Origin of the sequence: Nostoc sp., assembly GCF_036917815.1 — a bacterium.
Classification (GTDB): domain Bacteria; phylum Cyanobacteriota; class Cyanobacteriia; order Cyanobacteriales; family Nostocaceae; genus Nostoc.
Genome location: NZ_JBALEK010000049.1, coordinates 1 through 43,619 on the forward strand (window position 1 = coordinate 1; position 43,619 = coordinate 43,619).

At 42.4% G+C, this 43,619-nt stretch carries 44 protein-coding genes; 25 read left to right on the top strand and 19 right to left on the bottom strand.

Annotated elements, in window-relative coordinates:
* Nucleotides 1–218 precede the first annotated feature (218 nt).
* Nucleotides 219–362, bottom strand: a complete 144-nt coding sequence (locus V7K97_RS14575; RefSeq protein ID WP_334801749.1) for a hypothetical protein — start codon at nucleotides 360–362, stop codon at nucleotides 219–221.
* A gap of 96 nt (nucleotides 363–458) precedes the next feature.
* Nucleotides 459–611, bottom strand: a complete 153-nt coding sequence (locus tag V7K97_RS14580) for a lmo0937 family membrane protein (RefSeq protein WP_334801750.1) — start codon at nucleotides 609–611, stop codon at nucleotides 459–461.
* A gap of 475 nt (nucleotides 612–1,086) precedes the next feature.
* Here V7K97_RS14580 and V7K97_RS14585 point away from each other — a divergent pair, with 475 nt between their 5' ends.
* Entirely contained in the window at nucleotides 1,087–1,410 is a 324-nt protein-coding gene (locus tag V7K97_RS14585; RefSeq protein ID WP_334801751.1) for a hypothetical protein, read from the top strand.
* Between the two features lie 118 nt (nucleotides 1,411–1,528).
* Here the strand turns inward: V7K97_RS14585 and V7K97_RS14590 are convergent, their stop codons facing one another.
* Nucleotides 1,529–2,014 (bottom strand): beta-lactamase hydrolase domain-containing protein, encoded by a 486-nt coding sequence (locus V7K97_RS14590; RefSeq protein ID WP_334801752.1) that lies wholly within the window; start codon nucleotides 2,012–2,014, stop codon nucleotides 1,529–1,531.
* A gap of 301 nt (nucleotides 2,015–2,315) precedes the next feature.
* Here V7K97_RS14590 and V7K97_RS14595 point away from each other — a divergent pair, with 301 nt between their 5' ends.
* The 3 genes from V7K97_RS14595 to V7K97_RS14605 all read left to right on the top strand — a co-directional run bounded on the left by V7K97_RS14595 (nucleotide 2,316) and on the right by V7K97_RS14605 (nucleotide 4,384).
* Nucleotides 2,316–3,032, top strand: a complete 717-nt coding sequence (locus V7K97_RS14595; RefSeq protein ID WP_334801753.1) for a DJ-1/PfpI family protein — start codon at nucleotides 2,316–2,318, stop codon at nucleotides 3,030–3,032.
* A gap of 123 nt (nucleotides 3,033–3,155) precedes the next feature.
* Nucleotides 3,156–3,650 carry a GNAT family N-acetyltransferase gene (locus V7K97_RS14600; RefSeq protein WP_334801754.1) on the top strand — a complete coding sequence of 165 codons (495 nt, stop codon included), beginning with the start codon at nucleotides 3,156–3,158 and terminating at the stop codon, nucleotides 3,648–3,650.
* A 113-nt stretch (nucleotides 3,651–3,763) separates the two neighbouring features.
* Nucleotides 3,764–4,384: a TetR/AcrR family transcriptional regulator gene (locus V7K97_RS14605; protein ID WP_334801755.1), complete on the top strand. Its 621-nt coding sequence runs from the start codon at nucleotides 3,764–3,766 to the stop codon at nucleotides 4,382–4,384.
* On the opposite strand, the gene V7K97_RS14610 is transcribed toward V7K97_RS14605, so the two are convergent.
* Together V7K97_RS14610 and V7K97_RS14615 are read right to left on the bottom strand one after the other, a co-directional pair.
* The gene (locus tag V7K97_RS14610) at nucleotides 4,377–4,910 is read right to left on the bottom strand and encodes a gamma-glutamylcyclotransferase (RefSeq protein WP_334801756.1); all 534 of its coding nucleotides are present in this window, start codon (nucleotides 4,908–4,910) and stop codon (nucleotides 4,377–4,379) included. The two genes, V7K97_RS14605 and V7K97_RS14610, sit on opposite strands and share 8 nt — an antisense overlap.
* Before the next feature lie 553 nt (nucleotides 4,911–5,463).
* Complete coding sequence (locus V7K97_RS14615; RefSeq protein ID WP_334801757.1) at nucleotides 5,464–6,213, bottom strand: SDR family NAD(P)-dependent oxidoreductase; 750 nt, start codon at nucleotides 6,211–6,213, stop codon at nucleotides 5,464–5,466.
* A 141-nt stretch (nucleotides 6,214–6,354) separates the two neighbouring features.
* Here V7K97_RS14615 and V7K97_RS14620 point away from each other — a divergent pair, with 141 nt between their 5' ends.
* The 5 genes from V7K97_RS14620 (at nucleotide 6,355) to V7K97_RS14640 (ending at nucleotide 10,343) form a co-directional block, all read left to right on the top strand.
* Nucleotides 6,355–8,580 carry an FdhF/YdeP family oxidoreductase gene (locus V7K97_RS14620; RefSeq protein WP_334801758.1) on the top strand — a complete coding sequence of 742 codons (2,226 nt, stop codon included), beginning with the start codon at nucleotides 6,355–6,357 and terminating at the stop codon, nucleotides 8,578–8,580.
* Nucleotides 8,581–8,636: 56 nt separating this feature from the next.
* Complete coding sequence (locus V7K97_RS14625; RefSeq protein WP_334801759.1) at nucleotides 8,637–9,326, top strand: Uma2 family endonuclease; 690 nt, start codon at nucleotides 8,637–8,639, stop codon at nucleotides 9,324–9,326.
* Between the two features lie 25 nt (nucleotides 9,327–9,351).
* Entirely contained in the window at nucleotides 9,352–9,690 is a 339-nt protein-coding gene (locus V7K97_RS14630) for a type II toxin-antitoxin system RelE/ParE family toxin (protein ID WP_334801760.1), read from the top strand.
* Nucleotides 9,683–9,979, top strand: a complete 297-nt coding sequence (locus tag V7K97_RS14635; protein WP_334801761.1) for a helix-turn-helix domain-containing transcriptional regulator — start codon at nucleotides 9,683–9,685, stop codon at nucleotides 9,977–9,979. The genes V7K97_RS14630 and V7K97_RS14635 overlap by 8 nt, the downstream gene beginning before the upstream one ends.
* A gap of 169 nt (nucleotides 9,980–10,148) precedes the next feature.
* Complete coding sequence (locus V7K97_RS14640) at nucleotides 10,149–10,343, top strand: hypothetical protein (RefSeq protein WP_334801762.1); 195 nt, start codon at nucleotides 10,149–10,151, stop codon at nucleotides 10,341–10,343.
* 224 nt (nucleotides 10,344–10,567) lie between these two features.
* Here the strand turns inward: V7K97_RS14640 and V7K97_RS14645 are convergent, their stop codons facing one another.
* Nucleotides 10,568–10,759: a prevent-host-death family protein gene (locus V7K97_RS14645; protein WP_334801763.1), complete on the bottom strand. Its 192-nt coding sequence runs from the start codon at nucleotides 10,757–10,759 to the stop codon at nucleotides 10,568–10,570.
* A gap of 108 nt (nucleotides 10,760–10,867) precedes the next feature.
* Complete coding sequence (locus V7K97_RS14650) at nucleotides 10,868–12,049, bottom strand: serine hydrolase domain-containing protein (protein WP_334801764.1); 1,182 nt, start codon at nucleotides 12,047–12,049, stop codon at nucleotides 10,868–10,870.
* 142 nt (nucleotides 12,050–12,191) lie between these two features.
* Between V7K97_RS14650 and fdhD the strand changes: the two genes are divergently transcribed.
* From fdhD to V7K97_RS14685, 7 genes are all read left to right on the top strand, one after another.
* The gene (gene fdhD / locus V7K97_RS14655) at nucleotides 12,192–13,034 is read left to right on the top strand and encodes a formate dehydrogenase accessory sulfurtransferase FdhD (RefSeq protein ID WP_334801765.1); all 843 of its coding nucleotides are present in this window, start codon (nucleotides 12,192–12,194) and stop codon (nucleotides 13,032–13,034) included.
* A gap of 260 nt (nucleotides 13,035–13,294) precedes the next feature.
* A complete protein-coding gene (locus tag V7K97_RS14660; RefSeq protein ID WP_334801766.1) occupies nucleotides 13,295–14,731 on the top strand; it encodes a hypothetical protein in 1,437 nt (478 codons plus the stop codon).
* Between the two features lie 299 nt (nucleotides 14,732–15,030).
* The gene (locus V7K97_RS14665) at nucleotides 15,031–16,770 is read left to right on the top strand and encodes an RluA family pseudouridine synthase (protein WP_334801767.1); all 1,740 of its coding nucleotides are present in this window, start codon (nucleotides 15,031–15,033) and stop codon (nucleotides 16,768–16,770) included.
* Nucleotides 16,771–17,111: 341 nt separating this feature from the next.
* Nucleotides 17,112–18,164, top strand: coding sequence for an aliphatic sulfonate ABC transporter substrate-binding protein (locus V7K97_RS14670; protein WP_334801768.1), 1,053 nt, complete (start codon nucleotides 17,112–17,114; stop codon nucleotides 18,162–18,164).
* Between the two features lie 184 nt (nucleotides 18,165–18,348).
* A complete protein-coding gene (locus V7K97_RS14675) occupies nucleotides 18,349–18,561 on the top strand; it encodes an RRXRR domain-containing protein (RefSeq protein ID WP_334801769.1) in 213 nt (70 codons plus the stop codon).
* Nucleotides 18,562–18,915: 354 nt separating this feature from the next.
* On the top strand, nucleotides 18,916–19,590 hold the full coding sequence (locus V7K97_RS14680) for a cysteine dioxygenase family protein (RefSeq protein ID WP_334801770.1): 675 nt from the start codon (nucleotides 18,916–18,918) through the stop codon (nucleotides 19,588–19,590).
* Nucleotides 19,591–19,595: 5 nt separating this feature from the next.
* Nucleotides 19,596–20,357 (top strand): class II aldolase/adducin family protein, encoded by a 762-nt coding sequence (locus tag V7K97_RS14685; RefSeq protein ID WP_334801771.1) that lies wholly within the window; start codon nucleotides 19,596–19,598, stop codon nucleotides 20,355–20,357.
* Between the two features lie 573 nt (nucleotides 20,358–20,930).
* Here the strand turns inward: V7K97_RS14685 and V7K97_RS14690 are convergent.
* Nucleotides 20,931–22,844 carry an alkaline phosphatase family protein gene (locus V7K97_RS14690; RefSeq protein WP_334801772.1) on the bottom strand — a complete coding sequence of 638 codons (1,914 nt, stop codon included), beginning with the start codon at nucleotides 22,842–22,844 and terminating at the stop codon, nucleotides 20,931–20,933.
* Between the two features lie 313 nt (nucleotides 22,845–23,157).
* Here V7K97_RS14690 and V7K97_RS14695 point away from each other — a divergent pair, with 313 nt between their 5' ends.
* Together V7K97_RS14695 and V7K97_RS14700 are read left to right on the top strand one after the other, a co-directional pair.
* Nucleotides 23,158–24,279 (top strand): sulfonate ABC transporter substrate-binding protein, encoded by a 1,122-nt coding sequence (locus tag V7K97_RS14695; RefSeq protein ID WP_334801773.1) that lies wholly within the window; start codon nucleotides 23,158–23,160, stop codon nucleotides 24,277–24,279.
* Nucleotides 24,280–24,392: 113 nt separating this feature from the next.
* The gene (locus V7K97_RS14700) at nucleotides 24,393–25,214 is read left to right on the top strand and encodes an NADPH-dependent oxidoreductase (protein WP_334801774.1); all 822 of its coding nucleotides are present in this window, start codon (nucleotides 24,393–24,395) and stop codon (nucleotides 25,212–25,214) included.
* A 374-nt stretch (nucleotides 25,215–25,588) separates the two neighbouring features.
* On the opposite strand, the gene V7K97_RS14705 is transcribed toward V7K97_RS14700, so the two are convergent.
* From V7K97_RS14705 to V7K97_RS14725, 5 genes are all read right to left on the bottom strand, one after another.
* Nucleotides 25,589–26,446 (bottom strand): GH25 family lysozyme, encoded by an 858-nt coding sequence (locus tag V7K97_RS14705; protein ID WP_334801775.1) that lies wholly within the window; start codon nucleotides 26,444–26,446, stop codon nucleotides 25,589–25,591.
* A 129-nt stretch (nucleotides 26,447–26,575) separates the two neighbouring features.
* Nucleotides 26,576–27,136, bottom strand: a complete 561-nt coding sequence (locus tag V7K97_RS14710; protein ID WP_334801776.1) for a retropepsin-like aspartic protease family protein — start codon at nucleotides 27,134–27,136, stop codon at nucleotides 26,576–26,578.
* A gap of 640 nt (nucleotides 27,137–27,776) precedes the next feature.
* Entirely contained in the window at nucleotides 27,777–28,550 is a 774-nt protein-coding gene (locus tag V7K97_RS14715) for a nucleoside phosphorylase (RefSeq protein WP_334801777.1), read from the bottom strand.
* Nucleotides 28,551–28,584: 34 nt separating this feature from the next.
* Nucleotides 28,585–30,372 (bottom strand): ABC transporter ATP-binding protein, encoded by a 1,788-nt coding sequence (locus V7K97_RS14720; RefSeq protein WP_334801778.1) that lies wholly within the window; start codon nucleotides 30,370–30,372, stop codon nucleotides 28,585–28,587.
* Nucleotides 30,373–30,439: 67 nt separating this feature from the next.
* Complete coding sequence (locus V7K97_RS14725) at nucleotides 30,440–32,233, bottom strand: ABC transporter ATP-binding protein (protein WP_334801779.1); 1,794 nt, start codon at nucleotides 32,231–32,233, stop codon at nucleotides 30,440–30,442.
* Nucleotides 32,234–32,314: 81 nt separating this feature from the next.
* Between V7K97_RS14725 and V7K97_RS14730 the strand changes: the two genes are divergently transcribed.
* Together V7K97_RS14730 and V7K97_RS14735 are read left to right on the top strand one after the other, a co-directional pair.
* Nucleotides 32,315–32,467, top strand: a complete 153-nt coding sequence (locus V7K97_RS14730; RefSeq protein ID WP_334801780.1) for a hypothetical protein — start codon at nucleotides 32,315–32,317, stop codon at nucleotides 32,465–32,467.
* Complete coding sequence (locus V7K97_RS14735; protein ID WP_334801781.1) at nucleotides 32,448–33,509, top strand: L-histidine N(alpha)-methyltransferase; 1,062 nt, start codon at nucleotides 32,448–32,450, stop codon at nucleotides 33,507–33,509. The genes V7K97_RS14730 and V7K97_RS14735 overlap by 20 nt, the downstream gene beginning before the upstream one ends.
* Nucleotides 33,510–34,084: 575 nt before the next feature.
* Here the strand turns inward: V7K97_RS14735 and V7K97_RS14740 are convergent.
* Complete coding sequence (locus V7K97_RS14740; RefSeq protein WP_334801782.1) at nucleotides 34,085–34,297, bottom strand: type II toxin-antitoxin system HicB family antitoxin; 213 nt, start codon at nucleotides 34,295–34,297, stop codon at nucleotides 34,085–34,087.
* The gene (locus tag V7K97_RS14745) at nucleotides 34,281–34,547 is read right to left on the bottom strand and encodes a type II toxin-antitoxin system HicA family toxin (RefSeq protein WP_334801783.1); all 267 of its coding nucleotides are present in this window, start codon (nucleotides 34,545–34,547) and stop codon (nucleotides 34,281–34,283) included. Before V7K97_RS14745 ends, V7K97_RS14740 begins: the two co-directional genes overlap by 17 nt.
* 242 nt (nucleotides 34,548–34,789) lie before the next feature.
* Between V7K97_RS14745 and V7K97_RS14750 the strand changes: the two genes are divergently transcribed.
* The 3 genes from V7K97_RS14750 to V7K97_RS14760 all read left to right on the top strand — a co-directional run bounded on the left by V7K97_RS14750 (nucleotide 34,790) and on the right by V7K97_RS14760 (nucleotide 37,095).
* Nucleotides 34,790–35,560 carry a pentapeptide repeat-containing protein gene (locus tag V7K97_RS14750; RefSeq protein ID WP_334801784.1) on the top strand — a complete coding sequence of 257 codons (771 nt, stop codon included), beginning with the start codon at nucleotides 34,790–34,792 and terminating at the stop codon, nucleotides 35,558–35,560.
* A 29-nt stretch (nucleotides 35,561–35,589) separates the two neighbouring features.
* Complete coding sequence (locus V7K97_RS14755) at nucleotides 35,590–36,222, top strand: TenA family protein (RefSeq protein WP_334801785.1); 633 nt, start codon at nucleotides 35,590–35,592, stop codon at nucleotides 36,220–36,222.
* A 339-nt stretch (nucleotides 36,223–36,561) separates the two neighbouring features.
* Nucleotides 36,562–37,095 carry a hypothetical protein gene (locus V7K97_RS14760; protein ID WP_334801786.1) on the top strand — a complete coding sequence of 178 codons (534 nt, stop codon included), beginning with the start codon at nucleotides 36,562–36,564 and terminating at the stop codon, nucleotides 37,093–37,095.
* Nucleotides 37,096–37,119: 24 nt separating this feature from the next.
* On the opposite strand, the gene V7K97_RS14765 is transcribed toward V7K97_RS14760, so the two are convergent.
* The gene (locus tag V7K97_RS14765; protein WP_334801787.1) at nucleotides 37,120–38,295 is read right to left on the bottom strand and encodes a DNA cytosine methyltransferase; all 1,176 of its coding nucleotides are present in this window, start codon (nucleotides 38,293–38,295) and stop codon (nucleotides 37,120–37,122) included.
* 604 nt (nucleotides 38,296–38,899) lie between these two features.
* On the opposite strand from V7K97_RS14765, the gene V7K97_RS14770 reads away from it, so the two are divergent.
* A complete protein-coding gene (locus V7K97_RS14770) occupies nucleotides 38,900–39,574 on the top strand; it encodes a Uma2 family endonuclease (RefSeq protein ID WP_334801788.1) in 675 nt (224 codons plus the stop codon).
* A gap of 39 nt (nucleotides 39,575–39,613) precedes the next feature.
* Here V7K97_RS14770 and V7K97_RS14775 read toward each other — a convergent pair whose 3' ends face one another.
* Both V7K97_RS14775 and V7K97_RS14780 read right to left on the bottom strand, forming a co-directional pair.
* Nucleotides 39,614–40,117 carry a GNAT family N-acetyltransferase gene (locus tag V7K97_RS14775; RefSeq protein WP_334801789.1) on the bottom strand — a complete coding sequence of 168 codons (504 nt, stop codon included), beginning with the start codon at nucleotides 40,115–40,117 and terminating at the stop codon, nucleotides 39,614–39,616.
* Nucleotides 40,118–40,257: 140 nt separating this feature from the next.
* Nucleotides 40,258–41,928, bottom strand: a complete 1,671-nt coding sequence (locus tag V7K97_RS14780; RefSeq protein WP_334801790.1) for an ABC transporter ATP-binding protein — start codon at nucleotides 41,926–41,928, stop codon at nucleotides 40,258–40,260.
* Between the two features lie 488 nt (nucleotides 41,929–42,416).
* Between V7K97_RS14780 and V7K97_RS14785 the strand changes: the two genes are divergently transcribed.
* Entirely contained in the window at nucleotides 42,417–42,659 is a 243-nt protein-coding gene (locus V7K97_RS14785) for a hypothetical protein (protein ID WP_334801791.1), read from the top strand.
* A 12-nt stretch (nucleotides 42,660–42,671) separates the two neighbouring features.
* Here the strand turns inward: V7K97_RS14785 and V7K97_RS14790 are convergent, their stop codons facing one another.
* Nucleotides 42,672–43,454: a TrmH family RNA methyltransferase gene (locus tag V7K97_RS14790; RefSeq protein ID WP_334801792.1), complete on the bottom strand. Its 783-nt coding sequence runs from the start codon at nucleotides 43,452–43,454 to the stop codon at nucleotides 42,672–42,674.
* Between the last annotated feature and the right edge of the window lie 165 nt (nucleotides 43,455–43,619).

Below are 43,619 nucleotides of genomic sequence, written 5' to 3' on the forward strand. Positions count from 1 at the left end.
AATGGCTCTTATTTTGTTGCCAGTTGTGGCGGTGTAACCATTACGACTTTAAAGCAATATATTCAATCTCAAGACAGACCGGAAGATGGCAATTCGTCACCGACCAACATTACTGATTGAACTGCGTTCAATTTCGCTTGTTGGTCACTTCCTCATTGCCCAAAAATTCATCTCATCGCTCCCCTGAGTACAGGGTGAGCGAGAGGCTTCTTTTTGTTTTAGCTAACTCTCCCTAGCTTAATATTTTGTAACGCAAAAAGGTGGATGCGTAGCCTGTGGTAGACATCGCTTCTCACCTTTAGCTGGAGAGTGGCAATATTAGGAGCGATCGCTTTTGGTGTTGGTGGAGCGATCGCACTCAATGATATGGCGTTTTAAGCAACGGAGGTAGACCAAATATTTTATCCCAAGGTTAGTAACTTTGAAAACCTACCTCATCAGGTCGGGAACCAGTATACTCACACATCCCGTGCTTTGAAAAAATTATAGATAGCAAGGGCAATAGCCAAAAGCAACAGTGCATGAATTAAATTTCCGGCTATATGAAGTGCCAGCCCTAATGCCCAAAAAGCAATCAGTACAACAACAATACCCCAAAGTATACTAAACATATATTTGCTCTGAGTCAAGTAAGTTTTAATTTGCTCATATATCTTACTGCCAGTTTCACTTTGATTCTATTTACCCTCAGAGAGGTATCTAAAATTTAAGTCATCAGAAAAATATCTATATGGACTACGCCTACGCTTGTTGATTTGTTTACAATTCTTCATTTTGAGATTTAAATTTCCCGATATAAAGATTTTTATTAAGCAGTAATACTCACTAGCTTATTTACAATTCTTGACTTTCGATTTTTCAAGTAAAGTTTGTTGTATTTTGAAGTAACTAGCCCCAATCAACTGTTAATCTGTTAATTAATGAAAGCAAGGTTGGAGCGTAATTATATGCGTTTCAACTGCTTAACAAAGCTTAAAATTTTCATAACTAGCCTTAATTTTATAGCGATTAGTTAATTCTTCAGGAATCTCCAAGAGTTTACATTTACCAAGTACACAACTTCCACAAACCGAACTCCCAAACCCGATGATGAATCACTACTCACTTCAATGGATCGAGGCATGGTGCCAAGAAAATGGCTGGACGGATTTATTTGTCGAGCGGCGTAACAACTTCTGGGCTTTCCCTCCGGGTGGGGTAATGCCAGAACCAATTCCAGTTAGTGTTCTCAGATTGATTAAAGCCGAAAAAGGACTGACTTTTGAAGAGCGAATGTGGTCAATGTCCGCAGTAGTTGGCACAATCATCGCTGTTCTTTTTACCTTTTGGTTTCAGTCGCCAATGCCATTAGTTTTCGCTTTTGCTTTTAATGCCGTTACAGTGGCTCAATTTGAACTTGAAGATGCCTAAATTCTTATTTTTGGCTTCGCTGTTAAAAACTGTTCTTGTTTGTTACTATCAGCAAGAACAGTTTTTAATTTAATGATTTGTATAGCAAGCTTTGTAAAAATTAACAATCACTAATACCTTAAGAACAGCTAGCAGATATAGCTATCTTTGCGTGTTTGTTAACGTAGTCCACAAATAATTGCTTCAATCGGGGACTAACGCTGGCGTGTTCAAAGAATCCAAAGCCTAGATTCCTTGCTCTTGCTAAGGTTTGCTCTGGTGTTAATCCTTCCTGGATAGCGATACTTAACAGCGCAATTCCAGTTGAGCGCATCCCGGCTGCACAATGCACAACCGCCGGTTTAGGAATTTGTTCCAATGTGGTGAGGATTTTGGTAATCACCTCTTCATTCAAGTTTTTCAGATCCACTTTGAGTGGAACGTTTTGATAATACAGCCCCAATGCTTCCGCTACTTTTTGCTCATCCTGGGAAAATCCTAGCTCATCAGGCGATCGCAAATTGAGAACTGATTTAAAACCTTCTTGGATAGCTTGCTCAAGCTGTTTGGGTATGATTTGTCCCGTGGTTGTCAAGTTTTCGTTAATCTGTATGGCGTTGATCACATTCACTCCTTTTGACTTTCTAATGTCTTCTGGCTTGCTAAATACTCTGTATTCAAATAAACACCGCAAAATTAGCCAAATATCATCAGATATTGCTTTATTACTTCAAAATTAGTCTTTGGAAGTAGGTTGTTTTATTGCTTAATCCATAATATACGGTTTATCGATAGATTTAAGGGTGATTAAAGCTTAATATACTTATTGCCGATAAAATTACCGTAACTTATATTTCAGGAGTTATACTATTGGGCAAGTTGGGGGAGCAATTGGATCGAGATTTTCGTGAACAAGGATATAAATAATGACTGTTATAGAACAAGTTTCTTCTCTATCTATTGGGATAGTATTGTTCCCAAATGTGACGCAATTAGATTTCACCGGACCATACGAAGTCTTTGCCAAATTGCCGAACACGCAATTGTATTTGCTGGCGGAAACACTCGAACCAATTCGGAGCAATCTCGGCCTCACCTTTCTACCTGATACAACCTTTGCTCAAGCCCCAGCCTTAGATGTGCTATTTGTGCCAGGAGGTCCAGGTATCAATGCCAAAATGGAAGATGAAAAGTTACTTGACTTTCTCAAGATCCAAGGGAAACAAGCCCGCTACGTTACAGCTGTCTGCACTGGTTCTCTGCTACTAGCTGCGGCTGGTTTACTTCAGGGGTATCGCGCTACTACTCACTGGTTATCGTTGAATTTGCTTGAGATGTTGGGAGTTGAGACAGTTGCAGAAAGGGTTGTCATTGATCGGAATCGAATTACAGGCTCTGGTGTGACAGCCGGCATTGATTTTGGACTGGCGATCGCTGCTGAGTTATTTGGAGAAGCGATCGCCCAAGCAATTCAACTAGGGATTGAATACAATCCCCAACCCCCTTTTAACAGTGGTTCTCCCCAAACTGCTCCTGTGGCTGTACTTGCTAGCGTTACAGCTGCGAGTCACAATGTTCAGGAAATCAGACGGCAAATTGTCAAGCGAGTTGTGACTCAATTGCAAACTGTTAATATCAGCTAGTTGATGTATTGCGATGTTTACGATGGGCTACGCCTACGCAAGTAAAATTTTTTATAACCAAAGTTGATATCTTTGTATCAGAAAGTCAAAGAGGCATATAATCTGAATGCCAGCCTTGAATAGATGAACACTAACGAAATATCTCTTCGGCCTGCCCAAGAAACAGATGCGTGGGTGCTGAGTGCAATTCATATTGCTGCTATCAAAGCTCTGCCTGCAACTTTGTACACCCAAAAAGAACTTTTAGCTTGGCGTAATTACCGTGACAAACCTGATGGTTCAAATATCTTGAAGAGTATGAAAGTCGAAACTTTCTGGGTTGCGATGGAAGGAGATGCTGCTATCGGTTTTGCTAGTTTCATTATTGATGAACTCATCGGGCTATATGTTCATCCTCAATATCAAGGTAAAGGAATTGGCCGGGCTTTAGTTCAACATTTTTGCGACGAAGCAATTGAACAAGGTATAGATAAGGTAATTACAACTGCTAGCCTTTATGCCGAAGGGTTTTATTTACGACTGGGATTTACTGCCATTAAAAGAGCGCCTCATTATTTAAGAAGTGGTGTAGTTGTTCCAGTTACTAAAATGAGTAAAACATTAAGGACTTCCAATTAAAAAAAATCTCCAAATTGATAACTGCTAGGATGGCAATATCTTGTTTTACAGAAGGTTAACACAACAACTTTTTCTACATGAACTATTATGTAAGTAAGTACTTGCCAGCATAAATGAATAAAACCATCCGTTCATCAACTCTCACCCGTACACGTTTGATAGAAGCTGCCTCACAGGTATTTGCTAGTTTAGGTGTTCAAGGAGCAACTACCCGTGAAATAGCTCGTGTTGCTGGTGTGAATGAGGTGACTTTATTTCGCCACTTTGCTAGCAAAGAACAACTTCTGGGAGCAGTAATGAAAAATGCTTTGGCACTCCAGACAGAAGCCCTTGCATACCCCGAAGCGTGGACGCAGGATCTAAAAATTGATTTAAGACACTATGCCCATCTTTACAATAATATGCTAGAGGCACAGGAAGATTTAATTCGTACCTTCATTGGAGAGGCTAAACGTCATCCTGATGCAGCGAAACAAGTGATTCAAGAAGCTGTCAAGCCTTTAGGGGAAAAACTCATAGCTTACCTGCAATCGAGTCAGAGACGAGGCACCGTCAGAGCAGACCTTGATCCATTTCCAGCCGTCGATATGTTTACAGGAATGCTGTTAGCTGGAATGCTATGCCGTAGTGTAAAATTCAATCAAGGTAGTTATAGCTGTGAAGACTATATTGAAACCTGTGTAGATATTTTTGTGCGCGGTATCAGTGCCACTCCCCTTTCAGTTGTCAATTAAAGTTGAGATTCCCGATGTCCGATTTATCTAAAAGTGTTTGTTGTTTTGCCAACACTTGTTTGCGTAACAAAAGTAATTGTCTATCTTTAATGCCTTCTGCAATTAATCCATCAACAGTTTTCATCAGATAATCAGCACAGGAACCCAATTTTCCTGATGCGGTGGCAATGCTATTAACAGTGGTTGTTAATGGTATCTGATGAGCGTATCTGGGATGTTGGCGATTGGCAACAAAAGCGATCGCAGGGAATTCGTGCGTACCATCAAACACCTTCACCCAACGAGCAACATAGACACCAGCTAACATCTCTCGTCGCCAAATCAGCAGTAATTCCGATGGGACATCAGCAGCAGCAATTCGATAAATAATACCACGACAACTACCGCCGCGATCGAGTCCTAAGAGTAATCCGGGATTTTCTGGAGTACCGCGACCGAGAATCATCCATGTACAAAAGCGCCGATGCCAACCATAAATGATCCCAGAACGGCGCTCTGCGTATGTGATTAGGGGATTCCATATCATTGAACCATAGGCAAATATCCAAATATCAGAATTCGGTGGTTGCTGTTGTAGTGCTTCATTGAGCGATCGCTGTAACTCATCTTCGCTCAGGGTAGTTACAGCGATTTTCAGGTAAATATACCACGCGGTAGGGGCAATTCATGAATTGCCCCTACGACAGATGTGGTTCAAATACATGAAAACTGCTGTAACTTGATTCCAGAGTGTGATGCATCTAATAATCTTGTCTGTAAGTTTCCGGCTTCGAGGTCGTTACGACTCTGAGTGACATAATATAGAATCTTCAGTAATTTCACTATCAATCTAAGAGGTTGTTTGAAAAGTTGTAAAGTATACTCCAAACCTCTCCCCGAAAGGTCGAGAGGCTTTGAAACCCCCATTCTCTTGTAGGGAAGAGGGGCTGGGGGGTTAGGTTTTTGAGGCTTAGATGTTACCAAAAAAAACTTTTCAAACATCCTCTAAGATAAGTTAATTATCGTATAACTCCCTTTCCCGTTTTAGATTTTAGATTTTAGATTTTCCTTAAATCCAAAATCTAAAATCCAATATTGAATTAATGTTCTTGTCCTGTTGGTCGAATGAGGATTTCGTTGACATTAACGCGCGGCGGTTGCGTCAGGGCATAAACGATCGCAGCAGCAATGTCTTCGCTTTGCAGAGGTTGAATTGAATTGCGTCGTTCTTGAATCCGTTGTTTGGCAACGGGATCGGTAATTTGGTTGTCAATTTCCGTATCCACCAAACCAGGTTCGATAATGGTGACGCGAATGTTGTCCTTGTAGACTTCTTGGCGCAATGCTTCCGAGAGGGCATTAACACCCCATTTAGTAGCATTATAAACACCGAGACCCGCCCGCGCTGTCCGGCCAGCCACCGAGGAGATATTGACTATATGCCCCGATTTTTGCGCCTTAAATAGAGGCAAAACAGCATGAGTAGCATATAGCAGTCCGAGTACATTGAGGTCGAAGGATCGCCGCCAGTCTGAGCTATTTCCCTCTTCAATGGTGCCGAGTAAGGCAATCCCGGCATTATTCACAAGGATATCGACTCTTCCCAATTCTGCATTTGCCTTTGCCACCAAGTTATTTACCTGAGTTTCATCAGTGACATCGGTGATAATAGGCAATGCCTTGCCACCACTAGCTTCGATGCGTTCTGCTAATGCCTGAATGCGATCGCCACGCCTAGCAGCGAGTACTACTGTTGCTCCAATTGAAGCCAAAGCGATCGCGGTTGCTTCTCCAATTCCGGCTGAAGCACCAGTGATAATTGCTACTTTTCCTTCTAATTTACCTGTCATCGGATTATCTCACTCCTTAGTAATTGGGCATTGGGCATTGGGCATTGGGCATTAATTATTCCTCCTCTGCTTCCTGCTACTTAAATGCTACTAAAAACGGTAGTCTAAAAGAATCACCACATAGCATCTATTTAGTGTGTCATGTTACCCAAACCGAAGAAATATTGGACACCCCAGCACTGGGCAAGTTGGAAGCCCTTTGGCATTGGCGAACAGTACCCTAACAACTATTGGGAGGTATTTCGGGCAATTTGGCTATCTCGTGACAAACTACCTTATGCGTGGAATATCCTCGATAAAGGTGTCTGTGATGGTTGCGCTCTCGGAACAACGGGGATGAAAGACTGGACTTTAGATGGTATCCATCTCTGCAATGTTCGATTGCGACTATTGCGGATGAATACTATGCCAGCTTTTGACCCTGTACTATTGTCAGATGTCTCGCAGTTACAAAAGCAAAAAAGTGCCCAATTACGCGATTTGGGACGACTTCCTTACCCGATGATCCGTCAATGCGGGGAAAAAGGCTTTCGCCGTGTGAGTTGGGATGAAGCTTTAGGGGTAATTAGCGATCGCATCCACGCTACCACACCAGACCGCCTCAGTTTTTATGTTACCAGTCGCGGTACTGTCAACGAAACTTATTATGCTACCCAAAAAGCTGTGCGGGCAATGGGAAGTAATAATATTGATAACGCCGCCCGCATTTGCCATTCTCCCAGCACGGCAGGACTGAAAGCGGCTCTCGGTGCTGCGGCTACCACCTGTTCTTATAAAGATTGGATTGGAACTGATTTATTAGTCTTCATTGGTTCCAACGTTGCCAATAATCAGCCTGTCACCGTTAAGTATCTCCATTACGCCAAAAAAGCTGGCACTAAGATTGTAGTTATTAACACTTACCGCGAACCAGGAATGGAGCGCTACTGGGTGCCCTCAATTGTGGAAAGTGCTGTTTTCGGTACAAAGTTTGCCGAAGACTTCTTCTTAATTAACATGGGCGGGGATATAGCATTTTTGAATGGCACTATTAAACATATAATTGCTAACAATTGGGTAGACCAGTCATTTATAGATTTGCACACAGTTGGCTTTGGCGAACTCAAAGCATCCTTAGAAAGCCAATCTTGGGAAGAATTAGAGCGACTTTCTGGCACATCTCGTGAGGAAATGTCTGCCTTTGCCAAAATGGTCAAAGAAGCTAATAAAGCCGTATTTGTTTGGAGTATGGGCATTACCCAGCATGAATGCGGTGAAGATAATGTGCGAAGTATCATCAACTTAGCTCTCACCAAAGGTTTTGTTGGTCGGGAAGGTTGCGGTTTGATGCCAATTCGTGGTCACTCTGGGGTGCAGGGTGGTGCAGAGATGGGATGTTACGCCACAGTATTTCCTGGTGGTAAATCTATCACTCCAGAAAATGCTGCCCAATTGAGTCAGCATTGGGGCTTTGAAGTGCCAGCAACTAAAGGTTTAATTGCTCCAGAAATGATTAACGCCGCACATCAGGGACAATTAGATGTATTGTTTTCCGTGGGCGGGAATTTTTTAGAAGTACTACCAGAACCAGATTATGTGGAAGCGGCGCTGAAGCAAATACCCTTGCGGGTACATATAGATATTGTTCTTTCCAGCCAAATGTTAGTGGAACCGGCTGATACTGTGGTGCTTTTACCTGCGACGACTCGCTACGAAATCCCAGGAGGAGTCACAGAAACTAACACCGAACGCCGGGTAATTTTCAGTCCAGAAATTCCGGGTTCGCGCATTGGGGAAGCGCGTCCAGAGTGGGAAGTGTTTTTGGAATTGGCAAGGCGGGTAAAACCAGATTTGGCAGATAAGCTGATGTTTGCTGATACAGCTGCTATCCGTCAAGAAATTGCTCAAGTTGTCCCCCAATATGCAGGTATTCAACACTTACAGCAAGCTGGCGATCAGTTTCAGTATGGCGGCTCACATTTATGCTTTGGTTGGAATTTTCCTACAGCCGATGGTAAAGCACACTTTGGGGTATTATCGCCACGCCAAAGAGAATTACCAGAAGGCTATTTCTTAGTAGCAACGCGCCGAGGCAAACAATTTAATAGTATGGTGCAGGAACGCAAGGATGCAATTACTGGGGCGGTGCGAGAGGCGGTACTAATGAATGCTGGTGATGCGGCACAGTTGGGTTTAAAAAATGAGGATAAGGTAATTCTGAAGAATGAGTTAGGCGAGTTATCCTGTCAAGTCTATATTGCCCCAATTCAGTCAAGAAACTTGCAAGTACATTGGCCAGAAGGGAATGTGCTACTAGATAAAAGTAAGCGATCGCTCGAAGGAGTTCCTGATTATAATGCAATAGTACGCTTAGAAAAGCAAACCTAATATTAACGCTTGACCACTGCTACACTCGACTTAATATTACTCCAAAACTTGCAGCCATGTCTGTCGCCAAAGATTTTGAAACCACAGAAGATGTTATATTTCCACCAGGGGATTTAGAAAGTAACGAACCACCATTGGAAACATACCTACATTTGCAGCAAATGCTGCTATTGATCAAATGCCTTGATTGGTGGTGGCGAGACCACGACAACTTTTTTGCTGCCGGCAATCTTAGCATTCATTACAGTCCACGCCAGCGTAAATCCCAAGACTTTCGGGGTCCAGATTTCTTTGTTGTATTGGATACTGAACGTAAACCCCGTGATAGTTGGGTTGTTTGGGAAGAGGACGGCAAATATCCGAATTTGATTATAGAACTGCTTTCAAAGTCAACGGCAGCGATTGACAAGGGCTTAAAAAAACAAATTTACCAAGATATCTTTCGCACCCCGGAATATTTCTGGTTTGACCCCAGAAATCTAGAATTTGCTGGGTTTATTTTGTTGGGTGGTACTTATCAACCGATTGAACCCAACCCAGAAGGATTGTTGTGGAGTCAGCAGCTAAGTTTGTATTTGGGTGTTCATGAAAATCAATTGCGCTATTTCAATGCGGAAGGACAGTTAATGCCTACACCTGAAGAAATTGCACTGTCGGAAGCGGAACACGCCGAGCAAGAAAGACAAAAAGCGGAACGCCTAGCAGCAAAGTTGCGAGAATTGGGTGTTGACCCAGATACGATTTAAAGTATGCAGACTTGCTCTAAAAATCATGGAAGCTCAACCAAAGGAGGTTAGGAATTATTTAACATATAACGGTATCAATCCTTTCTTTGAGTGGTTTAACTCTTTGCCAGATAGAAAAGCAAAGGCTAAAATTAGAGCAAGGCTTGACCGAGTAGAAACAGGTAATTTCGGTGATTGTAAATCAGTGGGAGATGGGGTTTGTGAACTGAGAATAGACTATAGTTCTGGTTATCGCGTTTACTTTGGGCAAGAAGGGTCAGCAATTATTATTCTTTTGTGCGGTGGTGATAAAAGTACTCAAGAAAAAGATATTGATAAAGCAAAAGAATATTGGGAAGATTACAGGAGTAGAGATAATGCCTAAAAGTGCAATCTATCACGAAAAACTGATTGAAGGCCTCAAAGACCCATTAGAAGCAGCAGTTTATATCGAAGTTGTTTTAGAAGAAGGCGACCCGAAAATGTTAAGTAAGGCGCTGAAAAATGTGATCGAGGCAAAAGGTGGAATTGATCAATTTTCTGTAGAAGTTAAGCAAGTTTATGACAAACTCGAACAGATATTATCCGAGAAAGAAGAAATAGAATTTTATTGCCTGAATGCTTTACTAGATGCATTAGGGTTGCATTTTGCGGTAACAGTTAAGGTAAGCTGAAAGCCTTAAATGCTAAACTTCATAAGTCTCAATGCGAGAGAAAAGAATTATAACTTTCCCCTCTAGTTTCCCGCTTACTACGGGAAGATGACCCTCAGGCGATGAAATATCAAAATTAACTTCTTTACTCAGAATCTTCACCTAAATCAGATTGGCGACTATTGCGAACATGAAGAATTGCTACAATATTTTCTTTAACAACAAACACGCACTCGATATTTTCTTTGTTTTCCAACCCAGAGTTGCCGAATTTCACGACCAATCACTGGTGCTTCTGGTGCTATGCTACAGCGATGAGGAAATTATTGAAGTGAAGCGATCGCGTCTTGAAGTTCGTAATACCAGTTATATCATGTCCGCATAATTAGTTATGCTAACCACAGTCAATACACCCCACCCCCAGCCCCTAAGAGCTTGCGGGGAGGGGAGACAAAGCATAGCTTTGGCGGGGGTGGGGTTCTTCGGGTTTAATAAGCAATCAAGCGGACATGATATTATTGGCTAATTCAGCACTCAGATTGTCGCACATCCAACGATAGGATGTTTCGATTTCTTCAAAGGCAGTGGGTTGAATGATAACCTGGTAACTCATGGGCGAGGCGGAATGCCAAGTTTGTGTTGTAGGGTTGCCAAGGCTTGTTCAGCCGGAATTCCTTCACCCTGCTCAAACTCATCTAGTCCTTTACGAATACCTACTATCATTTCTAGATAATCAATGCGTTCTAAGAGTTCTTTGTATGTGGCTAGTGGCTGTTTTTGGGCTGTTTTGAGTGATTTCAAAAACCCAAGTAGATCCTCTAGCAGTTCGTTTGGAGTGTTGTCAAATATTTGACTTTAGCAAGCTCGGTTAATTTAGCATTTTCTCACAAATGATTTAGGATTGCTATATCATTTATTTTCGACAACATCTAGACCTGTCCTAGCTACTGATTTAATATCAACATCCTGATTGTTTAGCAGCACTATTATGGTGGTCTTTTGATTAGGGAGATATGCAAGCAATGTTACGAAGCCATAAGCTGTACCACTATGCCCAATTGCTGTTTCCAAAGGAGATGAAAAACGTTCTACACCCAACCCATAGCTATAACCTTCGCCATTATCTTTAAATTTCAGCATTTCTTTCATCATCTGCGACGAAAGTAAGGTTTTTTTGACAAATAAGGCTTTGGCGAACTTGGCTAAATCCTCTGCTGTTGAAACCAATCCGCCATCTCCTAAACCATTGCCATCATTGACTTCGGCGTAGCTCTCTAGCTTACCACGCTTATGGCGATCGCCATAACCTGTAGCTACTTCTCCAATTGTCGGTTCGCGCAGTTCCGTGAAGGTATGTTTTAATCCCAATGGTTTTAAAATCTGACTGCGGATTGCTTGGGCGAGAGTTCCTTTAGTGATATTTTCAACAATCAGTTCCAAAAGAATGTAGTTACCGTCAGTATAAATAAATTTTTCTCCGGGATTTGCACGCGGTTGTTCTTGGTACATATACGGAATAGCTTCTCTAGCTGTCCAAGGCTGTGAGCGACTTCTTTTCGCTGTAGCTTCAATAAACTCTTTTGTTTCTAGGTATTCTGCAATACCACTGGTATGGTTGAGCAGTTGACGAACTGTAATTCTGTCGCTGTTGATAATATGAGGACTGATGTCTCTTGGTAAGTAGGTTGCGATCGCCTGATCTAATTCTATCTTCCCTTGTTCTACTAATTTCAGCACAACCACCGCCATAAAAGTTTTACTCATACTGGCAATAGAAAAGCCATCTGTGGTTTTCATCCGGGCTTTAGTTGACAAGTCATTTACACCAGATGCTCCCAGCCAAGAACCTTTAGGTGTAGAAATATACATGACTCCCCCAGGAATTTTCTGTTCTACAACTATCTCATTTAAAAGTTTCTGTAGTCGAGAACTTTTTCCGACGGTGGAGGTAGATATAACTTGTTTAGCAAAAGATTTTCCAATTACTCTCTGACTAATGTTACTACCCACTAAGTATCCTGCAAAACTCAGGGAAATCACGAAGACTATTGCCAATAAAATTTTCCTGAAAGCCAAAAATTTTAGGTTCATTTTACTTCCTAAACAGAAACCTAGCGATCTCGCTCAACGGCACAAAGTAGTTGGTGAGCATGAAAGAGACATCTAATATACAAATAGCATTACTCTGTTTCCAGATTAGTATCAAAATTTCAATTCACCAACTCTCATAAATATGACAACAACAACTAAAAGCAAAACCAAAGCCACTGTTTGGGTAATGGAAAAAGGTCAAGTCCGACCTCGTTTAGATCATCTCACTACTGAAGAGCCTTTAGAAATTCGTCTTGTTCCTTTCCAGAAGACGCTAGCTGTAACTATGAGGACACCAGGAGCAGATTTTGAACTGGCTGCTGGTTTCCTCTACAGTGAAGGAGTCGTTAGCCGCAGAGAAGATATCCGACGGATAAGTTACTGCGTAGATGAATTAGTAGATGGTGAGCAACGCCATAACATCGTCAATGTAGAACTGCGGGATGGGTTGATTCCAGACTTACAGCCATTGGAGCGTCATTTTTACACTAGTAGCGCCTGTGGGGTGTGTGGCAAAGCTAGCCTTGAAGCTTTGCGTCTACGAGGATGTCCAGTGATTCCTTCTGGCCCAACAGTAACACCTGAGATCATCTACAGTTTACCAGACAAGCTCAGGGCTGCTCAAGGTATCTTCACTGCTACAGGGGGTTTACACGCTGCGGCTACCTTCGATACTCAAGGACAACTGTTAAACCTATGGGAGGATATTGGGCGACACAATGCTTTGGATAAATTGATTGGTACAGCTTTGCTCAGTGACGAGTTGCCTTTAAATAATTGTATTGTCCTGGTTAGTGGACGCTCTAGTTTTGAGATTTTGCAAAAGTCTACAACTGCTGGAGTTCCCATTGTCTGTTCTGTTTCCGCTCCCAGTAGTTTGGCGGTGTCTGTAGCCGAGGAGTTCGGGATTACCTTAATTGGATTCCTGCGCGGAGAACGGTTCAATATTTACACTGGTTTGCAAAGAATAAACGGTGCTGAATAACACGGATTTATTGTAACTTAAAGGGTTTAAGAACCTGCAATCTAGATGTAGCACCCATTTCAGTCGGGGTTTAAATCCCCCGGAGTTGCTCCTCTTGGGGAGACCCCAAGACCGCACTCCTCAATTCTTGGAGACGCACTCGCGTTCGTCTGAAATGTCTTTAATTTTGAATTTTGAATTTTGAATTTTGAATTGTTAATGACACTCCGAAACGTCTTACACTACCGACATAGTTATCACTGGTGGTGGAATACCGAGCGATGTATAGAAATGTTAAAAGATTTACTGCTATTTTTCTGTTGGTTTTTCTGTTGATTGTTTCTATCAACTTTGCAGTAATTGCTCAAGATAGTTCAGATGTCCCTTCTGTGAATTTTGCATCCCCTCAGGTATGTTCAGTACCTCCTGGTCTCAAAACTCAACAAGTTATTGCTGACAATGATCGTAACCAAGTTACAATGGGCGATCGCATCAGGATAAGAGTTGAAGGATTAGCAGCAGCGACTAGAAATGTAACCCCTAAAGGCAACTCATTTGATCCTCGCCAATTAGTATTGTACCTGGATGGCTATGAACTAGAGGATGTCCACGGAGAACCAGTCCTCGTCACGGTTCCAGATAAAGATCAAAGCAAAATTGTTGATGATAATTGGTTAGCCTTTCGACTTGAACGTACCGACTCGTCTCAATCTGCATGGAATACGCTTCTTGGTCAAGGAAATAGATACAGTATTAACGTGATTCCGGGAGTCGGCTGTCCCAAGAAACTGGCGATTCCGGTGAGTAATCCTCTCTCACCGCCTAAATTAAAAATAGTTCTGTTCTCGTGGCGATTTTGGTTGTCTCTGGTTCTACTTCTGTCTATTGCATTAATATTCACTAGGTATTGCCGAAACAGCCTTCGTAGCCCAGGAATAGAAGGGGTTTATTACTCTAAAAAAACACAAGAGGTTGAAACTGTTGGGATTCAAATGGAATATCGGAAAAACCGAATTAGTCAATTTTTTCTTGGGAGGAAAAAAAATAACAAAAACCCTTTCAGCCTATCAATATCTCAACTGGCTTTTTGGACATTTCTAATTTTTGGTTCTTACCTGATTATCTACGGCATAACAGGAGATTATGCCCATATTTTGAATCGACAAGCACTAATTTTATTAGGAGTTAACTCTGTAACTGCATTTGGTACTTCGTTAATTGATGGACAGGGTAATGAGGAAGATAGAAAAGGTAGTCAAGACGTTTCTGAAGGTTTTTTTACCGATATATTATCGGACATTAATGGAGTCAACTTTCATCGGTTCCAAACATTTATTTGGACAGTTGCGCTCGGACTATTCTTTATTGTGCAGGTGATTAAAAATCTGGCAATGCCGCAATTTGATGATACACTTCTGACACTACAAGGAATCAGTGCGGCAACATATCTTGGACTGAGAGGGCAAGAGCAGCATGGCATGAAAAAAGTTCCCGAATCTATAGCTAAAGAAGATAATTCACCCGAACAGCCGCTTCGATCAAAACAAGACAATCCACTAGAGAGCGATTCATCAGATGTTGGACTGAGAGGGCAAGAACAGCATGATAGGATAAAAGATCCAGAATCTACACCTAAAGAAGAGAATTCACCCGAACAGCCGCTTCCACCAAAACAAGACAATCCACCAGAGAGCGATTCATCGATTCCTGGTAGCTAATGGTGGATTATAGCGGTTCCCATTCAGATGCAGTACAAGGTTACATCACGAGGTGTAGGGGCACGGCATTGCCGTGCCCCTACGGGTGTACCTCACGTAAACGATAACTGCTATAGAAGTTGAATTGGCTGGGTTGGCGTACCCGCCCAATCTAAGCGATCGCACTCGCTAGTAATGAATAGTTTGTAGTAAGGACTTTAGTACTTAGAAAACAAGGACTAAAGTCCTTACTACGAACTTCTTAGTATGGGCAATAATTTCAGACATTAGGATCAACTAAATTTGTAATCATACCTTGTATGGTATTTCTCCACACACTTTCAGATTTCATCGACTGCGATTTTACTATCAGCGACTCATCTTGTAGTTATTGGTACGAAGGGCGTTGTCTCCAAAGTGGCGCTCGCTTAAAATTACCCCGCACCCCAATGTCCGAAGCGATCGCTCATGGACTAATGCAACAACTTGCCAACAATGACTGTTATTCTCATGAAGGCAAGATGTATGGAATACTATTGGTTGAACTGCCTAATGGCGAACAACGGGTACTCAAAGCCTTTTCCGGTCTTTTGAATGGTTGCAGTGTCGTTGAGGGCTGGGTGCCGCTAATTCCCGGAAGAGACGAAGTTGCTTTCGAGGAAGCCCGCACTTTGGCTGAGTTGGACACGATTAAGCAAGAAATTATTACTTTAAAGCAACTGACTGAACGCCAGCAGTACCAAACCCTGTTTGATGAATTTGAGCAGCAGTTGCAAGTAATGAGCGATCGCCATCGCCATTGCAAATATCAACGACAGGAAAAACGTCAGCAAGTCTGCAATACACTGACTCCAGAAGCCCTAACTATTGCCCTGGAACAACTCGACGAAGAGAGTCGTCAGCAGGGAATTGAGCGACGACAACTTAAACGCCAGCAAAATGAAGTATTACAGCCCCTCCAACAGTTAATTGCCGCAACGGATGCGCGAATTACCGAATTGAAACAACGGCGTAAAGCATTGTCTCGTCAATTACAAGCTCAGATGCAGGCTAGCTACAGCCTGACTAATTTTTCGGGGCGATCGCAATCATTACAGCAATTGATGCCAGGAGGTTCACCCACTGGCACAGGAGATTGTTGTGCCCCAAAGCTGCTCCATTATGCGGCAACGCATCATCTCAAACCACTGGCAATGGCGGAATTTTGGTGGGGTGCGTCTTCAGTAAATCAGGATAAAATTCGCGGAGAATTTTATGGCGCGTGTGACGAGCGATGTCAACCATTGATGGGGTTTTTGCTCTCAGGATTAAAACCTATTTCAATCCCTAATAGGGATTTTTACATAACTAACCCACTGTTGCTAAATACATTAACACATTTGCGTAGCTCCAATGAAAGTAATTTCCCAGCGTTCCCCTCTATTAAGGGAGAGATCCCCATTATTTATGAGGATGAATGGCTGATTGGTGTCAACAAACCTGCTGGGCTACTTTCGGTGCCTGGTCGTTATGGCGATGGCCAAGATAGTGTTTTGAGTCGCTTACGTCATCTGTTACCGGATGGTATGGCACTTGCATCTGTGCATCGCTTAGATCAGGAAACATCTGGTATTTTGTTGTTAGCACGCGATCGCCAAACCCATCGCCAACTCAGCCAGCAGTTTCAGCAACGCCAGATTCACAAGGTTTATGAAGCCATACTTGCCGGCGCTGTGACAGTTGAGCAAGATGTGATTGACTTGCCACTATGGGGAGATCCTAAAAATCGCCCTGAGCAAAAAGTTGATTGGCAACACGGCAAACCCAGCTTGACACGGTTCCAGGTAATGGCCAGAGAAGGAGACTACACCCGCGTAGAATTTACGCCGCTCACAGGACGCACTCATCAGTTGAGGGTTCATGCGGCTGATACACGAGGACTTGGGGTAACTATTTTAGGCGATCGCCTTTATGGATGTCGTGCAGTTACCAGTCGGTTACATCTGCACGCCAGAGAACTTCGCTTCCAGCATCCACAGTTAGAAAAAACCCTGCACTTACAAGCAAATACCCCCTTTTAAAGCGTAAGTTCAACGGGTAGCCTTACGCTGTATTCATTTTTAATTTTTAATTCCGCCTTGTGGTACTAGCCTATTGCTTTTTAAATTTGTATGTGATAATTTCTGCTTGTAGTTAATTCAACGGTTATCCGACCAACTTACCGGATTTAAGGGAACTAATAATATCATAGCTAAGAGACTTCACAATAAAAAATATCCAACTAATTATTGTGAGACACCCCACAAAATTGGATGATTTATTCCTTGGAAATCCCTAAATGAGCGGTAAAGACAAGAATGCTGGAGTTGACATATAGACTCTCATTCTTACCTTTTCTTGAATAAAAGGAGTAATAAAAAAGTTGTTGAATCAGTTCAAAAAGTTATTATTTTTATTATCAGAACGCTCAGGTAAGTCCTTTAGTGGATTATTGGTTGCTAGTTCCTGGCTAGGTTTGGCGATTTTTGGCTGCACTCCTAGTAACTCTGCAAATACTAATATCACTGCCCAAAATGTCAGTAACCAGACTCAAGAGAAAACCAGCCTGATTCGCCTGGGATACCAAAAGGGAGGTGTGGTACCAATTGCACGTCAACGAGGAGAGTTAGAAAAGAGGCTTGCGGCTGAGAATATCAAAGTTGAATGGGCTGGCCCCTTTGATCGATGTGCTACTTTACTCCAAGCAATTAGCGCTAATCAAGCCGATATCGGTGGGTGTGGGGACATTCCTGGATTGTCAGCTATTGCTGCCGGTCAGGAGCTTTGCATTGGGGCTGTCCAGCGTCCTAGACCTGAGTCATTGGCCAGTGCGATCGTAGTGCGTGGTGATTCTTCTATTCGTAAGCCTGCTGACCTTGTAGGTAAAAAAGTTGCTGTAAATCAGGCTGGTGCAGGTGAGTACCTGTTATTAAAAGTATTAGAAAAAGAGAACATTCCTAAAGATAAAGTTCAGCGTGTCTTCTTAGCTCCAACTGATGCTGCACCTGCCCTCTACCAAGGAACTGTGGACGCTTGGGCAGTTTGGGAACCTTATGTTTCAGTTGCCGAATTAGAACATGGTGCGAGGAGAATCACCACAACTCATCCAGCCCCCACCTATAGTGTAATGCTTGTGCGTAATGAGGCTGCGGCTAAATCTCCAGAGGCGGTGAAAGCTGCTTTCAGGGGTTTAACCAAGGAATACGATTGGTTGAATGTAAATACGGCAAAATCAGCCGAATTTCTGGTTAAGGATATCAAAATCTCCCCAGCCGTAGCCAAGCGGGTAACTGAGAATCAAGGGCCACAGTTTCTTGTCACACCGAATGCTGATGATGTTGCCAAAATTCAGAAGACTGCCGACTGGATGCTGGAACAAAAGATTCTACCGAAAAGGGTAGATGTTGCTGCGACTATCTGCCCCACAGCTAAGTAGGAGCAGGGGAAGCAGAGGGAAATGCCCAATGCCCCATTCCCAAATAAGATTTGTAATTTTTGAGGTGATGCACTATGCCAATTGCTTCTCTACGAGATGCTTTGCGAAGTTTCCACTTGCAATGAGGCACTTGTAAATTTTCCCACCCACTTACTTAATAATTCATTCATAAGGAATATAATTCATGACCAAAGTATTCATTCTCGATGCCAACCAACAACCCTTGTATCCAGTACGCATCAGCCATGCTAGGCTGCTATTGTCACAAGGTAAAGCTACCGTATTTCAGCGATATCCCTTTACTATCATTCTGAAGGAGTCCCTTTCTCATTTAAAACTTGAGCAACTTGGCTTCAAGATTCATCCTGGCACTAAAATAATTCGTAATGACGCTTGATGACTCGCTACCGCTACGCTAACGTATTACAGCACACTAAAGGGCATATTCGTTCTAGATACGGTGGGACGATTAGTGTGGGATTTAAGCGCGGCTCAATAATCAAGCATACAAAATTTGGATTTTGTTATGTCGGTGGTTGGCAGAAATCACCAACAAAAAAAGATCCAAGTAGAAGAACAATTAGCTTACACAGTTTAGACACTGGTAAACGATTAACACAAAATGCACTTTCAAATGATTGTTTGTTCAAAGCATATTCTTCATGGAGAAGCACGGCAGTTTTAACTGCCGTTCGGCTTTCCTCCACGCATCTATTGTCAAGTGGTTTCCAGGCGTATCGAGGATTTTCTGATGACTAATCACACTATCTTAGAACCATTAGCAGAAGACCAATGGTTTATTGAGAGTCAAGAACTACGATCCTTTGTAGCAACAGTGCGGGAAATTAGCGCTAGTACTGTTGACGATCGCACACAAACTCTAGCCAGACTAGAACCATATTTTCAAGAACTACTTGCCCAACAGGAATGGCTACCCCAAAAGTTTGCTCAAGTCAACCCCGAAAGCCGGATGGGTGGAGGTATTGGTCAATGGTTGCTTTATCGCGCCAAAGACCGTTCCCTGTCAGTCTTCAGTTTGGTGATTCCTCCAGGTTCTACGACTCCCATCCACGACCATTTGGCTTGGGGATTGATTGGTTTATACAAAGGCAATCAAGAAGAAACAGTCTATCGCCGTGTAGATAGCGGTAATGCCCAAGGACACGCACAATTACAAATAACTGAAGTGCGTAGGCTTTGCCCGCCGCAGGCATCACTTCAATCAGGCGATATCTACCGCCTCTTACCCCCAGATGGTGATATCCACGCCGTCAAAACCACATCCCAGAGTGCATCTGTATCCATTCATCTCCTGGGTAATGATACTGGTTGCGTATTGCGTCACCAGTTCATCCCAGAATCTCAGAGCGTCAAATCTTTTCGCTCTGGATATTCCAACGCTCCCTGTAAAGAAGAAGAAGAATAAAGAATATGCCCAAGTACGATAGACCACAACCCCCAGTATTCGAGGGAATTGAAGAAGAACGCCTACACCGGAAGCAACGCCTCGCTGCTGCCTTTCGCCTGTTTGGTAAGTTTGGCTTCAGTGAGGGAATCGCTGGCCATATTACGGCTCGCGATCCAGAGTTTACAGACCATTTTTGGGTAAATCCATTCGGTACATACTTCGGTCATATCCGAGTTTCCGACCTGATCTTAGTTAACAGAGAAGGTGAGGTGGTTAAAGGCGATGCTCAGGTAAATCGAGCGGCTTTCGCGATCCATTCTCAGATTCATGAAGCTCGACCTGATGTAATCGCAGCAGCTCACGCCCATTCGCTTTATGGTAAAGCCTGGTCTAGCTTAGGTCGTCTTCTTGACCCTTTGACTCAAGATTCTTGTGCTTTTTACGAAGATCACGCCCTGTTTGACGATTTCACAGGTGTTGTTTTAGAAACTTCTGAAGGTCATCGACTGGCAGGAGCCTTGGGGCCAAAGAAAGCCATAATCCTGCGTAACCACAGCATTTTAACTGTGGGACATACAGTAGATGAAGCTGCCTTTTGGTATATTAGCTTAGAGCGATCGTGCCAAGCCCAATTGCTGGCAGAAGCTGCGGGCAGACCCACTACTATCAAACACGAAACAGCCCGTTTAACCCAAACTCAAGTGGGGTCACATACAAATGGGTGGTTCAGTTTCCAGCCACTTTACGACAGGATTGTGCGCGAAGAACCTGATTTGCTGAATTAGTAATATGTTTAAATCTATGGTTCTACATGAGAAATCAAGACTTATGTATTTTTCTTTTTTCGTATGAAACCACCCTGGCGTAGCAAGATCCCCAAAGGGGTACACTACAAACCTTGAATTATTCATGCCGCTCTACTTACTTGAGGATATGCATTGAAGATTGACAGGGGCGATCGCACTTTCCCCCTTTATTCGTGACAGGTGAAGCGAAACTCTTTTTGTCAATAGTGGTTGGCTAAAAATTAATGCTGGTGTGTGGGTATTTAATTAACTTCTGTAAATGCTTTTTCGGGTCAGAATAAATGGCGCTTGTTTTAATGACGTTTAGGCGTAGGCATCGCTAGCCCTAAAATTGTGTTTCCTACGTCTGTTTTCCGCAAAGTTTTCAGCACTATTACTTATTGACAAATTGTTTATGACCTCAAACTGTCAATGACAGAATTGCTTAGTTCAAACTGCGATCGCCTCCATTAGAATCTCGTTAGCTGCACATTAGGTGAACTATTGCGAATTTATTTTCGCTCTCTACCAATGCCTATCAAATCGCGAATATCTTGAGAACTCGTCAAATCGCTAATGTCTTGAGAAGTCGAACATATCTATCAAATCACCGATCGCAGGACCGTTAATCGGTACATAGGGATTTGCGCGGCGGGTCTCAGGATTGGGTAGATTGTCACGACTACGACTAGTAAGTGGCGATAGTCCCCAATTCTTCTCGATAAACTTCAGAATCGAAACGTGGTCATAATACGTATGAACAACGCGACCACCGCGAGAGTATGGCGACACCACAATTAAAGGAATCCGTGTTCCGTCGCCGAAGAAGTCGAGGGGCTGAATGTAGCCAGAATCGTAATATCCACCACCCTCATCAACTGTGATCAGGATTGCTGTGTCCTTCCAGAGTTCGGGCTTGCTTTGAACCTCTTTGATAATCTTCTTACTAAAAGCTTCAAACAGATCAAATTTTGACGATCCTGGATGACCATCAAGTAAGCCACCAGGCTTCACAAAGGAGACGGCTGGCAGATAATTGTTGTGAATATCGTTATCCAGATCCGTGGTGTCCTTCAAATGCTCCGTTCTGACCTTTTCGTTCGTCATAATTGAGGTCACGTACTGGAAGGGATTGCAAATGTTGCAATAGACGTTGGTGTTACTGGTGGGATTTTGAACGTATTTATTCCAACCTTCACCGTAGTACCGCCACGAAATCCTCTTTTCCAACAACGCATCACCAATGGTGCGAACAGGTGACGGCGGGATCACAAAGCCATTGTTAGTGACCCCGTTGTTAACCGTTCCGTTACCAAAATAGCCAGGATCGTAGTTGTTCAGCAGATAGTAGGTATTTGCTGCACAGTTAGACTTTGGTTTGTAAGGGAGGGAATTCAGATAACTCAAAACAGGTCTCACCCCTGGCTGGCTGGGGTCAGAACAATTGGTGTAGGTGCCACCAGAATAACCATCCTGGGTGTAGAAGTTGTTGGTTCCAGGCTGCGGATTGGGATTCTCGATCTCATTTGTTGGTGGTGTGGCTGGATTGCCTTTGCCATTGCTGTACCAAATGGCATCACCGATACCAATCATCACGGAGTTTGCACCAGTGCCACCCATGACAGGTTGATGGTAGTTATCGCTGATTGCATAGTTATCAGCCAGAGACTTGAAGTATGCCACGTCTCCTTTGTTGACGTTGTAGAAGCCCATAGAGGTGGCACCCTCTTTATCGGTGAAAGTCGAAAACGGCTTCCCATTGCTGCCTGCGCCAACGTTCACCTCAACCCAAGGGAAAAGATCCTTAAGACAGCCACTGGGATTCTCTGCACTGGCATGGCTAATGCTGCAATCTGTCTGCTGCCACATCTGATAGAAGCGGTGTACAGGGCTAGCTGCGTAGGCGTCATAAGGCAAACTAGGAGTTAGTTCGAAAGGACCACTCCGTAGGTTATTTACGTTCTGGATTCGGGTATCCACGGTACCACTCGGCAATCCAGTTGCACCGGTCAGTAGCAGCTTGACATCCTCTGCTAGGAGCGCAGGTTCGGCAGCTTGGGCAGCAGCCAAGGTTTTGAAAGGAGGCGGATTCGTGTCACTTGCAACTTGTCCACCACCAGCTTTCGGCGGTGGTAGGGTTGTATAGGGTTCTTTGTTAGCAGGACTTATCGAGAAGGTATTAGTGACGGAAGCTTTGTATTGAGTTGCTGCTTGAAAGTTTGACCCAGGTGTTCCATTAGCATTGATAATGCCCTTGGATAACAGATTAGACACTGTTTGACCCGATCGCGGTTGGTAGGTACCGAAGAGATGATCGAAGGTTCGGTTCTCACCAACAATGACAATGACGTGTTTGATCGGAGTGAGGGTTCTAATTTCCTCAGCCTGGGCAAGGGTGGAAAATATCGGGCCTCCAGTCAGCCCCATAATCACTGCACCGATAGATGCATAATTTAAACATTTTTGTCTATCAGGTTTGTTCAACATGACATCACTAGAATGAACTACCGAGAATTAAGACTAGTGATACAGTGTTAAAGTGTGATTATGGTTTTAGTAAATGTTCTTTAACAACCAGTAAACCAAAAATACAGCGTGCAATACTCTTAGACAAAACCTAAAACCCTTATTATACAAGGACAGGACAGTTTTCACCTGTCGTCTGTCTCACTAGAGCGCCGACTTTTGCGTAAATCCGATCTTAAATTGGCGAAGGTGTTGCTTAACTGAACCTTATTGTCATATACTCCGGTAAACCTATAAGTTTATAGTATTGATATAGTTCAGAGTAATCATTTTGATGATTAACGTAATCTTTCGCCGTTTCATTGCCAAGTGGATATCCCCCGTCAAGTTCAGGAATATCCCCTTTAGCAACCAGTATTATAAGTTATTCTTTTCTTCTCCTTTACCAATAGTGGGAGCTTTTATTACAGGTCTTTCTCTGAGCTTGCTATTTGCTGCCTGTTCATCAACATCGACTGTTAATTCTTCTAATCCCAGTGCCACATCTGTTGGCAATTCTGCTTCTAATAAAGCAACAGTAGTCAGATTTGGCTATCAAAAAACGACCGTTTTGCTGAGAACTAAGGGTGTTTTAGAAAAGCGTTTAGCACCAGAAGGTATCACTGTGCAGTGGACTGAATTTCAAGCGGGGCCCCAACTACTAGAAGCGATGAATGTAGGTAGTATTGACATCGGCCCTGTAGGAGAATCACCGCCAATATTTGCCCAAGCTGCGGGAGCATCACTAACTTATGTTGTTGGGATTGCGGCTACTCCGGCTAGTTCAGCAATTCTTGTTCCCCAAAATTCCTCAATTCAAAAAGTTACTGACCTAAAAGGCAAAAAAATTGCCTTTCAAAAAGGGTCTAGTGCCCACTTATTGTTAGTCCAAGCTTTAGAAAAAGCTGGATTGAAATATACTGACATTGAACCTAAGTATTTGGCTCCGGCTGATGCCCGCGCTGCATTTGTCAAGGGTAGTGTAGATGCGTGGGTAATTTGGGACCCATTCTATGCAGCTGCTCAACAGGCAACTCAAGCTAGAGTCCTGATTGATGGCACTGGAATTAATAAACAGGGAGGATATTATTTGATAAGTCGCAAATTTGTCACTGAAAATCCTCAAACTGTCAAGGCAATACTGGAGGAGATTGAAAATCTAGAAGAATGGTCTAAACAGCATCGAGAAGAAGTAGCAAAAACTCTAGCACCTGTGTTAGGAATTGATTTAGAGACGATGAAAAAAGCAACTAATAGGCGGACTTTTGGGCTTGTGCCAGTTGACGACAATCTGATAAATCTACAACAAGGTGTTGCAGATACATATTATAAATTGAAGTTAATTCCCAAAGAGATAAATGTGAAGGATGCAGTGTTGACAAAAGAAGAATATGCGGCATTTTCACCAAAAACTTAAACTAGTAGAATGAATCGGCTGTCAGGGCATAGAGATATATGCCCCTACAAATGGAATTAGTGTTAGGAATAAACTATCTGACAAATTTTGAAATGTGAATCTGGAAATTGATTATGACTAATCCTACAGAACTACTGCGATCGCGTTACGGTGAAATTCCCTTCAATCCTGAAATTGAATGGAATGATTCGCTGACAGCATTACTATCTCACCGTTCAATCCGGTCTTATCTATCTGATCCTTTACCACCAGGAACTCTAGAGTTGCTAATTGCAGCCGCCCAATCTGCATCTACTTCCTCGAATTTGCAAACCTGGAGTGTGGTAGCTGTTGAAGATCAACAGCGCAAAGAGGAGTTATCTAAGCTAGCGGGAAACCAAGCACATATTAACCAAGTGCCTTTATTTTTGGTTTGGTTAGCAGACTTGGCGCGTCTAAGTTACGTTGCTGAGAGTCGCGGCATATCTCATGATGCTTTAGAATACTTGGAAATGTTTGTGACAGCAACAGTCGATGCCGCACTAGCGGCGCAAAATGCAACTGTAGCTGCTGAGTCCCTTGGTTTGGGAACAGTATATATCGGCGCACTACGGAACCGTCCCCAAGAGGTAGCAGCACTACTGAATTTACCGCCTTCTGTGTTCCCTGTATTTGGTCTATGTGTCGGCTATCGGAATCCTAAAGTTCAAGCGGCGATTAAGCCAAGGTTGCCCCAGTCAGCGATACTGCATCGTGAAACCTATAAATTGGCAGAACAAGAAGAAGCGATCGCTCACTACAACGACATCATCAAAGACTTTTATACTGAACAAAAGATGAATATTCCTGGCGATTGGTCAGAACACTCAGCCCAGCGAATTGCAACTCTTGAGGCTTTAAAGGGACGCGATCGCTTGCGTGAAGTTCTCAATAACCTTGGCTTCAAATTGCTGTAAACAAGAAGAATCAAGATTCGGGATTTACAACTTGGAATCTGTCAAGATTGATTTGGGGGAAGGGTTTGTAGAAATGCGACTACAAACCCTCTCATATCATGTCCGTATAAATAGTTATGATTCCCACAGTCATTGCACCCCACCCCCAACCCCTAAGAGCTTGCGGGGAGGGGAGACAAAGCGTAGCTTTAGCGGGGTGGGGTTCTTCGGGTTTAATAAGTAATCAAGCGTACATGACATCATAGCTGAATTTACGGTTACTTAATAGTAATATTTAGTTGTTAAAAATGCTTTTTTTGGGTTCGTATAACTTAGATAGATGATTAATCGCCTTTGTGCAAGCCATCAAGATTTTTTTGAAAATCAAGCTTAACTTAAGCGATCGCTAATTTGTCTCCAGGGGCAACAATGCCATTAGCTGTAAGACTGTTGGCTTCCTGATAAGCTATAACAGCCTTTTTAGTAGCTGGGCCAAAAATACCATCTGGCGATCCTGGATCGAATTCTGGGTGACTTGAGTCTTGGGCAACTTTTTTTAAAGTCTCCTGCAATTTTTTCACATTCGGGCCGATGCGACCTTCCTGAAGTGAAACAGTAGGAACGGTTAAAGCTTGGAGACGATCCAAAGCACCGTTGAATCTATTCCGATCTACATCACCCTCTATCCCAGGAAACCCAGTCTGGTCGCCTTTGTATTGGTGGAAAGTTTGAAATTTCCACCCACCTGGAATAGTAGGAGTGTTTGTATCAAAATGTGCAATCCACAGGTCATAGTCCGCAAAACGTGAGGTTTTGATCTTATCGTCCCAAAAGCTAGGTCCAGTGTAGATGATCGGTTTGTAACCTGTAGCAACTTCTACCGCAGTTAAGACGTTGGAAATCCGGTTAAGCTTTTCTGTGGAACTCAAGTCATCCCAATGATCGTTCTGCCCATGATTGTAATAGTCTTGTTCAATGTCTACCACTGGGGGGAGATCACCTGGTTCTATTTCTAGGGCTTGAGCAAACATTTCTACCTGTGGGTCAACCTCCTCAGAAGGACGAAAGAAGAGATATGCCCCACGAATAATACCAGCTTTCTTAATGGCAGGCCAGTAAGAAGTAAACTGCTTATCTTGCTTATAGGTTCCGTAGTTCACTCTAGCAAAAGTAAAGTCAATACCCTCACTTTTCACTTTTTCCCAATCGATATTCTCGCTGTTATCAGAAACGTCAATACCTTCAACTGACATAGCTTGTCTGTCCTTGTATGTGAAATTACTTGGCTAGCTACAATGTCATGTCGGCTGTTTTCGGAAATCTTCTATGCCGCAAGTAAAATCTTTACAAATTGCAAGCATCTGTCTAAGTGGTATTACAACTTAGCGGTGATGAAATTCGATCTCTTTCTCCAGAATCTTGATGTCATAGTTACCAAAGAAATCGTGGCCTAGTAAGCCGATGCTTGCTTTGGGAGCGATCGCTACCTGAAGATTATTGGCTGTAACTCCACCGACTGCAATAGATTTTACCTTACTGGTTGGGAATTCTACTTCGCTACCATCGGCAATTTGAGCTTGCATTGTACCTGTAGTCTGGAGTTTAAGTGTATTCGCCATATTTAGAGTGATAATGGTTCCAGTGGCACCTGTATCTACAATCATTTCAAAGGTTTTTTTGTCATTGAAGGTGACATCAATTATAGGAGTTCCACCAAAGCGGCGTTTGATTGGGACTCGAAAAACTCTGTTGTCTAAAGGTGTGACTATATTGCCACAAAGCCTTCCCAATCCAATGGTTTTACCAGAGGAAGTTACCATATAACATATTCCTGGATCGTCAGCTGTTGCCCAATGAGAGAATGCTAAAAACATCAGCGTCGGCATTAGTGCGATTGCAGCTAAGTTAACGGTCGCAATCCAACGCATCCAAGCATTCTTCATATTATATTTCTCTCCAAGTTTTCTGATATAGGTTAATAACTAAACTCCTTATAATGAATACAAAGTTTTGTGGTAAAATCCAGGTTTATTAATACAATATTTATGAACATATATCTACTACAACAAAGTTTCAAACATCTCGTGCTATTCTGAGTATATTTTTTGTCTATATATATAGGACTACTATTTGATTTTCAAAAAGATACGTAGGGTGTGTTAGCGACAGCGTAACGCACTAAATCCTTACGAATGGTGCGTTACGGATTTCATCCTAACGCACCCTACAGTACCTAATTTTGTTCAAAAATCAAATAGGAATCCTATAGCAGTTATCGTTGGTATGCAATAAATTTTGACCTCACTTCAATTCATCTCTCTTTTTAGGAGAGAGGAATTGAATCTTACTCCCCTTTGTAGAAGGGAAGGGTTGGAGGGTTCAGTCTATATTGAACTCAACCAAAAAGCACCATAATAATTTTCTTTATTTATGTTTATTTATCAGATAAAATTGCATCTTGCTCAATACATCTTACCTAGAATTACTGATTGATAATTAAAGATTAGGTAAAGACATGATAAAATTACTTAGAGCAGATTAAATCTGGTATGCTAAGAAGTTATATAAGAAAAATTTGTTAACTTATTCAAGGGTTGCTGCTGCATTGACAGCAGTTGCGATGGCATTTTTAACAGCAATATCTCTTTGTTCTAAGATGATATTTTCACCAATAGTACGCCCAGCAACTACACCGCAAATAGCAGCAGCAGCAAAATTATACACTCCTGCCATTTTGAATAGTGTGCCGCATTCCATCTCGTAATTCAAGATATTCAAGCGCCGATATTCTTCTGTAATGCCATGCAGCGATCGCATTAAATATGGATTCGCTGAATTAGTGCGTTCTTGTCCTTCATAAAAAGTATCAACTGATGCTGTGATTCCTATGTAATGTTCAATTTTTAATTCTCGTGCGGCTTTAACTAAAGCGACTGTCAGAAAAGGATCGGCTGCGGCTGGATACTCGACAGGTGCAATGTCATTTGCTGCACCTTGGCGACACAATGCGGCACTGCTAATGACAACGCTACCGACTGGTATATCAGGTTGAATTGATCCACAAGTTCCAATGCGAATAATTTGCCGGATTCCTACTTGTACTAACTCATTCACCACAATACTTAATGAAGGCGCACCCATACCACTAGTAGCTGATAAGATGGGGCGACCATTAGGTAAATATCCTACATAGCTATTGAGTCCGCGATTTTCTGACAACAAGCGTATATCTTGTAAATAAGTTTGGGCAATTAGGTGCGATCGCTCTGGATCGCCAGATAATAGGGCAATGCTAGGAGGCGATGAGCCTAAATCTTCTTGCCCAAAGCCAATGTGATGAAAGCGTTTACCAGTCATATAATTGTTGGCTCTGAACCCACCACTGATTGTTTTAAAGAACCATTGTCTCTGCTGCACCCAGTTGCAGGGCATAGAGGTTGGCATAGACACCCTGCTGATTGATCAGTTCAGCGTGAGTACCTCGCTCGACAATTTGTCCCTGCTGAATTACTAATACCTGATCTGCCTGGGTAACTGTACTGAGGCGGTGGGCAATTACGAAACTAGTACGACCTTGCAGTAAGCGGGCGATCGCAGTTTGTACCAGCGCTTCTGTACGGGTATCGATGCTGCTGGTGGCTTCATCAAGAATCAGGATTCGGGGGTTGATCAACACTGCACGGGCAATACTAATTAGTTGTCGCTGTCCTTGGCTCAGGGGAGCGCCCCGTTCGCCTAATTGAGTTGTATAACCCTGTGGGAGTAAGGTAACGAACTCATGTACATTTGCTAGTTGTGCAGCCGCTTCGATCTCAGCTTGAGTGGCGTAAGGAGCGCCAAAAGCTATATTTTCGGCGACGGTGCCAGTGAACAGAATATTGTCTTGTAAAACGATGCCTATTTGCCGCCGCAGACTTGCTTGAGTAACGCTACGCACATCAATATCATCAATTTTCACTGCACCGCCAGATACATCATAGAAGCGCAAAATCAAGTTAATAATTGTACTTTTTCCCGAACCGGTCGCCCCGACTAAGGCAACCATCTGCCCTGGATCGGCGTGCAAATTCACTCCCTTGAGAACCAGTTGATCTGGGTTGTAGCCAAACTTGACATTGGAGAATGTCACTTCACCTTGAATGAGCGGCATTTCTGTTGCATCAGGTGCGTCTTTGAGTTCTGACGGTTCATCTAGTAATAGAAAGATTCGCTCTAATCCGGCGAAAGCAGATTGAGCTTGGGTGTAAAACTGGCTGAGAATTTGGATAGGGCGGAAGAACTGCTGGACGTAAAGTAAAAAGGATGTCACCACACCCACTGTTGCAGCTCCCGTTACCGCCAGATAGCCACCATAAGCCAGTACACCTGCGGTTGCTAGTGTGTTGAGAAAATCGATGGAGGGCAAAAAGGCTGAAGTAATGGCTACAGCCTCTACGTTGGCATCTCTATTGGCGGCGTTAAGAATGTCGAATTCTTCGATATTCATCTGTACACGATTAAATGCCTGTGCTTCTCGAACGCTGCCAATATCTTCTTCTAACTTCGCGGAAAGCTCCCCAATGGTTTGTCGGGTGACGCGAAATCTGGCTCTTGCCCAACGTGCAAATAAGCCTGTAGTAAAAATCATCAGTGGCACAACTAGATTGCTCAACAAACCGAGTTTTAGGTTGATTGAGAGCATAGCAATAACAATGCCAACCAAACTGAAAGTGTTGCCCAGCATTTGGGCGATGGTCAATCCAAATGCCTGATTCACGGTATTGACATCATTTAGCAAGCGGCTCATTAAATCGCCTGCTTCGCTGCGATCGAAAAAGCTGAGTGGCAGACTTTGGATTTTAATAAAAATGTCTTGCCTCAGTTGAGCCAGCAATCGCTGCATAATCCAGCCGACTCGAACAATTTGACCTCGGATTGCTAAGATACCAAGCCCATAGTTCAGTCCAAGTAGAGCTAATAACTGTAGTAGTCCCTGTAAATTCCCTTGTTTAATCAGGTGATCAATTGACCATCCGAGAAAGAATGGCCCAATTGCCTGGGTTATAGCACCAATGAATACTAATGTCAGGGCGATGGGAATTTCTTTGCGATAGAGTAGCACGTATTGTAAAAAGCGCCCCAGGGTGGAAAGTTGCTGAGTTGTTTGTTCAGATGCAACAACGGGAATAGTGCCTCTCATACCAATTTTGAATTTTAGATTTTAGATTTGGGATTAAAAGTCTTTATTACAAGGCTGCGATCAAAAATTATGCTAATTGTCGATCATTTTTCTCCTTCGGCTTTACCTGAGATTCCAAAATCGCACCGTAGAGCGGGCTAGTTTGCATCAATTCCTCGTGAGTGCCTTGTGCCACCAATCGTCCTTTATCCATGAGAAAAATCCGATCGGCATTCTTGACGGTGCTAATGCGTTGAGCCACTACAAAAGTTGTACAAGCTCTTTGGTGCATTAAGTCATCGAGTTCGGCCTGAATCTGGGCAGCAGTTTTGGCATCCACAGCTGAGGTACTATCGTCTAAAATCAGAATACTGTAATCGGTTAGTAAGGTACGAGCGATCGCAATTCGTTGTTTTTGTCCACCAGACAAGCCTACGCCCCGTTCACCCACAATGGTCTCGTAGCTATCGGGTAGACCGATAATAAAATCGTGCATTTGTGCAGTTTTTGCCACCTCAATCACCTGCTCTAAGGTGGCATCGGGTTTGGCGTAGGCAATATTTTCGCGGATTGTACCAGAGAAGAGGGTGGTTTCCTGAAATACAATCCCAATACGGGATCTGAGGCTTTTGAGTGTGAAACTTTTTACATCTCGTCCGTCAATGCGAACTGCTCCCTTTGTGGCATCGTAAAAGCGGGGAATCAGGTTCATAATTGTGCTTTTTCCCGAACCAGTCATCCCTAAAACGGCAATTAGCTCGTTGGGCTTGGTTTCAAAGGAAACTTCTTTGAGAGTTTCATCTGTGGCTCCTGGATAGCGAAAGGAAACATTTTCAAAGGTGATTCTACCACCGCAGGTTTCAAATGGGACAGCACCGGGGCGATCGCGAATTTCGACTTCTGCATCGACAACTTCATAGACTCGTTCGGCAGAAGCAGCTGCTTGAGCGATGGCGGGTGCTGCAAATCCAATTAACAAAATCGGTTGGATAATCAAGGCTAGGTAAGAGTTAAACGCCACTAGTTCACCAATGGAGAACCGATTTCCAATCACCTGCGCTCCCCCGTAGCCGAAAACTGCCAGTGTGACCACATTACTCAGCAAAAATATCAACGGGAAGGTATCACGGATGGCGCTAATGGTCTTCATGTTTGCCTTGACTAGGGCATCATTCATGGTCGTGTAACGCGACCTTTCGGCTGATTCCCGCACAAAGGCTTTCACTACCCGAATTCCTAGCAAGTTCTCTTGCAATACAGCATTGAGGTTGCTCAGTTGCTCTTGTACTTGTCGGAAAAGTTTGTTATTTCGGCCAATGAATCGTGCCATCAACCATCCAGATAGGGGCACTACTGTCAGGGTAATCAGTGCTAATTGCCAGTTCATCACCAGCAAAAGCACCGAAATACTTACCAATGTCACAACTCCACCAATGACCTGAATTAAGCTGGTGCCGACAAAGGTACGGATTTGCTCAATATCGCTGGTGACACGGGTTAGGAGTTGGGAAGTCTGCGCCTGATCGTGATAGCTGAAACTGAGATTTTGAATCTTGCTAAAAATTTTGTTTCGCAGATCATAAGCTACACCCTGAGATACGGCTTCTGCTAGATAGCTTTGTCCAAAGTTAAATACACCACGAGCGATGGCGGCGAGTACCATCCAGGCGGCGCTGTATAGCACAACTTGGAGGTTTTTTTGGCTGATACCCTGATCAATTCCCCACCGAAATAGTTGTGGGGTGACAGCGTTTGCGATCGTCAACAACAACAGGCTGACCAATGCTCCGAGGGAAGTCCATCGGTAAGTGCTTAAACTTCTAAGCACGCGCTGGGTTGACCGTATCGACGAAGTTTCCTGGAGTTCTGGTAGCTGAACCAATGGTATTCACCCCTGTATCTTTTGAAAATTATCTCGTACTTTGATTGTAAAAAAACAATTGGTTATTTGAGAGTGGAGAATATGAAATATAGAGCAACTCTCCTAGTTGTGGTGGAAATTCCGAGTTTTGGGACAGTGGTATGGGAGAATAACTTTTTGGCAAGAATTGCGGCTAATCCGTTTCCAGACCTCAGAAAACCAAAGAACAAGAATAATGGCTCAAAATTTTCATAGCAATTCCCAACTTTCCTCGGATATCCCAACTGCTATCAATCACACAGCAAAGCCAAGTTCTGAGTTCTACTCTCTTTTTTCTGAGGAAGAAGTTTTAGGGATAATTGATGCATTAGAAGTCAAACGAGAAATCCCTCTAAAGTATTCTTATAAAGGGAGGGGTGCAAAAATCTGGGACGATTTTTATCTAAAATATATTATTCCTACATGGTATCGAATATCAAATGTAGAAATTGAGCTTTTAAAAAATAATTTTAAATACCTTGATGACAACATTAAAAGTAGCGAAAAAGTTAATATTGTAGACGTTGGTGCAGGAAATTCGTACCCAGTTAAAAAATTTATTCAAAGACTAAATAAGTTGGATAAAATTAATAAATATGTTGCCTTAGATATTAGTGAAGAATTGCTTCATGTATCCAGAAATAATTTTAGAAAATGGTTTCCTCAAGTCGATTTTATCAGTTCCACAATTGACATAGAAAATAGTTGTATACCCAAAATTTTATTCCAAAATCAAGCTAATCTTGAAATTGACGACACACCAAAAATATTTTTACACTTAGGAGTTACCATTGGGAATCATCAAAATCGAGATCAGGTACTCAAAAATTTTAGAGATAGTATGGGGAAAAATGATTTTCTAGTATTCACTAATGAAACTGGTTCTAACTCTCAATGGGATGGAAAAGTTAGAGGTGGCTGCAAGTATCATGTAGAAGAAATATATGGGTGGGTTAAAAATAAGATTGGGATTAAATCTGAAGATTGTGAACTTGTGAGAAAGTATGATTTAACAACCGATAGTGTAGTGGCTAATATTAAACTGCTTCATGATTACACTATAAATTTTAGTCGAATGGGGATAGATAAAAAGATTGAAATCTCTGAAGGTGAAGAGATTACTATTTGGCGACATCACAAGTATGAAATGCCTAAACTTTTGCAAGAAATAGAACGTTCTGGACTACAACTTCTTCACTATACTACTGACAAATACAAATCACATATTATGGTTATTTGTAAGGTTGCTAGTAACTAAGCTTTTTAATTAGACTTCCTCTATATAGCGGTTCTCGCTTGGATGCAATACAGTTTGACCTCTCTCCAAACCTCTCTCCTAAAAGGAGAGAGGCTTTGAATATTACTCCCCAACGCTACAAGGGTTGGGGCTGGGGGTTAGGTCTGTATTGCACTCAACTGAGAACCGCTATAGCAATCCTAAATCAGTTGTGAAAATGCGCCATGTCCAGATCCCCAACTTCTTCGAGAAGTCGGGGATCTAATTTTTCACGAATTTTTAAAAGGAGAGAGGTTAGAGTGTATTGCATACAAACGAGAAGCACCATATAGGAATCCGATTTGATTTATGAAAAAATCTAAGTATTATAGTGGCATGGCAAGGCTAAAATAGTGTATTACAAATCTTGGAAATCTTGAGATTTTAGAAACATAACTCAATTTTTCTATTGCATCAATTTAGCATTGCCACGACATTACGTATCTTTTCAAAAATCAAATAGTAATCCTATGGCCGAGATTTTCTTATCTGTATCTAGGGCATGTCAAATATTTCTGATGATGTTAAAAAATCAGTTGACTTAGCTTGTGTATCAATCAAATATACATCAAACGCGGTCTAGGTTCAGGAACTGAACGGCCTAAATCCTTAGCCGTTTCTATCCATTCATGTACAACTAATTCTACATTATGCAGGGCTTCTTGATAAGTATCACCGTCAGCCGCACAGCCTGATAACTCTGGTACTTCAGCAATAAAGGCTTGATCTAACTCACTCCAGTAGAGAATAATTTCATATCGAAACATCATTTTTACTTCCTAGTTTATACTTGACAATCACTGCCCGAACTTGTTTAATTTGATAGCTTTTGGCTTTTCCTCTTTTATGTTGCAGGTTCAATATTTCTTCAACATCAGCTTTGATAAAAATACGATGATCGCCACGAATCCGTTCATCAAAGCCTAATCTATATAAAAGTTGCCACAGTTGGGCAAAAGGGATGTCTGTATCAGAAGTCCCAGAGAGGATTTTTTCTAAGAGTTTGTCTTGCTGACTCACGTTTTTCTAACTGTCTTAATGTTTCTATAGTCTCATATTTATTTAAAATCAGGTATACAAATGATATCTTGACTACTTTTCTCCAATGTCTTAGGGTAGCGTTCCGCAGGAAAGGTATCGCCAATTTATAAGTAATATAGGCAACTACAGAGGACAAATTGTTGAGATTGCTCATATCATAGGTTGAGGTATAAATCCGTCTCAGTTCATGTTGAGTATTGAGTAAGAAATATTACGCGAATATGAAAAACCAGATTCTAGGCGCAGCCGCATTTTTAACCACCATTAGTTTGACAACAAGCGTACAAGCAGCAAATTCTGAACATCTTAGACAGTTATTGGCAACTAAACAATGCCAAAACTGTGATTTGAGTAGTGCAGGTTTAGTGATGGCTGACTTATCTGGAGCCAATTTGAGCGGTGCTAATCTCACAGGCGCTAACCTCAGCCGTGCAAACTTGAGCGGCGCGGATTTGCGGGGTGCAAACTTGAGTGGCGCGAGTTTATTTGGTGTTAACCTGAGCGAAGCTAAATTTAGTGGGGCAAATTTGACGGGTGCGGATTTGAGAAATACTTATTTAGCAAATGCAGAACTGACTGGCGCTTACCTGAATGGGGCTAACTTCCAGGGTGCAGTTGGGATACCATTACAAATTGCTTCACCAGAAGAATTTTATGCTTGGGGTGTAGCAGAAGGGCAAAAAGGCAACGAACAACAAGCAATCAGTTATTTTAATCAAGCGATCGCTATTAAACCAGAATATGCGGGTGCTTATCTAGCTCGTGGTGTCGCCCGTTACCAAATACTAGATAGACAAGGTGCATTCCAAGATGCCCAAGTTGCTCAAAAATTGTTTACATCCCAAAACAACGGAACTGGAACGCAAACAGCCCAAGCTTTTATTAAAGAACTGCAAACACCAGTAAATGATAAAGTAAGTGCTGGTAGCCCCAGTTTCGTTGACTTGTTTGGAAGTCTTAGCTCAGTCTTGCTTCAGTTCTTCCCTTTTTGAGGAAGATAATAACAGATGACAAATAACAAATGACTTTATCTAACGAATTATGGGCAGCAAATCAAGACTTAGCCCAAGCTTGCTTAAAGCATCCTTTCGTTCAAGGCATTGGCGATGGTACTCTTGAGCAAGCTAAATTTGCTTACTACGTGGGGCAAGATGCTTTTTTCTTAGAAGCTTTTGCCCGTGCGTACAGCATCGCCGCAGCTAAAGCACCAGATTGGTTAGGTTTCACCAAATTTCATAACTTAGCTAGTGGAGTTTTAGAAGAACTGCGGCTGCATAGTGGCTATGCTACTCAGTGGGGAGTCAATTTGCATTCTGTAGAACCTGCATCTGCCACCCGCCGCTATACTGACTTTTTGTTAGCAACTGCTTGGGGTCCAGATGTGGGTTTAACTGCTGCGGCGATGTCTCCCTGTATGCGTTTGTATGCCTTTTTGGGAGAAAAGTTGGCTGTTAACGGTATTCCTAATCATCAATACACAGACTGGATTCGTACTTATAGCAGCGCAGATTTTCAACCATTAGCACAACAATTAGAAAGTTTAGTTGACAATTATGCCACTACTAATGCTGTTGTCCATTCAACCTATCGTTATGCTATGTTTTGTGAGCGCGATTTTTTTCAGGCTGCGTGGATTTTAGAGCAGTCTGCCTAATTAAGTTGGCGACAGAGATTCAATGCATGTAAATATAAAACTAACGTAACAAAATTGTCGGTTTGGATACTGCTCCACTGAAACAAAGCGATCGCCTTTATGGAAGAGTGAGTGCGTTAGCGGAACAAGGCAAAAGTAAAAAGTAAAAAGGCAAAAGAAAGAAAGAAAGAAAGAAATGGTTTGAGAGCAACTAAATTTATTTATGGAATCAAATAAAAACATTTATAACGATAGCGCCGGCGGCAAGCGAGTCATCGAGCGTCGTGGCGTAGCGCGTTCGCATGATTGCGTCTCGTAGAGAGAAATAATACATCATTATTAAATCCCCTAAATTTATTTATGGGGATTATCTTTTTACTTTTTAAAAGAAGCCTTAGCACAAAAATGGGAGTACTCTGGGAAGAAATAGCTGATATTAGTCCTTATGTAATTATACCTGAATTTGAATTTGGAGTTAAGATTATAGCATTTCCCAAGCTAGTAAGGTACACCCGTAGGGGCACGGCAGTGCCGTGCCCCTACACCTTGCGATATAATGTTGTACCTCATCTGAATGGGAACAGCTATACTGGTATTGATATTATCATTTTCTCCGAAGAAACGGTTAAATTTGCACAATTAAAAACTCTAAAAGGTACATTAACTGGTTCTCAAGCGCCTAGATCAAAAAAGGAATTAAGTATTCATCAAAACCCTTTATTTATAGCAGCTTTTAATTTAGGTGATTGGACATTTAAGGACAATAAAATTCCTCGGATAGCTGGCAAGGAATTTTGGAATAACATTCATATAGATTATGACCTTGTTGAAAACCATGTAAGAAATATGTTGCAGAGAATTGACAATGATTTTGCTGAATTGGCTACAAGCTAAATACAAAATATACAGTTCCAAATTCTATACAGAAAAAAGCGATAGTTGTTCAGCTATCTCTTTGCCTTTCGGTTGATTTCCTTGAATAAAATTAAAAAGATAACTACCAATTTCCTTTGCAAGTATTACCGGTACTGCATTACCAATTTGTTTGTATTTAGAACTTACTGAACCATAAAAAATCCAATCATCAGGGAAAGTTTGAATTGTTGCAGACTCGCGCACGCTTAAAGAACGTAATTCTACAGGATGACACATATCTGTAGCTTTTTGGTGCGGACTGGTTGTGATTGTTGGCGAAGGTTTATCCCAAGATAATCTTCTATAAAAACCGACTTTTCCACCTCCAGAATTATAAGCGCCTCCCATAGCCTCTTTTTTTAATTCTTCTGGTAAATGTCTCCAGTTTTGCCCCGCTTGCAATAATCTTAAAAATTTCAGACGACTTTCTGAATAAGTCATAAACTCCGGTTCTGGATCAACTAAACCCGTTATCGCATCTCGTAAAGTCCGCCATTTAGGTAATTTATTACCATCTTTACAATATTTAGGCAAAGGAAATGTAGCAGCTTCACCATCTCTAGAACCAATAAATACTACACGTTCTCTATTTTGTGGAACGCCGTAATCTGCTGCTTCTAAAAGGTTATAAACGACGTTATAGCCTAGTTCTTCCATTTCTGCTAATACCACCCTCAATGCAGCACCTGCTATTTCATCAGATTCTAAAGGGGGGTAATCTCTTCCACGTTGGTTAATTGGCCTGTGACGAAGAGGTGCAGAAAGTAAACCTCTCACATTTTCCATCAAGAAAAATCGGGGTTGGACTTCTTTAACAATACGGGTAAAGTCCATAAATAAACTACCACGAGGGTCCATAACTGAACCTCTTTTACCTGCGGTACTAAATGGCTGACAAGGTGGACCACCTGTTACTAAGTCTACTTCACCAGGGCGTAAGGCTCTACCTAAATCTAAAACCCTTCCCCCTTCCTCAAGTAATTCTTGGGAACTGACTTTTTCTATTTCTCTAGAAACAGCACTTTCTTGAAGGAATGGTCTATTAAGAGCAATTGTTTTGGCAGCATCACGGTCTTTTTCTACTACACTTACTGTCTGAAATCCTGCTTCTTCCATACCCAAATCTAAACCAAAAGCACCTGTAAATAAGGAAATAGAAATAGCTTTACCATCTATCATGCTTGTCCATCCTAAATAATTACGAAAGATATAGCGCTTCTCGGTTGAATCTAATACAGACCTAACCCCCAACCCCTTCCCTACTAGCGTTGGGGAGTAAGATTCAAAGCCTCTCTCCTAAAAGGAGAGAGGAATGGAAGTGAGGTCAAAGTGTATTGCTTCTATTCGAGAACCGCTATAAGTTGCTTTTATATAATCTTTGCTTTTAAGTTACTCTTCGTATAATGGCACTAATAGTGAGCGATCGCCTTGCAGAAAATTTCAAAATTGAAAATATATAGCAATCTTTAATACCAGTATACTTACTACAAGATAAAGTGCGGAATGTGGGTTACAACTGCGAACATTGGGCTAGAGAAATGGTATCCGATAAAGCTATAGCTATTCAGTGTCAAGAGAGAAGATTAGGAAACAACTATAAAAATTAGCCCTAGCAGACAAAGGTTGTGCGATCGCACATTTTTTGATTTGTAGTAATAAATTATAGCCAAATGACTACACCGATCAAATAGTGGATTTTGGTTAGACTACGATGTGAAATAAGAAGAGCGAGAAAAAAGCGATCGCTAACCCATCCTCTAAGAATTACCTGAGAATGATTGCAATGGTTACACAGTTACCATCTTCCACCCAAAAAGGCATTATTTACCCTGACAGCGATGGACAGCCAATGGCAGACAATACTAAGCAGTTTGAATTAATTGTTTGGATTAAAAATAATTTAGAACTGCTGTTTGCCAATGATCCAAATGTGTTTGTCGCTGGGGACTTGTTGTGGTATTCAGTGGAAGATGATAACAAGCTCCGCCAAGCTCCTGATGTGATGGTAGTATTTGGTAGACCAAAAGGATACCGAGGTTCTTATCAACAGTGGCTTGAAGATCACATTCCCCCGCAGGTGGTATTTGAAATTTGGTCGCCTGGAAACCGGATCTCTAAAATGGCGAAAAAATTAGAGTTTTATGAGCGCTACGGTGTAGAAGAATATTATCTGTATGAACCTGATGTGGTTGACTTGACAGGCTGGCAGCGTCGAAACTCAAGATTAGAAGTGATTGACCAAATGGTTGGTTGGGTCAGCCCTCGATTGGGGGTGCGTTTCGAGTTGACTGAGGAAGAACTGCAAATTTATCGTCCTGATGGCGATCGCTTTTTGACCTTTTTGGAACTAGACCAACAACGACAGCAAGAAAGACAACGAGCAGAGCAAGCTGAGGCGCAGTTAGAAGCTCTCCGTGCTTTACTAGAAGAACGAGGAATTAATCCAGACCAATTGTGAGCGAATTTAATTTACAAGTCTAAGAAAATAGCGATCGCCTTAAACAAGAGTTTTACTAATTCGCAGTCCCATGATCACTAAGTCTCGTTCAACGCTGTCAAGTTCGGCAATTTTAGGCAAATGTCCCCAGCGTTGAAAACCAAATGTTTCAAAGAGTTTTAAACTGGGCTGATTGTGGGCAAAAATGAAGCATACTAGGGTCTTTAAACCCAAGCTAGGACTTTCGGTAATTGCTTGTGCTAAGAGTTGCTGTCCCAAACCACATCGATGAAAGTTAGGGGCTATGTAAATACTAATTTCCGCAGTCATAATATAGGCGGGTCGCCCATAAAAGGATTGGAAACTAAGCCATCCAGCAATTACTCCCTCTACTTCGATTACCCAAAGTGGACGTTGTGAAGGCGATCGCGCCTTAAACCAAGCAAGGCGACTTTCCACGGATACTGGTTCTAAGTCAGCCGTTGCCATGCGGCTGGGAACTGCGGCATTGTAAATTGCCACAATTGCAGGTAAGTCAGTTTCAGTCGCATGGCGAATAGTCATTGCTACCGTCTCGAAAAAAATCTTCAGAAAATATTCAAAAATAATACAGTGTTAAGAGTAGCAATTCTACGGTTTCTATCGTAATTGTTATGTGAGTTAGAAGTGAAGAGTTAGGAATTTTAAACTCATAACTGCTGATTTTATGCGCGTGCTAGTAAGGGAGCAGCAGCTAGTAAGGTTTTGGTGTAAGGGTGCTGAGGATTGGCAAAAATCTTTTTTGTCAGACCAAGTTCGACAATTTTACCGCCATTCATCACGGCAATACGATCGCACAAAAATCTTGCTAACCAAAGGTCATGAGTGATGAATAGATAAGTTAACTCAAATTCTTCCTTTAATTGCAACATCAAATCCAGCACTTGCGACTGCACACTAGCATCTAACATACTCACTGGTTCGTCGCAGATTAAGAGTTTAGGGTGAGTAATCAAAGCACGAGCGATCGCTACTCGTTGCTGTTGTCCCCCAGATAAATCGGATGGATAACGCTCATAATACACTTCTGGCGGTGTTAACCCAACTTTCTCTAGCATCCATAAAACCTGCTCTTTTGCCTTGGCAGCATTGGCCAGATTGTGGATCAATAAAGGATCGGCGATACTTTGTCCCACTGTCATCGCTGGATTGAGACAAGCATGGGGGTCTTGAAAAACCATTTGGATTTGTCGCCGTGAAGAACGAATTTCTTGACGCGACAGTTTAGTTAAATCTTGTCCTAAAAACTCAACTTTGCCACTAGTGGGACGAATTAGTTGCAAAATTGTTCGTGATAGTGTACTTTTTCCACAACCTGATTCCCCAACTAAGCCGAGAATTTCTCCTGGATACAGATCCAGGTTGATCCCATCGACTGCTTTAATTGTCTGTGTTTGTGTCTTAAACAGTCGTTCGATCAAGTTAGGTTCTATGGTGTAGTATTGCTTGAGTTCTGTGACACTCAAAATTGGAGATTTATCATTAATAATCGGTAATTGCTTTTCTGCGTCATTGGCAATTATCAATTCTCCACTATCATTTACTGCTTGAATGTGTAAAGCTGCTTTTAAAAGCGATCGCGTGTATTCATGTTGAGGGTGTTTAAATACGGTTTCTGTAGAACCCATTTCGACCATCTTACCGTTGTACATCACCCCAATGCGATCGCAGTACTCGGCCACCATTGCTAAATCGTGAGAAATCAACAACAATCCCATATTTTCTTCACCGCACAGCCGAGTTAATTCTTGCAATATCTGCGCGGAAACGGTGACATCTAAACTGGTGGTGGGTTCATCGGCAACAATCAACTTAGGATTGAGGAGTAAAGCTAAGGCGATCGCTACCCGTTGGCGCATTCCCCCGCTAAACTCATGAGGATACTGATTCCAGCGACTAGCGGGAATATTCACCTTTGCCAAGGTAGCAAGTGCTTTTTCTTTGGCTTCTCGCGTGGATAATTGTGGTGAGTGCGCCTGGAGGGTTTCGATACAATGCTTACCAATTGTCATTAGGGGATCGAGGCGTGTCATGGGATCTTGAAAAACTAAGGCGATCGCCTCACCCCGAAATTTCCGCAACTGCTTAGGTGTCAATTCAAACACCGACTGTCCTTGAAATATCACCCGTCCCTCAACACGACTAGAGGCTGGTAGTAAACGCATTACTGCCCGTCCGATAGTTGACTTACCACAACCCGACTCTCCCACCAATCCCATTCTTTCGCCTGGTTGCAAGGTGAAAGAGACATCATCAACCGCCCAGCTTGCTTCTTCTCCACTCCGATGAGGATAGGCAACTCGCAGATTTTCGATACAGAATAAGGCTTCACTCATAGTTTAGTTATCAGCCCTGAGCTACCAATTTTTATAATTTCAAATTTAGGATAGTCTATCAAATTAAGTATTAGACCTGTTTTATCAAAATTACCTAAACATAGCAAAACTTGATTTAGTGTATCTCGTAGCGGTAGCGATAAATCTCCAGTCCTAGAACACCAATTCAGTAATCCTGAAATAACCTCTCCCCCAACCCCTCTCCGAAACGGAGAGGGGAGTTTGACTCCCCCAACGCTCGGAGCGTTGGGGGAAAATTCAAAGTCTCTCTCCTGCTAGGAGAGAGAAATAGAACAGAGGTTTTCCAGATACCGTGAAATAGTCAGATGAATCGATGCTCTGGCAATTGCAGACAGTTATCGATATTCTTGATAACCACTGCTAAAGTTGATACAGCACACAACTATGATGTTATGAGTGCCAAATTTAAATCTGTAGGAACTAGAATCAAAATTAACTCAGAAAATTAGGATTTTTAAGTCAATATTATGGAGCAAAATCAGCCACAACAGCGCCACGTCGCTGATCAGGTGTTTCAAAAATCCCTCGAACAGTTGGAGGATATCTTAGAAGAGAGTTCGACTGAAGAAGAAGATATCCCCCAACTGCATACTAGTAATTTCACGGAAGTCGAACTCGATCAAGACTTGATAGATATTGATTTAGCGGCTCTTGAGGACGCAGTTGCTGATATTGAACAATATCTCGAAGAAATAACAAAAACCGAATAGGGTTAAAATTCATTACTGACAAATCATTTGCCGTCGAGCTTCGTACAACATTAAAGCGGCTGCGATCGCCACATTCAGCGATTCTACCCCAGGACTCAAAGGAATTCTGACTTGCTGATCGGCGATCGCTGCTAAATCTGCCGACAACCCTCCACCTTCATTTCCCAATAAAATCAGACTGGGTTTTCGCCAGTCCACTTCCCAATAAGTCAAAGTCGCACTGGGTAAGGTTGCCACAACCTGCATTCCTGCCTCTTGACTTTGTTGGACTGTCGCTTTTAAATCTTCGGTTACGGCTGTTGCTAGGCGAAACCATTGCCCTGCGGAAGCCCGGAGGACTTTGGGGCTATCTAAATCTACACTATCTCCACTTACCCACAAACCCGATGCTCCGGCGGCGGCGGCGGTGCGGATCATTGTACCCAGGTTGCCGGGATCTTGTACTGTTTCTAAAGCTAGCACTAAACCAGTTAATGGTAGTTGAGTTTGGCGTTCGCTTCGTTTTGCCGTTGCCACCACACCATCGGGTTGGACTGTAGTAGCGATCGCATCCAAGACTTCTCTACTGACAATTTCGGCGCGATCGCATCGGCTACAAGCCTCATCCCATAGCGAAAGGTGGGCTGCTTGCCATTCTGGGGTACAACAAACTGTTTCTAGTGGGTAGTTAACCGCACAAGCTTCTTCTAACAGGTGCGTCCCTTCGAGTAAAAATAACTGTTGCTTGTGCCGCTCCTTGGTAGAGTGGAGTTTGCGAATTTGCTTGACTAGGGAATTTTGTAAACTGGTCAACATCAAAAAGTTAGGAGTTAGGATTTAGCAGTTAGGAGTTAATTTAGTTTTCTTTCAACTCTTGACACTCCCGGGCGTGAACGCACGGGGATTCTGTAATCTCCGTCAGAATTTGCTCTAACAGGCTTGCGCCAGCTAGCGTAGAGATTCCAACTCCTACAGCGTTAC

Coding starts and splice junctions, on each gene's coding strand:
- V7K97_RS14580 (WP_334801750.1), bottom strand. CDS start 611: ATGTTTAGTATACTTTGGGGTATTGTTGTTGTACTGATTGCTTTTTGG.
- V7K97_RS14585 (WP_334801751.1), top strand. CDS start 1,087: ATGATGAATCACTACTCACTTCAATGGATCGAGGCATGGTGCCAAGAA.
- V7K97_RS14595 (WP_334801753.1), top strand. CDS start 2,316: ATGACTGTTATAGAACAAGTTTCTTCTCTATCTATTGGGATAGTATTG.
- V7K97_RS14600 (WP_334801754.1), top strand. CDS start 3,156: ATGAACACTAACGAAATATCTCTTCGGCCTGCCCAAGAAACAGATGCG.
- V7K97_RS14605 (WP_334801755.1), top strand. CDS start 3,764: ATGAATAAAACCATCCGTTCATCAACTCTCACCCGTACACGTTTGATA.
- V7K97_RS14610 (WP_334801756.1), bottom strand. CDS start 4,910: ATGATATGGAATCCCCTAATCACATACGCAGAGCGCCGTTCTGGGATC.
- V7K97_RS14615 (WP_334801757.1), bottom strand. CDS start 6,213: ATGACAGGTAAATTAGAAGGAAAAGTAGCAATTATCACTGGTGCTTCA.
- V7K97_RS14620 (WP_334801758.1), top strand. CDS start 6,355: ATGTTACCCAAACCGAAGAAATATTGGACACCCCAGCACTGGGCAAGT.
- V7K97_RS14625 (WP_334801759.1), top strand. CDS start 8,637: ATGTCTGTCGCCAAAGATTTTGAAACCACAGAAGATGTTATATTTCCA.
- V7K97_RS14630 (WP_334801760.1), top strand. CDS start 9,352: ATGGAAGCTCAACCAAAGGAGGTTAGGAATTATTTAACATATAACGGT.
- V7K97_RS14635 (WP_334801761.1), top strand. CDS start 9,683: ATGCCTAAAAGTGCAATCTATCACGAAAAACTGATTGAAGGCCTCAAA.
- V7K97_RS14640 (WP_334801762.1), top strand. CDS start 10,149: ATGAAGAATTGCTACAATATTTTCTTTAACAACAAACACGCACTCGAT.
- V7K97_RS14650 (WP_334801764.1), bottom strand. CDS start 12,049: ATGAACCTAAAATTTTTGGCTTTCAGGAAAATTTTATTGGCAATAGTC.
- fdhD (WP_334801765.1), top strand. CDS start 12,192: ATGACAACAACAACTAAAAGCAAAACCAAAGCCACTGTTTGGGTAATG.
- V7K97_RS14660 (WP_334801766.1), top strand. CDS start 13,295: ATGTATAGAAATGTTAAAAGATTTACTGCTATTTTTCTGTTGGTTTTT.
- V7K97_RS14665 (WP_334801767.1), top strand. CDS start 15,031: ATGGTATTTCTCCACACACTTTCAGATTTCATCGACTGCGATTTTACT.
- V7K97_RS14675 (WP_334801769.1), top strand. CDS start 18,349: ATGACCAAAGTATTCATTCTCGATGCCAACCAACAACCCTTGTATCCA.
- V7K97_RS14680 (WP_334801770.1), top strand. CDS start 18,916: ATGACTAATCACACTATCTTAGAACCATTAGCAGAAGACCAATGGTTT.
- V7K97_RS14685 (WP_334801771.1), top strand. CDS start 19,596: ATGCCCAAGTACGATAGACCACAACCCCCAGTATTCGAGGGAATTGAA.
- V7K97_RS14690 (WP_334801772.1), bottom strand. CDS start 22,844: ATGTTGAACAAACCTGATAGACAAAAATGTTTAAATTATGCATCTATC.
- V7K97_RS14695 (WP_334801773.1), top strand. CDS start 23,158: ATGATTAACGTAATCTTTCGCCGTTTCATTGCCAAGTGGATATCCCCC.
- V7K97_RS14700 (WP_334801774.1), top strand. CDS start 24,393: ATGACTAATCCTACAGAACTACTGCGATCGCGTTACGGTGAAATTCCC.
- V7K97_RS14705 (WP_334801775.1), bottom strand. CDS start 26,446: ATGTCAGTTGAAGGTATTGACGTTTCTGATAACAGCGAGAATATCGAT.
- V7K97_RS14710 (WP_334801776.1), bottom strand. CDS start 27,136: ATGAAGAATGCTTGGATGCGTTGGATTGCGACCGTTAACTTAGCTGCA.
- V7K97_RS14715 (WP_334801777.1), bottom strand. CDS start 28,550: ATGACTGGTAAACGCTTTCATCACATTGGCTTTGGGCAAGAAGATTTA.
- V7K97_RS14720 (WP_334801778.1), bottom strand. CDS start 30,372: ATGAGAGGCACTATTCCCGTTGTTGCATCTGAACAAACAACTCAGCAA.
- V7K97_RS14730 (WP_334801780.1), top strand. CDS start 32,315: ATGAAATATAGAGCAACTCTCCTAGTTGTGGTGGAAATTCCGAGTTTT.
- V7K97_RS14735 (WP_334801781.1), top strand. CDS start 32,448: ATGGCTCAAAATTTTCATAGCAATTCCCAACTTTCCTCGGATATCCCA.
- V7K97_RS14740 (WP_334801782.1), bottom strand. CDS start 34,297: ATGATGTTTCGATATGAAATTATTCTCTACTGGAGTGAGTTAGATCAA.
- V7K97_RS14750 (WP_334801784.1), top strand. CDS start 34,790: ATGAAAAACCAGATTCTAGGCGCAGCCGCATTTTTAACCACCATTAGT.
- V7K97_RS14755 (WP_334801785.1), top strand. CDS start 35,590: ATGACTTTATCTAACGAATTATGGGCAGCAAATCAAGACTTAGCCCAA.
- V7K97_RS14760 (WP_334801786.1), top strand. CDS start 36,562: ATGGGGATTATCTTTTTACTTTTTAAAAGAAGCCTTAGCACAAAAATG.
- V7K97_RS14765 (WP_334801787.1), bottom strand. CDS start 38,295: ATGATAGATGGTAAAGCTATTTCTATTTCCTTATTTACAGGTGCTTTT.
- V7K97_RS14770 (WP_334801788.1), top strand. CDS start 38,900: ATGGTTACACAGTTACCATCTTCCACCCAAAAAGGCATTATTTACCCT.
- V7K97_RS14775 (WP_334801789.1), bottom strand. CDS start 40,117: ATGACTATTCGCCATGCGACTGAAACTGACTTACCTGCAATTGTGGCA.
- V7K97_RS14780 (WP_334801790.1), bottom strand. CDS start 41,928: ATGAGTGAAGCCTTATTCTGTATCGAAAATCTGCGAGTTGCCTATCCT.
- V7K97_RS14785 (WP_334801791.1), top strand. CDS start 42,417: ATGGAGCAAAATCAGCCACAACAGCGCCACGTCGCTGATCAGGTGTTT.
- V7K97_RS14790 (WP_334801792.1), bottom strand. CDS start 43,454: ATGTTGACCAGTTTACAAAATTCCCTAGTCAAGCAAATTCGCAAACTC.